General features: G+C 68.4%; 58 protein-coding genes, 1 tRNA gene and 1 pseudogene (1 of these 60 only partly in view). 46 read left to right on the top strand and 14 right to left on the bottom strand.

Translation table 11 applies throughout. The features are described 5' to 3' along the window. From rpsI to O1R50_RS18140, 6 genes are all read left to right on the top strand, one after another. A protein-coding gene (rpsI, locus tag O1R50_RS18165; RefSeq protein ID WP_408612740.1) for a 30S ribosomal protein S9 crosses the window boundary here: on the top strand, positions 1-240 show its 3' end. Its footprint begins 330 nt before the window's first position; 240 of the gene's 570 nt are visible here — the last part of the coding sequence; its start codon lies off the left edge, out of view; it ends in the stop codon at positions 238-240. A gap of 147 nt (positions 241-387) precedes the next feature. Beyond that, complete coding sequence (gene glmM, locus O1R50_RS18160) at positions 388-1,716, top strand: phosphoglucosamine mutase (RefSeq protein ID WP_270111574.1); 1,329 nt, start codon at positions 388-390, stop codon at positions 1,714-1,716. 80 nt (positions 1,717-1,796) lie between these two features. Next, entirely contained in the window at positions 1,797-2,672 is an 876-nt protein-coding gene (locus tag O1R50_RS18155) for a LemA family protein (RefSeq protein WP_270111573.1), read from the top strand. 153 nt (positions 2,673-2,825) lie between these two features. Then, the gene (locus O1R50_RS18150) at positions 2,826-3,515 is read left to right on the top strand and encodes a hypothetical protein (protein ID WP_270111572.1); all 690 of its coding nucleotides are present in this window, start codon (positions 2,826-2,828) and stop codon (positions 3,513-3,515) included. 140 nt (positions 3,516-3,655) lie between these two features. Next, the gene (locus O1R50_RS18145; RefSeq protein WP_270111571.1) at positions 3,656-4,342 is read left to right on the top strand and encodes a hypothetical protein; all 687 of its coding nucleotides are present in this window, start codon (positions 3,656-3,658) and stop codon (positions 4,340-4,342) included. A 192-nt stretch (positions 4,343-4,534) separates the two neighbouring features. Next, a tRNA-Gln gene (locus O1R50_RS18140) sits at positions 4,535-4,609 on the top strand. 107 nt (positions 4,610-4,716) lie between these two features. Here O1R50_RS18140 and O1R50_RS18135 read toward each other — a convergent pair. Genes O1R50_RS18135 through O1R50_RS18120 form a run of 4 tightly spaced genes read right to left on the bottom strand, consistent with a single transcriptional unit; the run spans position 4,717 to position 8,942 of the window. Beyond that, complete coding sequence (locus O1R50_RS18135) at positions 4,717-5,805, bottom strand: ROK family protein (RefSeq protein ID WP_270111570.1); 1,089 nt, start codon at positions 5,803-5,805, stop codon at positions 4,717-4,719. A gap of 3 nt (positions 5,806-5,808) precedes the next feature. Then, entirely contained in the window at positions 5,809-7,071 is a 1,263-nt protein-coding gene (locus O1R50_RS18130; RefSeq protein ID WP_270111569.1) for a sugar ABC transporter permease, read from the bottom strand. Further along, on the bottom strand, positions 7,068-7,838 hold the full coding sequence (locus O1R50_RS18125) for an ATP-binding cassette domain-containing protein (RefSeq protein WP_270111568.1): 771 nt from the start codon (positions 7,836-7,838) through the stop codon (positions 7,068-7,070). The genes O1R50_RS18130 and O1R50_RS18125 overlap by 4 nt, the downstream gene beginning before the upstream one ends. 6 nt (positions 7,839-7,844) lie before the next feature. Further along, on the bottom strand, positions 7,845-8,942 hold the full coding sequence (locus O1R50_RS18120; protein ID WP_270111567.1) for a sugar ABC transporter substrate-binding protein: 1,098 nt from the start codon (positions 8,940-8,942) through the stop codon (positions 7,845-7,847). A gap of 167 nt (positions 8,943-9,109) precedes the next feature. Between O1R50_RS18120 and glmU the strand changes: the two genes are divergently transcribed. The 15 genes from glmU to O1R50_RS18045 all read left to right on the top strand — a co-directional run bounded on the left by glmU (position 9,110) and on the right by O1R50_RS18045 (position 24,139). Further along, entirely contained in the window at positions 9,110-10,549 is a 1,440-nt protein-coding gene (glmU, locus tag O1R50_RS18115; protein WP_270111566.1) for a bifunctional UDP-N-acetylglucosamine diphosphorylase/glucosamine-1-phosphate N-acetyltransferase GlmU, read from the top strand. 102 nt (positions 10,550-10,651) lie between these two features. Continuing rightward, positions 10,652-11,635, top strand: coding sequence for a ribose-phosphate diphosphokinase (locus O1R50_RS18110; RefSeq protein ID WP_270115694.1), 984 nt, complete (start codon positions 10,652-10,654; stop codon positions 11,633-11,635). Positions 11,636-11,837: 202 nt separating this feature from the next. After that, entirely contained in the window at positions 11,838-12,449 is a 612-nt protein-coding gene (locus tag O1R50_RS18105) for a 50S ribosomal protein L25/general stress protein Ctc (RefSeq protein ID WP_270111564.1), read from the top strand. Positions 12,450-12,462: 13 nt separating this feature from the next. Next, entirely contained in the window at positions 12,463-13,050 is a 588-nt protein-coding gene (pth, locus tag O1R50_RS18100) for an aminoacyl-tRNA hydrolase (protein ID WP_270111563.1), read from the top strand. Between the two features lie 130 nt (positions 13,051-13,180). Further along, positions 13,181-14,686 carry a sugar transferase gene (locus O1R50_RS18095; protein ID WP_270111562.1) on the top strand — a complete coding sequence of 502 codons (1,506 nt, stop codon included), beginning with the start codon at positions 13,181-13,183 and terminating at the stop codon, positions 14,684-14,686. Positions 14,687-14,992: 306 nt separating this feature from the next. Continuing rightward, positions 14,993-15,328, top strand: coding sequence for a hypothetical protein (locus O1R50_RS18090; protein WP_270111561.1), 336 nt, complete (start codon positions 14,993-14,995; stop codon positions 15,326-15,328). Beyond that, positions 15,325-16,029, top strand: coding sequence for a hypothetical protein (locus O1R50_RS18085; RefSeq protein WP_270111559.1), 705 nt, complete (start codon positions 15,325-15,327; stop codon positions 16,027-16,029). Before O1R50_RS18090 ends, O1R50_RS18085 begins: the two co-directional genes overlap by 4 nt. A gap of 2 nt (positions 16,030-16,031) precedes the next feature. Next, positions 16,032-17,774 (top strand): hypothetical protein, encoded by a 1,743-nt coding sequence (locus O1R50_RS18080; protein ID WP_270111558.1) that lies wholly within the window; start codon positions 16,032-16,034, stop codon positions 17,772-17,774. Positions 17,775-17,963: 189 nt separating this feature from the next. Further along, complete coding sequence (locus O1R50_RS18075; protein ID WP_270111557.1) at positions 17,964-18,677, top strand: hypothetical protein; 714 nt, start codon at positions 17,964-17,966, stop codon at positions 18,675-18,677. A 313-nt stretch (positions 18,678-18,990) separates the two neighbouring features. Continuing rightward, complete coding sequence (locus O1R50_RS18070) at positions 18,991-19,296, top strand: hypothetical protein (RefSeq protein ID WP_270111556.1); 306 nt, start codon at positions 18,991-18,993, stop codon at positions 19,294-19,296. A 56-nt stretch (positions 19,297-19,352) separates the two neighbouring features. After that, positions 19,353-19,901, top strand: coding sequence for a hypothetical protein (locus O1R50_RS18065; RefSeq protein WP_270111555.1), 549 nt, complete (start codon positions 19,353-19,355; stop codon positions 19,899-19,901). 684 nt (positions 19,902-20,585) lie between these two features. Next, positions 20,586-21,410 (top strand): 3'(2'),5'-bisphosphate nucleotidase CysQ, encoded by an 825-nt coding sequence (locus O1R50_RS18060; RefSeq protein WP_270111554.1) that lies wholly within the window; start codon positions 20,586-20,588, stop codon positions 21,408-21,410. 75 nt (positions 21,411-21,485) lie between these two features. Then, positions 21,486-22,388 carry a sulfate adenylyltransferase subunit CysD gene (gene cysD / locus O1R50_RS18055; protein WP_270111552.1) on the top strand — a complete coding sequence of 301 codons (903 nt, stop codon included), beginning with the start codon at positions 21,486-21,488 and terminating at the stop codon, positions 22,386-22,388. Further along, positions 22,388-23,665 (top strand): sulfate adenylyltransferase subunit 1, encoded by a 1,278-nt coding sequence (locus O1R50_RS18050; RefSeq protein ID WP_270111551.1) that lies wholly within the window; start codon positions 22,388-22,390, stop codon positions 23,663-23,665. The genes cysD and O1R50_RS18050 overlap by 1 nt, the downstream gene beginning before the upstream one ends. 234 nt (positions 23,666-23,899) lie before the next feature. Next, on the top strand, positions 23,900-24,139 hold the full coding sequence (locus O1R50_RS18045; RefSeq protein WP_270111550.1) for a hypothetical protein: 240 nt from the start codon (positions 23,900-23,902) through the stop codon (positions 24,137-24,139). 54 nt (positions 24,140-24,193) lie between these two features. Here O1R50_RS18045 and O1R50_RS18040 read toward each other — a convergent pair whose 3' ends face one another. The 5 genes from O1R50_RS18040 to O1R50_RS18020 all read right to left on the bottom strand — a co-directional run bounded on the left by O1R50_RS18040 (position 24,194) and on the right by O1R50_RS18020 (position 27,786). Continuing rightward, on the bottom strand, positions 24,194-24,538 hold the full coding sequence (locus tag O1R50_RS18040; protein WP_270111549.1) for an MmcQ/YjbR family DNA-binding protein: 345 nt from the start codon (positions 24,536-24,538) through the stop codon (positions 24,194-24,196). A gap of 56 nt (positions 24,539-24,594) precedes the next feature. After that, the gene (locus O1R50_RS18035) at positions 24,595-25,347 is read right to left on the bottom strand and encodes a hypothetical protein (protein WP_270111548.1); all 753 of its coding nucleotides are present in this window, start codon (positions 25,345-25,347) and stop codon (positions 24,595-24,597) included. A 10-nt stretch (positions 25,348-25,357) separates the two neighbouring features. After that, on the bottom strand, positions 25,358-25,978 hold the full coding sequence (locus O1R50_RS18030) for a DUF305 domain-containing protein (RefSeq protein ID WP_270111547.1): 621 nt from the start codon (positions 25,976-25,978) through the stop codon (positions 25,358-25,360). Positions 25,979-26,066: 88 nt separating this feature from the next. Further along, positions 26,067-26,912: a DUF3105 domain-containing protein gene (locus tag O1R50_RS18025; protein ID WP_270111546.1), complete on the bottom strand. Its 846-nt coding sequence runs from the start codon at positions 26,910-26,912 to the stop codon at positions 26,067-26,069. Between the two features lie 151 nt (positions 26,913-27,063). After that, a complete protein-coding gene (locus tag O1R50_RS18020) occupies positions 27,064-27,786 on the bottom strand; it encodes a DUF3105 domain-containing protein (RefSeq protein ID WP_270111545.1) in 723 nt (240 codons plus the stop codon). A gap of 110 nt (positions 27,787-27,896) precedes the next feature. Between O1R50_RS18020 and argS the strand changes: the two genes are divergently transcribed. The 22 genes and pseudogenes from argS (at position 27,897) to O1R50_RS17910 (ending at position 49,638) form a co-directional block, all read left to right on the top strand. Next, the gene (gene argS, locus O1R50_RS18015; RefSeq protein WP_270111544.1) at positions 27,897-29,546 is read left to right on the top strand and encodes an arginine--tRNA ligase; all 1,650 of its coding nucleotides are present in this window, start codon (positions 27,897-27,899) and stop codon (positions 29,544-29,546) included. After that, on the top strand, positions 29,546-30,949 hold the full coding sequence (lysA, locus tag O1R50_RS18010) for a diaminopimelate decarboxylase (protein ID WP_270111543.1): 1,404 nt from the start codon (positions 29,546-29,548) through the stop codon (positions 30,947-30,949). The genes argS and lysA overlap by 1 nt, the downstream gene beginning before the upstream one ends. Before the next feature lie 37 nt (positions 30,950-30,986). Further along, positions 30,987-32,264, top strand: a complete 1,278-nt coding sequence (locus tag O1R50_RS18005) for a homoserine dehydrogenase (RefSeq protein WP_270111542.1) — start codon at positions 30,987-30,989, stop codon at positions 32,262-32,264. Between the two features lie 21 nt (positions 32,265-32,285). After that, entirely contained in the window at positions 32,286-33,341 is a 1,056-nt protein-coding gene (gene thrC, locus O1R50_RS18000) for a threonine synthase (RefSeq protein ID WP_408612744.1), read from the top strand. After that, positions 33,342-34,244, top strand: coding sequence for a homoserine kinase (thrB, locus tag O1R50_RS17995; protein ID WP_270111539.1), 903 nt, complete (start codon positions 33,342-33,344; stop codon positions 34,242-34,244). A gap of 572 nt (positions 34,245-34,816) precedes the next feature. Further along, positions 34,817-36,787: a transcription termination factor Rho gene (gene rho / locus O1R50_RS17990; protein ID WP_270111538.1), complete on the top strand. Its 1,971-nt coding sequence runs from the start codon at positions 34,817-34,819 to the stop codon at positions 36,785-36,787. 166 nt (positions 36,788-36,953) lie between these two features. Continuing rightward, positions 36,954-37,187, top strand: a complete 234-nt coding sequence (rpmE, locus tag O1R50_RS17985) for a 50S ribosomal protein L31 (RefSeq protein ID WP_270111536.1) — start codon at positions 36,954-36,956, stop codon at positions 37,185-37,187. A gap of 125 nt (positions 37,188-37,312) precedes the next feature. Next, a complete protein-coding gene (gene prfA / locus O1R50_RS17980) occupies positions 37,313-38,398 on the top strand; it encodes a peptide chain release factor 1 (RefSeq protein WP_270111535.1) in 1,086 nt (361 codons plus the stop codon). Then, positions 38,395-39,219 (top strand): peptide chain release factor N(5)-glutamine methyltransferase, encoded by an 825-nt coding sequence (gene prmC / locus O1R50_RS17975; protein WP_270111533.1) that lies wholly within the window; start codon positions 38,395-38,397, stop codon positions 39,217-39,219. The genes prfA and prmC overlap by 4 nt, the downstream gene beginning before the upstream one ends. A gap of 5 nt (positions 39,220-39,224) precedes the next feature. Next, a complete protein-coding gene (locus O1R50_RS17970; RefSeq protein WP_270111532.1) occupies positions 39,225-39,989 on the top strand; it encodes an L-threonylcarbamoyladenylate synthase in 765 nt (254 codons plus the stop codon). After that, the gene (locus O1R50_RS17965) at positions 39,986-40,537 is read left to right on the top strand and encodes an arsenate reductase/protein-tyrosine-phosphatase family protein (RefSeq protein ID WP_270111530.1); all 552 of its coding nucleotides are present in this window, start codon (positions 39,986-39,988) and stop codon (positions 40,535-40,537) included. The genes O1R50_RS17970 and O1R50_RS17965 overlap by 4 nt, the downstream gene beginning before the upstream one ends. Further along, positions 40,534-40,935, top strand: a complete 402-nt coding sequence (locus tag O1R50_RS17960) for a hypothetical protein (protein WP_270111529.1) — start codon at positions 40,534-40,536, stop codon at positions 40,933-40,935. The genes O1R50_RS17965 and O1R50_RS17960 overlap by 4 nt, the downstream gene beginning before the upstream one ends. 126 nt (positions 40,936-41,061) lie before the next feature. Further along, positions 41,062-41,280, top strand: a complete 219-nt coding sequence (locus tag O1R50_RS17955; protein ID WP_270111528.1) for an AtpZ/AtpI family protein — start codon at positions 41,062-41,064, stop codon at positions 41,278-41,280. A 33-nt stretch (positions 41,281-41,313) separates the two neighbouring features. Further along, positions 41,314-42,126 (top strand): F0F1 ATP synthase subunit A, encoded by an 813-nt coding sequence (gene atpB / locus O1R50_RS17950; RefSeq protein ID WP_270111526.1) that lies wholly within the window; start codon positions 41,314-41,316, stop codon positions 42,124-42,126. 89 nt (positions 42,127-42,215) lie between these two features. Further along, positions 42,216-42,419, top strand: a complete 204-nt coding sequence (locus O1R50_RS17945; protein WP_125246947.1) for an ATP synthase subunit c family protein — start codon at positions 42,216-42,218, stop codon at positions 42,417-42,419. 18 nt (positions 42,420-42,437) lie between these two features. Next, positions 42,438-42,983: a F0F1 ATP synthase subunit B gene (locus tag O1R50_RS17940; RefSeq protein ID WP_270111525.1), complete on the top strand. Its 546-nt coding sequence runs from the start codon at positions 42,438-42,440 to the stop codon at positions 42,981-42,983. Beyond that, complete coding sequence (locus tag O1R50_RS17935) at positions 42,983-43,804, top strand: F0F1 ATP synthase subunit delta (RefSeq protein WP_270111524.1); 822 nt, start codon at positions 42,983-42,985, stop codon at positions 43,802-43,804. The genes O1R50_RS17940 and O1R50_RS17935 overlap by 1 nt, the downstream gene beginning before the upstream one ends. A 34-nt stretch (positions 43,805-43,838) precedes the next feature. Beyond that, entirely contained in the window at positions 43,839-45,473 is a 1,635-nt protein-coding gene (gene atpA, locus O1R50_RS17930) for a F0F1 ATP synthase subunit alpha (RefSeq protein WP_270111523.1), read from the top strand. Between the two features lie 2 nt (positions 45,474-45,475). Then, on the top strand, positions 45,476-46,414 hold the full coding sequence (locus tag O1R50_RS17925) for a F0F1 ATP synthase subunit gamma (protein WP_270111522.1): 939 nt from the start codon (positions 45,476-45,478) through the stop codon (positions 46,412-46,414). 2 nt (positions 46,415-46,416) lie between these two features. Next, positions 46,417-47,829: pseudogene (gene atpD, locus O1R50_RS17920) on the top strand (F0F1 ATP synthase subunit beta); the annotation flags it as partial. Between the two features lie 154 nt (positions 47,830-47,983). Beyond that, positions 47,984-49,075: a helix-turn-helix domain-containing protein gene (locus tag O1R50_RS17915; protein ID WP_270111520.1), complete on the top strand. Its 1,092-nt coding sequence runs from the start codon at positions 47,984-47,986 to the stop codon at positions 49,073-49,075. Next, entirely contained in the window at positions 49,069-49,638 is a 570-nt protein-coding gene (locus tag O1R50_RS17910; protein WP_270111519.1) for a hypothetical protein, read from the top strand. Before O1R50_RS17915 ends, O1R50_RS17910 begins: the two co-directional genes overlap by 7 nt. 63 nt (positions 49,639-49,701) lie before the next feature. On the opposite strand, the gene O1R50_RS17905 is transcribed toward O1R50_RS17910, so the two are convergent. After that, positions 49,702-50,184, bottom strand: a complete 483-nt coding sequence (locus O1R50_RS17905) for a hypothetical protein (RefSeq protein WP_270111518.1) — start codon at positions 50,182-50,184, stop codon at positions 49,702-49,704. Positions 50,185-50,296: 112 nt separating this feature from the next. Between O1R50_RS17905 and O1R50_RS17900 the strand changes: the two genes are divergently transcribed. Together O1R50_RS17900 and O1R50_RS17895 are read left to right on the top strand one after the other, a co-directional pair. Beyond that, a complete protein-coding gene (locus O1R50_RS17900; protein ID WP_270111517.1) occupies positions 50,297-50,989 on the top strand; it encodes a response regulator transcription factor in 693 nt (230 codons plus the stop codon). Further along, positions 50,986-52,254, top strand: coding sequence for a HAMP domain-containing sensor histidine kinase (locus O1R50_RS17895; protein WP_270111516.1), 1,269 nt, complete (start codon positions 50,986-50,988; stop codon positions 52,252-52,254). Before O1R50_RS17900 ends, O1R50_RS17895 begins: the two co-directional genes overlap by 4 nt. Positions 52,255-52,401: 147 nt before the next feature. Here the strand turns inward: O1R50_RS17895 and O1R50_RS17890 are convergent, their stop codons facing one another. From O1R50_RS17890 to O1R50_RS17875, 4 genes are all read right to left on the bottom strand, one after another. Continuing rightward, complete coding sequence (locus tag O1R50_RS17890; RefSeq protein WP_270111515.1) at positions 52,402-53,226, bottom strand: polyphosphate polymerase domain-containing protein; 825 nt, start codon at positions 53,224-53,226, stop codon at positions 52,402-52,404. Next, positions 53,226-53,822: a DUF4956 domain-containing protein gene (locus O1R50_RS17885; protein ID WP_270111514.1), complete on the bottom strand. Its 597-nt coding sequence runs from the start codon at positions 53,820-53,822 to the stop codon at positions 53,226-53,228. The genes O1R50_RS17890 and O1R50_RS17885 overlap by 1 nt, the downstream gene beginning before the upstream one ends. Before the next feature lie 133 nt (positions 53,823-53,955). Then, positions 53,956-54,861, bottom strand: coding sequence for a glycosyltransferase family 2 protein (locus tag O1R50_RS17880; RefSeq protein WP_270111513.1), 906 nt, complete (start codon positions 54,859-54,861; stop codon positions 53,956-53,958). After that, positions 54,854-55,888 carry a sulfotransferase gene (locus O1R50_RS17875; protein ID WP_270111511.1) on the bottom strand — a complete coding sequence of 345 codons (1,035 nt, stop codon included), beginning with the start codon at positions 55,886-55,888 and terminating at the stop codon, positions 54,854-54,856. The genes O1R50_RS17880 and O1R50_RS17875 overlap by 8 nt, the downstream gene beginning before the upstream one ends. A gap of 159 nt (positions 55,889-56,047) precedes the next feature. Here O1R50_RS17875 and O1R50_RS17870 point away from each other — a divergent pair, with 159 nt between their 5' ends. Continuing rightward, positions 56,048-56,899 carry a WecB/TagA/CpsF family glycosyltransferase gene (locus O1R50_RS17870; RefSeq protein WP_270111510.1) on the top strand — a complete coding sequence of 284 codons (852 nt, stop codon included), beginning with the start codon at positions 56,048-56,050 and terminating at the stop codon, positions 56,897-56,899. Positions 56,900-57,027 lie beyond the last annotated feature (128 nt).

Here is a 57,027-nt window from a genome sequence, read left to right as displayed (position 1 = left end):
TTCGTGACCGTCGAGGCCGGCGACAACTTCGACGTCCTGGTGAACATCCACGGCGGCGGCGCCACCGGCCAGGCCGGCGCGCTCCGCCTCGGCATCGCCCGGGCTCTGGTCGAGATCGACCCGAACACCCGCCCGGCCCTCAAGGCCGCCGGCTTCCTGACCCGCGACGCCCGCGAGAAGGAATCGAAGAAGTACGGCCTCAAGAAGGCCCGCAAGGCACCGCAGTACTCGAAGCGCTAGCACGCCTTCCCCGCCCACGGCGAAGCTTGCGAGCCGTCAGTTTCGTGGAGCGGGGAACGCGCTAGTCTGCACAAGCGACGGGGCTGCCGAGGAGGACATCCTCGGCGGCCCCCGTTTTTTATGCCGAAAACGATGGGAAGCCACACCGTGTCACGACTGTTCGGGACCGACGGCGTACGAGGGCGGGCGAACGCCGACCTCACGCCCGACCTGGCACTCCGCCTCAACATCGCCGCCGCGCGCGTACTCGGAGCGTCTGACCGCCGCGCCGTCGCCGTCATCGGCCGCGATCCCCGCGCCTCTGGTGAGATGCTCGCCGCCGCCAGCGCCGCAGGCCTCGCCGCGGCCGGCGTGAAGGTCATCGACCTGGGAATCCTTCCCACGCCCGCGGTCGCCCACCTCACGGCCCTGACGGGCGCCGACTTCGGCGTCATGGTCTCGGCCTCGCACAATCCCATGCCGGACAACGGCATCAAGTTCTTCGCGGCCGGCGGCCGCAAGCTCCCTGACGAGGTCGAGGACGCCATCGAGGCGGCCATGAGCGACGACACGCCGCTGCCGCAGGGCGACGGGGTGGGGCGCATCGCCCGCTCGGTCGACCCGGTCGAGGCGTACATCGAGCACCTGGTCGCGGCCTGCCCGCACCCGCTCGAAGGCATCAAGGTCGTGCTCGACCCCGCGAACGGCGCGGCCACCGGCGCGGCCCCCGAGGCCCTGCGCCGCGCGGGCGCCGAGGTCATCACCATCAACGCGGACCCCGACGGGCTGAACATCAACGAGAACTGCGGGTCCACCCACATGGGCGGCCTGCGCGCGGCCGTGATCGAGCACGGCGCGCACGCCGGGATCGCGCTCGACGGCGACGCGGACCGCTGCCTCGCGGTGGACGCGAACGGCGGGGACGTGGACGGCGACGCGATCATGGCGATCCTGGCGCTCGCGATGCGCGAGGCCGGGCAGCTGCGCGGCGACACGCTCGTCACGACCGTGATGAGCAATCTCGGTCTGCACCAGGCGATGGGCGCGGCCGGGATCAAGCTCGAGGTCACCGGGGTCGGCGACCGCTATGTGCTCGAGCGGATCGGCGAGGGCGGCTATTCGCTCGGCGGCGAGCAGTCGGGGCACATCATCATCTCCGATCACGCGACCACGGGCGACGGGACGCTCACGGCGATCATGCTCCTCGCGCGCATGGCCGCCACCGGAAAATCCCTGGCGGAGCTCGCCTCGGTCTTCACGCCCGCGCCGCAGGTGCTGGTGAACGTTCGGGTCGCGGACAAGTCCGTGATCGACCATGCGGACGTGCGCAGCGCGGTGGCGCTGTGGCAGGCGAAGCTCGGCTCTGACGGCCGGGTCCTGTTGCGACCCTCCGGCACCGAACCGCTCGTGCGGGTCATGGTGGAGGCTTCCGAGGAGCCGGTGGCGCAGACGGTGGCGGCCGAGCTCGTGGCGGTCGTCGAGCACGCCATGGGCTGATTTCGACCATATTCTTGCGCGACGGGAGGGCTCCTGAGCGGTGCCCTCCCGTTGGCATAGATGCACTAAGCTCACGCTCTATGGACAACCCAATCGTCTGGATCCTGATCCTCCTGTTGTTGATCGGCCTGATCCTGGTGTTCGCCGCCCTCGGCGGCCGCAACAAACTGGTGCGAATGCGCAACATCACCCAGGAGTCTTGGGCGCAGATCGATGTCGAGCTCCAGCGCCGGTACGACCTGCTGGACAACCTCATGTACGTGGTGCAGCAGGCCGCGGGCTCCGAGAACGCCACGCTGCGGCAGGTCGCCGAGGCGCGCGCGATGGCGATGCAGACCCGGCAGGACCCGAACGCGGGCCACGCCCAGCAGGGCGCGGCCGAAGGCCAGCTCGGAAACGCCATCCGCGGCGTGATCCACATGCAGGAGTCGTACCCGGCCCTGCAGACCAACCAGAACTTCCTCCAGCTCCAGCAGGAGATCACCGAGACCGAGAACCGCATCGCGGCCCCGCGCCGGTTCTACAACGCGAACGTGCGCGAGTACAACACCGCGTTGCAGGTCTTCCCCGGGTCCATCTCGGCGAAGATGGGCGGCTTCAAGCCCGAGGAGTACTTCGAGCTGGACAACCCGGCGGCCCGCACGGCCCCGAAGATGCGCGACATGGGCCAGCCCGCCTACATGCAGCAGCCCCCGGCTCAGCAGCAACAGCAGATGCCGCCGCAGCCCGCGCCCGGCCAGATGCCTTACGGCCAGCCGCAGCAGGTCGGCTACCAGCAGCAGCCTCCGCAGCAGCCCGGCTACGGCCAGCCCGCCCCGCAGCCCGGCTACGGGCAGCAGCCCCAGCCCGGTTACGGCGCCCCGCAGCCCGGCTACGGCCAGCCCCAGCCGGGCTACCCGCAGCAGCCCCAGCAGCCGCAGCAGCCCGGATACGGCCAGCAGCCCTACGGCCGGTAGTACGCCGCCCCCGACTCGATTCCCGTTCGCCGACGCACGTGAGGCGTGCATCAGCGCGCTTCGCGGAAGCTTGGGAGCCGCAAATCATCACCCTCGGCGACGCTTGCGAGCCGTGAAACAGCCCTGAAAAGCCCGTAAGAAGGAACCACCCCAGTGAACGAGACACTGCTCGCCTCGAGCAGCAGCAGCGGCGACATGCCTTGGTGGGCTTACGTTCTGTGCCTGCTCGTGGTCGGCGCCGGCGCGTACTTCGCCTGGCGCGCCAGGCAGAAGAAGATCGCGATGTACCGGGCCTGGGCGGCCCAGTACGGCTTCCACTACGAGCCCAGCGACAACTCGGTGACCGGGCTGTCCACTGAAGACCCCTTCAACGAGGGCCACTCGCGCAAGGGCATCGACGTCTTCCGCGGCATGTACAAGAACGTGCACATCGTGTTCTTCCAGTACCAGTACTCGACCGGCAGCGGCAAGGAGAGGAAGACGTTCAACCACCAGGTGGTGGCGATCGGTCTGCCGACCGCGCGGCCGCTGCTGGACATCGGCCAGGAGAACTTCCTGACCAAGCGGTTCGCGAAGGACATCGACTTCGAGAACCAGGCGTTCAACGACTTCTTCCGGATCAAGTCGCCGAACCGCCGGTTCGCGTACGACATCATCCACGCCCGCACCATGGAGTGGATGCTGCAGGACCAGCGCGCCCGCTCCTACCCGTGGCGTTTCGAAGGGCCTTGGCTCATGACCTTCCGGTCGGGAGCGCTCAAGCTCGAAGAGGTCTTCTTCTACGCGGACTTCCTGATCGACATCCTCGCTCAGGTGCCCAAACACGTTTGGGCCAACCACTGACGACCCGCCGGGGGGGGGGGGAACACGAGGGCCCCGGGGGGTGAGCCCCCCCGGGGGGCCCCCCCCCCCCCCGCCCCGGGGGCCCGCCCCCCCCCCCGCCCCCCGGCGGCGTTCCGCCCAGCGGGGGCGAAGGAGGGGCTGTGACCGAGGCCGTCACCGGCGCGATGATCGCTTCCGTCCTGCTGTCGCTGTGCGTCGGCATACCCGGCCTGGCCGTCGGGTTCGCGATCGTCCACACGAGGCGGGCGCGGCAGCGGCACATCGCCCGGCTCACGGCCTGGGCCGCCCTGCACGGCTTCCAGTACTGGCCGAAGGACCAGTCCGCGCTGGGGCTCTCGCGGCAGGCGCCGTTCACGACCGGCAGCGGCCACGAAGCGCTCGACGTCCTGCGCGGCACGTTCCGGGACGTGCACCTGCACTGCTTCCAGCTCAGGTACCGCGTCAGCAGCGGCGACTCGCAGAGCACCCACGACTACCAGGTGGTCGCGATCAGCCTGCCCGCGATGCGGCCGCTGCTCGACATAGCGCATGAGAACGCGCTGACGCGGCGGTTCGACAAGGACCTCGAATTCGAGCACCAGGCTTTCAACGACAAGTTCAAGATCGTTTCGCCGAGCCCGCGGTTCGCCCACGACGTGATCCACCCGCGCACGATGGAGTGGATGCTCGCGGATCCTCGAGCGCACACGATCCGCTGGCGTTTCGAGGGCGCGTGGCTGATGACCTTCCGGCCGGGTCGGCTCGACCCGCAGGAGGTCTTCTACTACGCGGAGTTCCTGCACCAGGTGCTCGCCCAGGTGCCGAAGCACGTGTGGTCGGGTCCGTAGCCGAGTCGCCCGGATTGCACCGCACGGGAAAACGCTAGGGCTGCCCCGCCCACCTGTGAATCGCCCGCCCCTGACCCGAGTTCCGGTTCGCCTACCGCCCTGGCAGGGCGGGCGGCCTCGGAGGGCGGGGGAGGTGCGCGTCCCGACTGCTAGAATGGCTGCGCGCGGGCCGCCGACAGGTGTCGCCCGCGATGGCCCGTGGTGTAATTGGCAACACTACTGATTTTGGTTCAGTCATTTCAGGTTCGAGTCCTGGCGGGCCAGCCAACCCACCCCCAACATGAATCCGGTCAAATCGGACCATCGGGGGACCCCCGAAAATCAATCCTCCCGCGCGGGTATGACACTGCGCGTTTCGAACAAGACGCGAGCGCTCAGCGCATCCGGTCGAAGACCGCCGCGAAGCCCGTCTCGGCAGCGCCCATGAGCGCGCCCTCGTCGCCCAGCACCGGCGTGCGCAGTCGCAGTTTGGAACGCAGATGCGGCAGCGTCGTCTCCGCCAGCGCCGAACGCACCGGCGCGGCCGTCGACAGGTACAGCTCCCGCAGCCAGCCGCCGAACAGGATCTCATCAGGTCCCGTCGCCGTCACGACCGCGCCCAGCGCCCGGCCCAGGTCCTCGCCCGAGCGACGCAGCCGGTCGCGGGCCGCCGCGTCGCCCATGCCCGCGGCGAGCGTGGCGTTCTCGATGTCCTCCGCGAATACGAAGGCCTCCATCTCCGCCTCCAGACACCCGCGCAACCCGCAGGCGCATTCGCGCCCGCCCGGCTCGACCACGATGTGCCCCAACTGGATCGACCCGCCGCGCTGCGAGCGGCCCTCGATCACGAGCCCGGCCGTCAGGCCTCGCCCGCCGTGCAGGTAGAGCAGTTTCCGGGCCTCGTGCGCGTCCCCGCGCGACCATTCGCCGACCGCCGCGGCGGTCGCCGTGTCGACGACCTGCCACTCCCGGCCGGTCGCCGCCTCCAGATCCGCGGCCACATCCCGGTCGACCCAGCCCAGCTCCGTCGAATGCGCGACCGTGCCCTCGTCGACCAGGCCGGGCATCGCCGCGACCGCGTCGACCGCGTCCCCGGCCTTGCCGCCGGTGATCACCGCGACGGCCGACACCGGGTCGTCGCCGTCCTCGAGCGCCGTCTCCGACCGCTCCAGCACCTCGCCGCCGAGCCCGACCAGCGCGAACCGCAGCCGGTCGGCGCGGATCTCGACCGCCGCCACCGTGATCGACTGCGGCACGCACGCGACGAGCGTCGAGGGCCGACCGGCCGAGCCGGTCGACTGCCCCGTCGTCTCCTGCAAGTGCCCCGATTCGGCGAGGTCGGTCGCCAGCGCGCCGATCGTGGACCGGTTGAGCTCCAACGCCTCCGTGAGCGCGGCGCGGGTCTGGGGGCCGTGCCGGTGGAGCTGCTCGAGCAGTGCCGCGCGGTTGCGCCGCCGCAGCTCCACGGCCGGAGGCAGGGCCACCGGTCAGTGCCTGCCGAAGAGCTTGCCCCGGCCCCGGGACATGGCGTCGACGCCCGCCGCGAGCAGCAGCACCGCGCCGGTCACGCCGAACCGCACCCCGGCGCTCAACCCCATCAGGCCCATGCCGTTGTTGATGATCGCCACGACCGCTCCTCCCAGCAGGGCCGCCCGCACCGTGCCCTTGCCACCGAAGAGGCTAGCACCGCCGATGACCGCCGCCCCCACAGAAAGCAGGAGCACATTGGACCCGCCCGTGTTGGGGTCCACCGAGGCCGCGCGCGAAGCCGCGACGATCCCGCCGATCGCGGCCATCCCCGAGCAGATCACGAACGCCGCGATGCGCACCCGGTCGACGTTCACGCCCGCGCGCACCGCCGCCTCCCGGTTCCCGCCCACCGCATAGAGATGCCGCCCGAACCTGGTGCGGTGCAGCACGAACGTCCACACCGCGAACAGCGCCCCGAGGATCACGACCACCACCGGCACGCCGGTGAGGGAGATGATCTGCGGATTGGCCGAGCGCTCCAGGTTGAGCAGGAACACCGTCGCCGTCAGCAGCGCCCCGAGCGACGCGATCCGCGCCGCCACGACCGCGAGCGGCTCGTGCACGAGCGATCGCGCCACCCGCCGCCGCCACCGGTTCATCTGCAGCGCACCGTAGGCGGCGATCGTGAGCACCAGCAGCGTCCAGCCCTGCCAGCGCTCCAGGTTCCCGCCCGCGACGGCCTTCACCGTCTCGTTGTGGATGGTGATGTTGCTGCCCTCTTCGAGGATCATGAGCACGATGCCCTGGAACGCCAGGAACGCCGCGAGCGTCACCACGAACGACGGGATGCCGAGCTTCACCACCAGCGTCCCCAGCAGCAGCCCGATCACCACGCCCGTGGCGATGGCCGCGCCGATCGCGAGCGGCCACGGCATCCCCCAGTTCGTGAGGATCACCGCCATGATCGCCGCGCACACGCCCGAGGCGAACCCCGCTGAAAGGTCGATCTCGCCGATGACCAGCACGAACACGAGCCCCATGGCGATGCATGCGACGGCCGCGCCCTGCCCGAAGAGGTTCGCGAGGTTCCCCACCGAGAGGAACACCGGCTGCGAGATCCCGAAGAACACGCACAGCGCGATGATCCCGGCGACGGCCGGCAGCGCCCCCACCTCGCCGGATCGGACCTCCGCCCAGTAGCCCTTGACGTGGTCGGCGACGGCGCGCACCGCGCCCGGCTCGGTCCCGGCCTCGGGCCGGGATTCGACTTGAGTGCTCACGGCCGGGCTCCATTCGTGTCGGCGGCGCCGAGTCCGAGCGATCCGGACCGGCCGCTGGTGATGAGTTCGACCACCTGCGACTGGGTGGCGTCGGCGGCGTCGAGCACCGCCGCCATCCGGCCCAGGTACAGGGCGGCGATCCGGTCGGCCACGGCGAAGACGTCGTTGAGGTTATGGGAGATGTAGAGGACGGCCAGGCCCTGGTCGGCGAGGCGCCGGATGAGTTCGAGCACCTGCCGGGTCTGGGCCACGCCGAGCGCGGCGGTCGGCTCGTCGAGGATGACCAGCCGCGAGTTCCACAGCACCGCTTTGGCGATGGCCACGGTCTGGCGCTGGCCTCCCGAGAGGCTCGCCACGGGCTGTCGCAGGTTCCGGATGGTGCGCACCGCGAGCGACGACAGCGTCTCCGCCGCCAGGTGCTCCATGGCGTCGTCGTCGAGGACCATGCCGCGGACCTTTTCCCTGCCGAGGAACAGGTTCTCGACGACGTCGAGGTTGTCGCAGAGGGCGAGGTCCTGGTAGACGACCTCGATGCCGAGGGCCGCGGCGTCGCGCGGCCCGGAGATGGTGCGGGTCTCGCCGTCGACGGTGATGGCGCCGCCGTCGATGGCGTGGATCCCGGCCACGCATTTGACCAGTGTGGACTTTCCGGCGCCGTTGTCGCCGACGAGGGCGCAGACCTCTCCGGCGTCGATCGCGAGATCGACGTCGGAGAGGACCTCGACCGGTCCGAAGCGCTTCGAGAGTCCGGTGAGCTCTAGGAACACGGTGCTCTATCCGATCCCGTGCTCGGTGCAGAGCGCCGCGTACTCGCCGGCGCACAGCTCCGCCGGGTCGGCGAAGCCGTCGTCGACGACCGTCTGGATGTTCTCGATGGTGATGGCGACGGGTTCGAGCAGCACGGAGGGCACCTCGGCCCCGCTCACGGGGTCGGTGACGCTGGCGTCCGTCTCGGGCTTCTCGCCGTTCGCAAGGGCCACGGCGAGTTCGGCGGCGGCGTTCGCCTCCTCCTCGATCGCCTTGTAGACGGTCATGCACTGGTCGCCGGTGAGGATGTTCTGCAGGCCCTGGATGGTGGCGTCCTGCCCGGTCACCGGGACGGTCCCGTTGAGGTTGTTGCGCTCGAGCACCGTGATGACCGCGTGCGCCAGGCCGTCGTTCGCGGCGAGCACGCCGTCGACCTCGGTGCCGGTGTCGGTGAGCATCTGCTCGAAGAGCGTGCCGCCCTGGGCGTTGTCCCAGTCGGGCACCCATTCGTCGGGGCCCTTGGTGAAGGTGCCGGCGTCGTAGAGCGGCTGGAGCACGGAGTCGTACCCGGCCTTGAACAGGGTCGCGTTGTTGTCGGTGGGGGACCCGTTGAGTTCGGCCACAAGCGGATTGGCGACGCCTTCGAGGCAGGAGACGAGGCCCTCGCCCTGGAGCACGCCGACCTGCTCGTTGTCGAAGCTCACGTAGTAGTCGGCGCCGCCGTCCTCGGTGAGCCGGTCGTAGTCGATGGTGGCCACACCCTGGGATTTGGCCTTCTCGATGACGGTCTTGCCGGTACCCGAGTCGAGGTTCACAGTCACCAGCACGTCGGCGCCCTTGGTGAGCATCTGGTCGGCGATGGTCTGGAAGTCCTCGCGGCTGCCTTGGGCGTTCTGGATGTCGTATTCGACGCCGGCCGCTTCGAATGCGGCTTCGAGGTATTTGCGGTCGGCGGTCTCCCACCGGTCCGAGGAGGCCGAGTCGGGGAGGATGACGCCGATGAGGGGGGCGTCGTCCCCGCCTCCGCCGCCGTCTTGCCCGCAGGCGGTGAGGGTCAGGGCGAGGACCGCGCCGGTGGCGGCGGCCAATGCGATTCGAGGGCGGGAGCTGCTGAGAAGGTGCATGAGAGGTACCTCCGAGGTTTGTTGTTGTCTGCAACATATGATGAGTGACGCAGCTCGCACAAGTGTCAGGGCGATGGAGAACGTCTTCCATTCGTAACGATTCGGTGACGGCGCGGGTCCCCGGGTCGGGCCGTTCACCGCTCGGCCACCGACTACCATGGCCCATCATGAGCAGTGAGCGTTCGGCGATCATCCTGGCCGCTGGCCTGGGCACCCGCATGAAGTCGGCGAAACCCAAGGTCCTTCATGAACTCCTGGGCCGGACCCTGCTGGGGCACGTCCTCCGCAGCACCAAGTCCTTCCAGCCCGACCACCGCATCGTGGTCGTCGGCGCCGCGGCCGACCAGGTCACCGCGTTCCTCGACAAGGCCGCCCCCGACGCCGAGACCGTGCTCCAGACCGAGCAGCTCGGCACCGGCCACGCCGTGCGCACCGCGCTGGAGGCCTACCCCGACCTCGAGGGCACCGTCGTCGTCCTCTGCGGCGACGCCCCCCTCATGCGCCGCAGCACCCTGACCGAACTGGTCGAGGTCCACGAGAAGGCCCGCCACGCCGTCACCGTCCTCACCGCCGAAGTCGACGACCCCACCGGGTTCGGACGCATCGTGCGCGACGGCGAGGGCAACGTCCTCCGCAACGTCGAGCACCGCGACGCCGAACTCGACGAACTCGCCATCCGCGAGATCAACTCCGGCACCTACGCCTTCGACGTGCAGGTCCTGCGCGAGCAGCTGTCCAAGCTCACCTCTGCCAACGACCAAGGCGAGCTCTACCTCACCGACGTGCTCGAACTCGCCCGCGAAGCCGGGCACCCCATCGGCGCCGTCGTCGTCGACGACCCCACCGAGGTCCTGGCCTGCAACGACCGGGCACAGCTCGCCGGGCTGCGCCGCATCATGCAGCAGCGCATCAACACCGAGCTGATGAAGTCGGGCGTCACCCTCGAGGACCCCGAGACCACCTGGATCGACGCCACCGCCAAGGTCGCCCCCGACGTGCTCATCCGCCCCGGCGTGCAGCTCAAGGGCGCCACGGCCGTCGACTCCGGCGCCGAGATCGGCCCGGACACGACGCTCACCGACACGATCGTCGGCGCGGGCGCCGTCGTCGTCCGCAGCCACGCCGACCAGTCCCACATCGGTGAGGGCGCCCACGTCGGCCCGTTCGCGCACCTGCGCCCCGCTTCGAAGCTCGCCGAGCAGTCCCAGATCGGCGCGTTCGTCGAGACCAAGAATGCCGAGATCGGCCCCGGCGCGAAGGCCAACCACCTCGCCTACCTCGGCGACGCCACCGTCGGCGCCAAGGCCAACATCGGCTGCGGCGTCATCACCGCCAACTACGACGGCGTCCACAAGCACCGCACCGAGATCGGCGAGGCCGCGTTCATCGGCTGCGACACCGTGCTGGTCGCCCCCGTCAGCGTCGGCGACGGCGCCTACGTCGCCGCCGGGTCCACCATCGTCAAGGACGTCGAACCCGGCGACCTCGGCGTCGCCCGCGCCCGCCAGGCCGTGCTCACCGGCTGGGTCGCCAAGAAGCGCCCGGGCACCGTCTCGGATAAAGCAGCGAGGCGTGCGAAGGGTGAGGCGGGAGTGTCCGAAGCGTGACGGGACACTAAACCCCCCGGTCCCCTCGCGCTTCGGCGCAGGGCAGGGGACACTGGAACCGTCGAGGTTCAGGTGAGACGACCTACTGGGGGAGCCCACGTCATGGCGAGCATGTCCGCTGTCAACTCCAAGATGCTCATGCTGTTCTCCGGGCGTGCCTACCCGGAGCTGGCCGAGGAGATCGGCAAGCACCTCGGGGTCGCGCCGACCCCGATGAGCGCCTACTCCTTCGCCAACGGCGAGCTCTTCGTGCGCTACCAGGAGTCCGTCCGCGGCTGCGACGCCTTCGTCGTGCAGTCCATGCCCGCGCCGATCAACGAGTGGGTCATGGAGACCCTCATCATGATCGACGCGCTCAAGCGCGGCTCGGCCAAGCGGATCACCGTCGTGCTCCCGTTCTACCCGTACGCGCGCCAGGACAAGAAGCACCGCGGCCGCGAGCCCATCTCCGCACGCCTCATGGCCGACCTCCTCAAGACCGCCGGCGCCGACCGCATCCTCACCGTGGACCTCCACACCGCCCAGATCCAGGGCTTCTTCGACGGCCCCGTCGACCACCTCTTCGCCATGGGCACGCTCGCCCGCTACGTCGAGGAGAAGTACGCCGACCGCCAGATGGCCGTCGTCTCGCCCGACACCGGCCGCGTCCGCCTCGCCGAGCGCTGGTCCGACCGGCTAGGCGGCTGCCCCATCGCGTTCGTGCACAAGACCCGCGACCCCCTCAAGCCCAACCAGGTCGTCGCGCACAAGGTCGTCGGCGACGTCGAAGGCCGCACCTGCCTCCTCATCGACGACATGATCGACACCGCCGGCACCATCTGCTCGGCCGCCGAGATGCTCAAGGAGTCCGGCGTCGAGGACATCGTCATCGCCTCCACCCACGCGATCATGTCCGGCCCCGCCGTCGAGCGCCTCGCGAAGGCGCCCGTCAGCGAAGTGATCGTCACCAATACGCTCCCCCTCCCCAAGGAAGCCCAGGACCTCGAGAAGATCACCACCCTGTCCATCGCGCCGCTCGTCGCGAAGGCCATCTGGGAGGTCTTCAACGACGGCTCCGTCACCACGCTCTTCGGCGGTCTCTCGTAAGTCACATATCGACGCCCGTGTCAAGCCTGATCTGATGCGCGTAGTACTCTGGTGGGGTTGCCGACGGCGAGGGTGTCCTCCAGAGGGCGCCGTAATCGACGCAAAGGCGTAGGTCTTTTTCAGGGCTCGTGTGCCCTTCTGAATGCCGACGTGAGCGTCGAGCGCCGCATGAAATGTTGCTAAAAAACAGGGGAGTATTTCCGTGTCCGAAGTTCGTATCAGCGCCGAGCCTCGCACTGACTTCGGGAAGGGCGGTGCCCGCCGTACGCGCCGGGCTGGAAAGGTTCCCGCGGTGGTCTACGGCCACGGCGAGAAGCCGCTCCACATTTCCCTTCCCTCGCTTGAGCTCGCCGCCGCCATCCGCAAGGGCGGCGCCAACCAGCTCATCGCCATCGAGGTCACTGACGGTACCCGCGAGCTGGTGATCCCCAAGGACATCCAGCGCGACCCGCTGCGTGACGAGATCGTCCACGCCGACCTGCTGATCGTCCGCCGCGGCGAGACCATCACGACCGACATCCCGGTCAACTTCGTCGGCGAGGCGGAGAAGGGCGGCCTGGTCGTGCACGACCTCAACACCCTGACCGTTGAGGCCGAGGCGACCCACATTCCCGAGTCCATCGAGGTCAGCATCGAGGGCCTGGCCATCGGCTCGCAGCGCTACGTGCGCGACGTCGAGGTCCCCGAGGGCATCGTCATCCTCTCGGACGGCGACCTGGTGCTCGCCTCCGTTTCCGAGCCGCGCGGCGAGGCCCCGGCCGAGGAAGAGGCCGCCGAGGGTGAAGAAGCCCCGGCCGCCGCTGCTGCCGAGTAACACCGAGAACCACATGACCGACGCCCCGACGCTCGTGGTCGGCCTGGGCAACCCTGGGCCGAAATACGCCGCGAACCGCCACAATGTCGGTTTCATGGTCGTCGACGCGCTCGCCCGACGCGTCGGCGGTCGTTTCGCCGTGGCCCGCAAGGCCCGCGCCGAAGTCTGCGAGGCCCGCTTGGGGGTAGGCGGGCCTCGCGTCATACTCGTCAAACCCTTGACGTTCATGAACCTCTCCGGCGAGGCCGTCGGCCCGCTCGCCCAGTACTTCGGGGTCGCACCCGAATCGGTGATCGCGGTTCACGACGAACTCGACGTCCCGTTCGGCGAACTGCGCCTCAAACGCGGCGGCGGCGAGGGCGGCCACAACGGCCTCCGCTCGCTCACGAAGGTGCTGGGCACCAAGGACTACGCCCGGGTGCGCTTCGGCGTCGGCCGGCCGCCCGGCCGCCAGGACGCGGCCGACTTCGTCCTCAAGGACTTCGCCAAGGCCGAACGCCCCGAAGCGGACCTGAACATCGAACTCGCCGCCGACGCGGTCGAGGCGATCATCGAAAAGGGCTTCGTGATGGCGCAGAACCAGTTCAACGCACCGAAGTGAAGTCGAAACCGACGCTCGGCAACGCGCCTGCCGCATAGGGTGTCCTTCGGCGCCCATAGTGGACTAAATCTCATCTACTCCATAGTGTGACAACCCCGTCACTCCATGTCGAGTCGTTCGTTATCCGATCATGACAGTGGTTGCGGACTCGACGGCTTTTGAAGGCCTGCATGACAGCCCCGCTAGAGGGCGCGTCTATTCCATAGGACCTCAAGCGACCCGACCGTACGGCGGCCCGCCTGCCTGGCAGCGCAAGTACTTCGCGGGCATCATCGGCTCCGACATCGCCGCCGGGATCATCGGCGCGGCGCTGGCCTTCTTCGCCCGCTTCGGCCAGGTCAACGACGGCACCCGCGTCTACGTTCTCGCCCTGATCGCCCTGCCCGCAGTGTGGCTCGCGGTGCTGGGCCTCTCCCGCGCCTTCGAGAAGCGGTACCTCTTCGTCGGCACCGAGGAGTACCAGCGGATCGTGCACGCCGCCGTGGCCCTCACCGCCGCCGTCGCCATGGTCTCCTATGGACTCGAACTGCCGACCTCCCGAGTCTTCGTCCTGATAGCGATCCCCACCGCCGCAACCTGTTCCATCGTCGCCCGCTTCGGCTGGCGCAAATGGCTGCACCACATGCGCCGCGACGGACGCTGCATGAAGCGCGTCGTCCTGGTCGGCCACGAGTCCTCCGTCGCGGCGCTTATCGTCCAGCTCCGCCGCGAGCACTACCACGGCCTCAACGTCGTAGCGGCCTGTCTGCCCACCGAAAAACCCCAAGGTGCGCTACTGGACTTCGACACCCGCGTCCGCGGCAGCTTCGACCGCATAGCCGAAGCCGTCGCCGCCGAACGCGCCGACACCGTGATCGTCCTCGGCTGCCCCGAAATCGACGGCCAGGCCCTGCGTCGGCTCGCCTGGAAGCTCGAACGCAGTGAAGTCGACCTCATCGTCGCCTCCGCCCTCGTCGACGTCGCCGGTGACCGCACCACCGTCCGCCCCGTCGACGGCCTCCCCATGCTCCACCTCGACCACGCCCGCCTCACCGGCGTCCGCCGCCTCGCCAAGGAAGCCGTCGACCGCGTCGGCGCGGCCCTCCTGCTGCTCGCGCTCGCGCCGCTCCTCCTCAGCGCCGCCTTCCTCATCCGCTGCACCTCGCCCGGTCCGGCCTTGTTCAAACAGGAGCGCATCGGCAAGGACGGCCAGCCGTTCACGATCTGGAAGTTCCGCACCATGCACACGGACGCCGAACGGCGCCTCGCGGAGATCGTGCACCTCAACGAAGGCGACGGCGTCCTCTTCAAGATGAAGGACGACCCGCGCATCACTACCGTCGGCAAGTACCTGCGCCGCTTCTCCATCGACGAGTTCCCCCAGCTCGTCAACGTCCTCCGCGGCGACATGAGCCTCGTCGGGCCCCGCCCGCCACTCGCCATCGAAGTCGCCGCCTACGAATCCGACATGCGCCGCCGCCTCGCCGTCAAGCCCGGCATGACCGGCCTCTGGCAGGTCTCCGGCCGCTCCGACCTGCCTTGGGAAGAGGCCGTCCGCCTCGACCTCCGGTACGTCGAGCACTGGAACCTCTCACTGGACTTCGTCATCCTCCTGCGCACGGTGACCGCGATCCTGCGCCCGCAAGGCGCATACTGAAACGGGGCTAGTCAGCGCCTCGCCCGGTCAACGACCAGGTGAGGCGCTCCTCCACCAGCCCTTCGGCAACGGGCCGGACTGCCGTCCAGCCGGTGTGGCTGAGTCAGTTGTGCGCGTAGAACACTCGTTGCGCGACGTTTGCCGATGACACGCTATGTCCCTCCCCGGCAACGCGACACGCCGAGAGGTCTACATCCGCTCGGGCGATTGCGCGACAACGCCGCGGTCACACGGTGTGGCAGCGGACCGTTAAAATCAAGATGGTTTTGCAGTCGTTTCACCCAATAACCCCCGGAGGTCCCCGCCGTGGCTCAACGTGTGCTCGATCCTGAATACCTCGAAGCGTTTCGAGATGAGTTGGTCGCTCGTCTCAACTTCGTCACCGAGCTGACTCAGAAGATGGTGCCCGGCAATGAGTTGGGATACGAGCCCGGTTTCGGCCTGCTCGACTCTTCGGCGGATGCCCGCACGCAGTACGCGGGCGCACACGAGGAGACCTGGAACAACCTGCAGAAGCTTCGTGCCGATCTGTACGGCGCGATTGTGACGATCAACGAATCCCTCGGTCTGCACACCGACGCCGAGGAACTCAACATCGTCGAGATGAACCTCGCCGGCTCCGACACCGAGGGCACCGCATGAAATTCGCCGCCGCCAAGACCGCCACCGCTGCTGCTGCGCTCCTCCTCGCCCTTGCTGCTTGCTCCGAAGACGCAGGTAGCAACGGCGGCAACGGAGACGGCGGTGAAGATCCGGTCTTCGCCGCAATGAAGACCTGGGACGCCTGCGAGGTCCTGGACAACCTCCAGCCCATCACCGATTTCATGGGTATCGAAGGATGGGGTTCCAGCACCGCTGCAGGCGGGGAGCCCCAGACTCGCGAATACGACTCCACCTGGTATCCCGATTCCATCGGGTGCGGGAATCTGATCTATCTGGGCGAGAACGACTGGACTGGTGCTGGCGGTGAGCTTGGAGTCGCCATCGCACCTGCCGAAAGCGAAGACGCCGCCTCCACCCTCTTCGAGGAACGAACTGCGAACGCCAACGCCGCCGGTTCAGGCGGCACGGACTTCCAAGAAACCTCGATCAGCGGCCCGTGGGATGAGGGCTTCCTCTACACATGGAGCGGTGGCGGAGAGTCGCCGAATACTCAGATAGTCGCACGAGACGGCCAATGGGTCTTCACGTTCGATCTCGACCACACTCTTGACTACGGACTTGAGAACCGTGGAGAGCCTGCGTTGGCGTTCACGGAAGACGAGCTGCATCAGTGGCTCATCGACACATACTTGCCAGAGGTTAACCAGATCGTTAACGACAAGATCGCGGAGGTCCAGTAGTCATGGGCGATGACATCCAGTTCGGGACTGAGTCCTACCAGTCCATGGACAGCTGGTCGGCGGGATCGGAGTCCCAGACGACCGCCAACACCTCATTCCTCAACGGTGCGGCTTGCTCGAACGGCGACTGCGAAAACAGAGAGAACCCTGCGGAAGAGGCCTGGGTGAAACTGGTCTCTGCGATCCCAATCGCAGACCAGGTCCAGAACCTCAAGTGCGTCGCCCAGGGCACCGCTGCGCCGTCTCCCGATGAGGTTCAGTCGCTGGTCTCTCAGATCCGACCTGAAGATCCCAACAACTATGCGCTGCGCGAGATCTCATACAAATGGCTGAAGTTCAACAACGACTTCGCCCAAAACCCCGAGACTGCCGTCGCGCCCGTCCTGCGGTCGAAGCTGACCGAGATGTCCAACGGGTGGCAGGGCGACGATTTCGACGCCTTCGCTGAGCAGATGGAGGTGGTTTTCGCTAACTGCGAGCAGATCGCCGCTGACATCGGGACCGACACCACCGGCATGGCGGGCCTCTTGGAGCAAAAGGCTTCCGAGATCTTCAGCCTCCAGGGCGCCGCCTCCGGTGAGTTGCCCTACCCCGCCCCGCAGTACTGGGTGGAGGACAAGGGCGGGCTTTTCTCGAACCCGAAGGTGCACGTGCGTGCCCCGTTCAAACCCGGAGACTGCGAGGTCGCCGAAGGATGCATGTTCGGCGACGGCGACGCCGAGCAGGCCATGGAACTGGGCGGGTTCGACAGCGAGTACACCGGCGAGCTGAACCAGTACATGACCGACCAGACCGAGTACCACTACACGCGCTTGAAGGCCGAGCAGCTGCAGGCGTCCGAGGCCGCCAAGCCCGCCGACTCCACCGAGGACGTGCAGCTGACGCCTGAGCAGGAGTCTTCGATCAGGGCCGAGGCCGAACGTCTGGCCACTGAAGACGCCAATAACCGTGCAGCCCAGGATTACGAAGCGGCCGACCAGGACTACCAGGCCCGCGCCACCGAGCAGAATGAGACCGTCGTCGCTCGCTGGACCGACGCCGAAACCTCCGCCTCCAGCTTCAGCCCGACCGTCGAGACCTCCAGGGACACCACGTTCCGCGACTCCGCTGGCGACCTTGATAGCGCCGCCTACTCCCCTCCCGGCGGTGGGAACTTCAACACCGACCTCTCCAGCTCCGGCACCAGCGGCCTGAACTCCCCGAGCAACACCAGCACGTTCGGCTCAGGCGGCAACCTCACGGGAGGCTCGAACACTGGAACAGACACCAGTCTGAACCCGTGGGAGTCCTCCGGCAACGACGATGATGAGACCTCCGGTGGTCTCGCCTCAGGTGGCGGCCTTGGGTCCGGCGCCGGCACGCTGACCGGCCCGAGCCTCGGCACCTCCGGTGGCGGCATGGGCGCGGGCGGCGGTGGCCTCGGCCCGGGTTCGGGTCTGTTCGGTCCTGCCGCTGGCGGTTCGGGAAGCATGACCGGCATGGCGGGTGGAAGCGGCGCTGGCCGCGGTGCCGGTGCGGGTGGCATGGGCAAGGGTCAGGGCCTCTTCGGCAAGACCGCCGGAGCCGGCGGTAAGGGCGGCATGGGCGCAGGCGGCAAGGCTGGCGCCGGAGGCATGATGGGCGGCGGCCGCGGCGCCGGCGGCCTCGGTGAAGACGAGGACGCCAACACCGGCACCTGGCTCACCGAAGACGAAGACGTCTGGGGCCTCGCCCGCTTCAACGACGAAAACGACCCGCTCGCCTAACCCCAAGGCCCGCAAGGTCACACAACCCGGCCGCCGGGGAGACATTCTCCCCGGCGGCCTGAACTTTCCACGCCCTCAATCAGACTCGCGCACGCCGAGCTCCACCCCAAACCCGCTCCATACGGATATAGCTATCAGTGCGTTCGAAACTCGATCTCGACCCCGCGTGACCGAATCTCAGGAGGACGAATGACCTACGACCCGCGACTCGCCCCCAGCTCGCCAGCGCCGCCCGATCGGAAACCGGCTGCGGTCGGAGTTATCCAGGTAGCGGTCTTCCTAATCGCAATCGCCACACCAGCGCTCTATTTCATGCTCATGCAACGGCTGGTAGGGCTGATGGCAGATCGCGAGATGTGGGATTTGAACGAGCCTGGGGATACGCCGGAGAGTCTTGCCACCGGTGAGTTCCTGTACGCGCTCGTGACCGTGATCGGCCTCCCGATCCTGCTGGCGGTCCTGGCGATCCTCTCAGCGATCGGGCTTCACAAACGGCGCCGCTGGGCTCGAGTGCTCACCGCGGTCTGGGTCGGCATCATGCTGCTCCCCTTGGCCGCCTGGGGGACCGGCGCAGTAATCCTGTGGAAGACCGTCCCTACTCCCACCGGAACCAAGCAATACTTCCTCGGCCCGATAGACCCGATCATGCTTAACGCAATCGCCGGTCCAATCGCCTTCCTCGCCGCCCTGATCGTCTTCATCCTGATCTTCACCCGCCGCGTCCGCCAGTGGGCACCAAAGCAAACCGCCGTTCCGGGACCGCCGCAACCCCCGACCTTCAACAGTCCGCAGGGATTTGCCCCACAGCCGGGATACGCACCGCAAGCGGGCTACGGCCCGCCGCAACCTCAGCCGAACCAGCAAACGTCTTGGCCCAGCGGACCGACCGGCCCACGGTCGTAACGGGCGGATCGCGACGGGTGCACATCGTCGCCTCGCGAGGCTGACAATGATTCCTGTTGCACCCCAAACCCTTTCGATTCCCGTGATGCAAGACATGTACCCACAAACCGGAAGCGCTCCGATACCGTTCTCGTGAACACCTGATCACCGACTCCCTGAATGGAGCCAGTCCCCGTGTCGGACAACGACTTCCTCGGCCTCGCCGACAAGTCCGCCCGCCTCCAGCAGGCCATCACTGAAATCGAAGCCGAAGTCGTCGCAGAAGACGGAGCAGTCCGAGTCATCGCCGGGCCTGGCGGCCAAATTCACAAGATTGACCTGGGACTCCAGGTATTCGAACTTTCCGCTGCTGAGCCGGGCGAAGCTCGACGGCGATGGTCATGTCGAGGAGACGGCCTCTGAAGCCGGCGCTGCTGAGATGACTTGGGGCATGACGGGCTTCTTCTTCGAGCAGCCCTACGCGGAGGGGTGCACGACGTTGGTCGAGCAAATCGACAGTCTTGCCGAGGCGATCCGTGGAGGAGCTTCGAAACTCCGCGACTCCGCGGACTCCTATGAGCTTGCCGATGCGGACTCTCAGAGCGATCTCGATGGTGCCGCGGCAGAAATCGGTGGTTGATGGTGGCCGCAGGGGAGTACGGACCCTTCTATTCAAGCGCCTACGGAGTCGACTTGGTGAAGGAGCAGTACCTGGAGCCGGGAGAGGTTATCAGATGGTCGGCTCCTCAGGCTGCGGAGTCGTACTTCGTGGCGGGATTGCGGGAGAACGGGAAGCCTGCTCGTCCTTGGCCGGTTTGGCTGCGTGTCCTGGGATTTCCGTTCAAAATGGTCTGGATTGCATTCATCCGTATTGTGGATTTCTTCGCGTGCCTCTCCGATTTCGATTTCTCGGACTTCCCGCGGAAGAAGAGCCAGCCTGCGGTTCTCGTCTTCGGTGAGAGCCCCAAGTGCATGGCGGTCTTTCGTTCAAGGCCCTCGTTCGACGCCGGGATCCACGGAGTTTGGATGCTGACCAATCATCGGATCGTGGCCGCGACCTTCGAGTCGGGGCGGTTCCGTGTCGACTTCGAGATTCTCGCTGAACAGATTCGCTTCCAACCCAACATTGAGCGTCGATTCTCCAGGAAGTTCAGGCCTCGGGTGGGTACCTACCACCGGATTCTTCTCCCAGACGGCTCGGGCTTCGAGATCGCCCCAGGTGCCATGTCCATAGCGCAGAGCTGAGGCGTTGGCGGGGGTCATGAGACAGAGATATCGGGAGTTCCATGCGGAGACCGATGCCCTGGGCGTGTTGTCCGCAGGTTGGCTCAGGCCGGGTGAGCGGCTCGTGTTGATGGCCCTTGGGGGCGTCGATTATTACCAGGTCAGAGGGCTTTGTCGGCTGGAGATGCTCAGACTCCGTGGACGGTTGTCGGCACCTTCTTGCTCAACCTGCTGATGCTGCCGCTCATGTTGGTTCGATGAATCTCGAGGTTGAGTCAGGCGCTTGGATCCTCACCGATCAGCGATTTGCGAGAGTCAGGTTCAGTTCGCGGCTTGTGGAGACCGAGAGAGCGAGTGCAGTCGAGTTGCACCACGGCATTGAGTTGAGCCTGGAACGGTGCAAGCAGCTACCTCCGGAGCCGGTGGTCTGCCGAACCGAACTTGAACTGGCACCGGGCCAGTTCCGTTTCGAGCCGGGAGTCCTCCGGCAGCTCTCTCTGAGGTTCAAGGGGCCCCGCTCGTGGGCCTATGACCGGATCACCTTCAGCGATGGCTCGGGGTTTGACATCCGATCCGATCCATATGCGGATTTCAATCAGAGGTGACCGTTCCGCAGCGGTTGGGGAAATGCGAGGGGGTTCCGGATAGCGGGATTGGGTGGCCCAATATTTGGGCGGGGTTGGGGTGCAGCGTAGACTGGCGCGCATGCATGACGCCCCTGACTCCGCTTGGGTGACCGGAGTTCCCACCGCCACGCCCGAGGCCGCTTCGGCGGCTGATGTCGCGTTCGCGGCTGAACTGGCCAGTGGCGCGGGGGAGCTGCTCCTGAAGCTCAGGGCCGAGTTGGGGTTCGCCGACCCCAAAGCGCTCAAGGCCGCCGGGGACAAAGAAGCGAATGACTACCTGCTCGGGCGTCTCGCTGCCGAACGTTCCGGCGACGCCGTGCTTTCCGAGGAAGGCAAGGGCGAGACCGGTCGTGTCGGTACCGAGCGGCTCGGGGCGGACCGAGTGTGGATCATCGATCCACTCGATGGGACTCGTGAGTACTCCGAGGCCGGGCGTGACGACTGGGCCGTGCACGTCGCTCTCTGGGAGCGAGGCCTCGGGCTTACCGCTTCCGCAGTCGCGCTCCCTGCGCAGGCTGTGACGTTGCGCACCGATGAGACCTACGCGGTCCCGGCGCTTCGCGAGGGCAAGCCCCTGATCGCGGTGTCCCGCACCAGACCACCGGCCGAAGCCGAAGCGGTCGCCGCCGCGCTCGGCGCGGAACTCGTGCCGATGGGCTCCGCCGGTGCCAAGGTCATGGCCGTGGTCGCCGGTACAGTTGACGCTTATGTGCACGCCGGCGGGCAGTTCGAATGGGACTCCGCCGCCCCCGTAGCGGTGGCCCTCGCCTCCGGCTGGCACGCGACGCGGATCGATGGCGCCCCGCTGCAGTACAACAACGCCGACCCGTACCTGCCGGATCTGCTGGTCTGCCGCCCCGACCTGGCCGGGCCCGCGCTCGAGGCCATCAAAGGGACGAACTGACCACCCGGTCCCCGACCGGACCCGACGACAACCGAACACCCCCGAACGGGGTCTGCCGAGAGGAGCATTGCGCCGGTGAGCGACTACCGCATCAGCCACATCGCCGCGCTGGAGGCCGAGGCGATCTTCATCTTCCGTGAGGTCGCGGCCACCTGTCAGCGACCCGTGCTGCTCTTCTCCGGCGGCAAGGACTCCATCGTCATGCTGCACCTGGCGCAGAAGGCCTTCGCGCCCGCGCCGATCCCGTTCCCGGTCATGCACGTCGACACCGGCCAGAACTTCGCCGAGGTCATCGACTACCGCGACCGCCGCGTGGCCGAGGCCGGCGTCCAGCTCATCGTCGCCTCCGTCCAGGACGCGATCGACCGCGGCATGGTCGTCGAACCGCCGGACGGCACCCGCAACCGCATCCAGACCCCCGTGCTCCTGGAAGCCGCCGAGAAGTACCAGTTCGACGCCCTCTTCGGCGGCGCCCGCCGCGACGAGGAGAAGGCCCGCGCCAAGGAGCGCGTGTTCTCCTTCCGCGACGACTTCGGCCAGTGGGACCCCAAGAACCAGCGCCCCGAGCTGTGGAACCTGTACAACGGCCGGGTCCACCCGGGCGAGCAGATCCGCGTGTTCCCGCTGTCGAACTGGACCGAGCTCGACGTCTGGCGCTACATCGGCTCCGAGGACATCCCGCTTCCCGAGGTGTACTTCTCCGCCGAGCGCCAGGTCGTGGACCGCGGCGGCATGCTCTACGCCGTCAACGAGTTCATCAAGCCGCGCGAGGGCGAGGAGGTCTTCTACGAGAAGATCCGCTACCGCACCGTCGGCGACGCGAACCTGACCGCCGGCGTGCGCTCGGAGGCGACCACGATCGACGAGATCATCGCCGAAGTCGAGGTCACCCGCATCACCGAGCGCGGCGCGACCCGCGGCGACGACAAGACCTCCGAGGCCGCGATGGAAGACCGGAAACGGGAAGGCTACTTCTAATGACGGACACCTTGACCTCCCGCGAGGACACGCACGAGCTGCTGCGCTTCGCCACGGCCGGTTCGGTGGACGACGGCAAGTCGACCCTCATCGGCCGCCTTCTGTTCGACTCGAAGGCGCTCTTCGACGATCAGTGGGACGCCGTCGAGGCCGTCAGCGCCGGTCGCGGTGACGAGTACACCGACCTCGCGCTGCTCACCGACGGGCTCCGCTCGGAACGCGAGCAGGGCATCACCATCGACGTCGCGTACCGCTACTTCTCCACGCCCGAGCGCAAGTTCATCATCGCGGACACGCCCGGCCACATCCAGTACACCCGCAACATGGTCACCGGCGCCTCGACCGCCGACCTCGCGCTGATCCTGGTCGACGCCCGCAAGGGCCTCGTGGAGCAGTCCCGCCGCCACGCGTTCCTGTGCTCGCTGCTGCGCGTGCCGCACATCGTCCTGTGCGTCAACAAGATGGACCTGGTCGACTACGACGAGGCCGTCTTCAAGAAGATCGAGAACGAGTTCGCGGCCTTCGCCACCAAGCTCGAGGTGCCGGACCTGACGGTGATCCCGGTGTCCGCCCTCAAGGGCGACAACGTGGTCAACCGCTCCGAGAACATGCCCTGGTTCCAGGGCCCGAGCCTGCTCCACCACCTGGAGAAGGTCCACATCGCCTCGGACCGCAACCTCGTGGACGTGCGCTTCCCGGTCCAGCACGTGATCCGGCCGCACTCCAACGACAACCACGACTTCCGCGGTTATGCGGGCCAGATCGCCTCCGGCGTCATGAAGCCCGGCGACGAGGTCATGGTGCTGCCCAGCGGCTTCACGTCCCGCATCGCCTCGATCGAGACCGCCGACGGGCCGCTGGACGAGGCCTTCCCGCCCTTGAGCGTCACCGTTCGTCTTGAGGACGAGCTCGACGTCTCCCGCGGCGACATGCTGTGCCGCCCGGGCAACCAGGCCCGGGTCTCGCAGGACATCGAGGCGATGGTCTGCTGGATGGACGAGGCCCGCCCGCTCAAACTGCGCGGCAAGTACGCAGTCAAGCACACCACTTCTGACGTGCGCGCCATCGTCAAGGACGTGCAGTACCAGCTGGACATCAACACGCTCCACCGCGACGAGTCCGCCACCGAGTTGAAGCTCAACGAGATCGGCCGCGTCACGCTCCGCACGACCAAGCCGCTCCTGTGCGACGACTACCGCCGCAACCGCGCCACCGGCGGCTTCATCATCATCGACGAAGCCGACAACCGGACTGTTGGCGCCGGCATCATCGTCTAAGCGACACAACGAATCCGGGCCTGGCCGTTCGCGGCCAGGCCCGGATTCGTTGTGTCGCTAGGTGTCAGCGGTCACATCGATGCGGATTCATCTTGGAGTGTCGAAACACGAATCGCGTGGTGAGCTCCAATACCGTTTCATGTCATGGTCACCCATTCGCATGAGATCCCTATCCGGCCGTTTCAGGGTCGGCCGCCCCGAGCAATACCCGCCTGCGAGATTCTGGAGGACCACATGAGCATGACGTATCAGGAGTACCGCGAGAGCTATGCCGGTCAGCTTGAGCTCAAGGGCGAGGCACGCGGCGAGGCACGCGGCCGGGCCAAGTCGGTGCTCGAGCTGCTTGAAATGAGGGGCCTCGAGGTGCGGGATGCGGAACGCGAGCGGATACTGGCCTGCACCGATCCGGAAGAGGCGGACCGCTGGTTCACCAGCGCTTTCAGCGCTTCCCGGGTTGAGGAGATCTTCGACTGAGCGTGCGCCGTTGACGTTGACTGGCCCGAGCCGCTTTGCGGCTCGGGCCTTTTCTCATTGCTGCTGTTCGTAGGCTTTGCGGACTCTGACCGGGGCTTTGAGGTGCCAGGCGTCCTCGATCATCTCAGTGAGGCGCTGCTCGTCGATGCGCTCGAGGTCGACGAGGATCATGGCGTAGCCATCGTAGTGCGGCGTGGTGTAGAAGGCCGGGTCCGCTGAGGCGAGGAGGGCGGCCTTCTCGCCGGGTTCGCAGACGATCGCGAGGCCGCCTTCGGCCTCGGTGCGGAGGCGGGCGAAGAACTTGCCCTTGACCTTGAGGGAGGGGGTCTGCCAGCTGGTCGTTACTTCGACTTCGGGCAGGCGGGTCGCGATGGCCACTACGTCGTCCCAGGTCGGCATTTCGGCCCCTTTCGTCGTCACGATTGTCCCGCACGGGTGCGACATCGGGGGAAATCTCAGGGGTTGATCCAGTTGCCGATCATGATGAGGCTGGCGGCGGAGGCGCCGAGGACGGCGGTGGCGACGACGGCCGCGGCGAGGAGGCGCAGCGGGGTCTGGGTCCAGTCGGGGCCGATCTGGTGGCGCATGGCGGGCATGGAGCCGGTGCCCGGTTCCGGTTGCGGCGCTTGCTCGGCGGGCGGAATGTCGGCCGGCTGCGGGCGCCTGAAGTTGGCGATGTCGAGGAGCTGCGTGTCGCCGTTGACGCCGTTGTCGATGCGGACGTGATCGACCTGCACGGAGACCGGGCCGACAGAGCCGCGCACGCCGTCGCCGACGCGGGCGAACTGGGCGGTGTCGCCGGGGCGGTAGCCGCTGAGGCTGGGGCGGGAGTGCTCACCGGTGAGGCCGGAGGCCGAGCTTTCGCGGCCGACGCGGGGCACCGACCAGTTGATGAAGCCTGACTCGGGGGCCGAGCCTTCGCCGCGCGGCTGCGATTGGCCCTGCGGTTCCGAAGCGTCGTAACGGGGTTCGGAGAATCCTTGGCGCGGCTGCGAGAAGCCGCCGGACGTCTCCGACTCACGCGGCGCGGAGGTCTCCCAGCTGTAGCGGTATCGCGAGCGCGACTCGCTGCGGGGCGGCGCATCGGCGACGGTGTCGACCTGGATGGTGCGCTGCTCGTCCGTGCGGCCATCGCCGACCCGGGGGAGTTCCCCCGTGGTCGGGTGCGCCGGGTCGCCGTATCGAGGTCCCCACTGGTCCTGGCTCACAGCGGTATCCCTACTCTTCGACGGCGTTCAGGATGTTGTCGCGGTGGTTCTCGAGGTTCTCGATCTCGGCCTGCTGGTTGCTGATGGTGCGCCGGGCGGCGGTGGCCACGAGTTCGTTGTCGGTGCGCTCAAGCGCGGCCTTGGCCATGTCGACGCCGCCGATGTGGTGGGCGATCATCAGGTCGGCGAACATGACGTCCGCTTCGGCGCCCGTGAGGGTCTTGAACTCGGCCATCTGCTCGTCAGTGGCCATGCCCGGCATGAGCCCGCCGGTGTCCTCGCTGTCGTGCGCGTGCTCGTCGCCCGCCCACGCCATCGGCTCGCCCGAGGAGAGCTGGACGCCCCAGTCGCGCAGCCACGTGCGGTACATGCCGATCTCGGTGCTCTGCGTCGTGGCGATGTCGTAGGCGACCGTGGTCATCGCCGGGTCGGAGCCGTTCTGCCACTCGTACATGGCCATCTCGACGGCCTGCTGGTGGTGCGTCTGCATGTCGCGTGCGAACCCGGCCTCGACCGAGTCGTTGCCGGGGGCGGAGGTGCCCGCCACCCAGCCGACCGCGAGGCCCGCGGCGAGCATGAGCACCGCGGTGATCGCGATCAGCACTGCGGGCCTGCGCCACAAGCGGCTCATTCGTCGTCCTCTCTTGACGGGCGCTCCCGATCGGGAGCGCCCGTGTCTCACTTGCCTAACGAGCGTCGGCTCGAAAAGTTCGCGTGCGTCAGCCGGTGGGCATCTGCTGGTCGGCGGTGGTCGTGGTCAGACCGTTGGCGCACTGGGCTCCCGGTTCGGCCGCGTTGTCGCCGTTCTGGATGTAGAAGTCCATGAACTCGTCGATCTTCGGGTCGTTGATGTCGTCGGTCTTGTACTGCACGCCCCAGGCCTGGACCGAGACCTCGATGCCCATCTCGGGGTACGGGCTCATGAACGAGAAGTCGCGGCCTTCGACCTTCGAGGCGAGCTGCGCGATGCCGTCGCCGTCGACGAGCGCCGGGTCGTAGGTCAGCCAGACCGCGCCGTGCTCGAGGGAGTGGACGGCGTTGCCGTCCATGATCTGCGCGTCGTAGACCGAGCCGGTGCAGGTCTGCCACTGCGAGAGGTGGTCGCCGCCGGCGGGCGGGGTGATCTCGTACTCGGGGACCGCGGCCGGGTCCTCGCCGTCGATGTGGGTCTGCTGGACGACCCAGGGGTTCTCGAGGTCGTCCTCCTTGATGTCACCGTCCTGGAGCGCCTCGGTGACCTCGGAGTAGTTCGAGTACTCGCCGTAGAAGTCGGTGACGCCCGACGGCGGCTGGCTCCGGTCCCAGACGACGAACACGGCGGCCCCGATCAGGCCGAGCGCGACGACGCCGACGCCCGTGAACGTCAGGATGAGGCCCCAAGGCTTCGGCTGCTTGACCTGGACGGCGCGGCCCTTCCGGGGGGCGGCGGGCGCCGAGGACTTGCTCAGGCCCTTGCTGTCGCCCGTGCCTGCGTCTTTCTTGCCGGCCGGGCCTTTTTCAACGACTGCGCCTTTGCCGGTGCTCTTGCCGGAGCCCTTGCTGGCGGTCTGCTTCTTCGATGCCATATCGCGGGGAGAGCCTTATTCGTCGAGGTCGGGATGAGCCGGAGCGGCACCGGGAGGGCCCGGCATGAAATCCACTCGCGTACGCCACCTTACCTGGTCGGTCCAGGACACTCCTTTAGAGCGCGCCCCGAAACCGGCAAAGGCGACCCGCCTAGGACGCGGTCGCCGTCACACCGCCCGCGCAGGTCGCGTTCGGCTCCGGGTTGAAGCGCTCGTTCAGGACGTACGTGTCCAGGTACTCGCCGATCTTCGGATCGGACGGGTCCTCGGTCTGGTACCGGTTCCCCCACGACTGCAGCGAGACCGCGACCCCCTGGCCCGGGTACGGGCTCATCAGGCTGTAGTCGCGGGCGCTGATCAGCAGCGCCAGCGCGTCGATGTCGGCCTGCTCGACCAGTTCCGGGTCGTACGTCAGCCACACCGCGCCGTGCTCCATCGAGTGGACCGCGTTGCCGTCCGCGATCGGCCCGTCGTACACCGAGCCGGTGCACATCTGCCACGCGGACAGGTGGTTCCCGCCCGCGGGCGGGCGCAGCTCGTACACGGGATTCTGGCCGTCCCAGGTGTTCAGCGTGTCCAGGTGCTCCTGCTGCGCCACGAACGGGTATTCGAGGTCCTCGGCCGTGGCCTCTCCGTTCTGGATCGCCGTCGTCACCGTGACGTAGTCGCCGTACTCGCCGTAGAAGCTCTCGACGCCTTCCATCTCGGCCTGCGCGACCGCGGTGGTCGGATCGGCCGCGGACGAGTCGTCCCCGGCGTTCCCTCCCTCCGCAGCGGTGCATCCGGCGAGCGCGCTGAGCGCGAGAGCGGCGGCGAGGGCGGTCCAGCGGTTGCGAAGCGGGCGCATGTTCGAGGCCTTCCGTCGTGGTTGCACAGAAGCAACCTACCGGGCAGCGCACATGTACGGCTTGCAAGCGACGCCGTGGGCGCCACAAGGGCGTTTATCACTCGCGGGCCGCGAAGCGCGGCGTCTACGATTACCGGGTGACTCCTGAGACGCTCGCAGAGAAAGTGCTGTCCGCTACGCGCACCGCGTTCGAGACCCTTGGCCTCGACGCTGCCGTACTGCCCACCCAGACGGCGGTAGAGCGACCCAGGGACCCCAAGCACGGCGACTACGCCTCCAACATCGCGCTGCAGACCGCCAAGAAGGCCGGCACGAACCCGCGCGCGCTCGCGGAGAAGATCGCCGAGAACCTCGCCGCCCACGCCGGTGTCGCCAAGGTCGACATCGCCGGGCCCGGCTTCCTCAACATCACCCTGGACGCGGCCGCCGCGGGGGAGATCGCCGGGAAGATCGTCGCCGCCGGATCCGCGTACGGCACCAACAACTCCATGGAAGGCGTGTTCGCCAACCTCGAGTTCGTGTCAGCGAACCCGACCGGTCCGATCCACGCGGGCGGCACCCGCTGGGCGGCCATGGGCGACTCGCTCGCGCGGGTCATGCGCGCCTCCGGCGCGAAGCTCACCGCCGAGTACTACGTCAACGACGCGGGCGCCCAGATCGAGCACTTCGCCGGTTCGCTGCTGGCCCGCGCCAAGGGCGAGCCGACTCCGGAGAACGGCTATGTCGGCGCCTACATCGACGACATCGCGGCGGATGTGCTCAAGCGCCGCCCCGACGCGCTCAGCGCCGAGAACCCGCTCGATGTGTTCCGTTCGGTCGGACTCGAGCTGATGCTCGAGGAGATCAAGGGAACCCTGGCCGATTTCGGCACGCACTTCGACGTGTTCTTCAGCGAGAAGGGCCTGCATGAGCGCGGCGAACTCGACAAGGCCGTCGATCGGCTGACCGAACTCGGTCACGTCTTCGAGGCCGATGGCGCGCTCTGGCTGCGCACCACCGAGTTCGGTGACGACAAGGACCGGGTCCTCAAGAACTCCAAGGGCGGCTGGACCTACTTCGCCTCCGACTGCGCCTACTACCTCGACAAGCGCGAACGCGGCTTCGAGAAGCTCGTGCTCATGCTCGGCGCCGACCACCACGGCTACGTCGGCCGTATGCAGGCGATCAGCCAGGCGTTCGGCGACGAGCCGGGGACCCTCGAGATCCTGATCGGCCAGTTCGTGAACCTGCTCAAGAACGGCGAGCCGATCCGGCTCTCGAAGCGGGCCGGGAACATGATCACCCTGAACGACGTGGTCGAGGCCGTCGGCGTCGACGCGGCCCGGTATGCGCTCACCCGGTACTCGGCCGACTCGACGATCGACCTCGACATCGATCTGTGGACCAAGCACGGCAACGAGAACCCGGTCTACTACGTGCAGTACGCGCACGCCCGGACCTCCGGCGTGCTGCGCAACGCCGTCGAGCGCGGCGTGGAGAAGGGCGAGTCCTACGACGCCGCCCTCCTCACCCACCCGCGCGAATCGGACCTGCTCAAGGCCCTCGCCGAGTTCCCGGCCGTGGTCGCCACCGCCGCCGAGCTGCGCGAGCCCCACCGGGTCGCCCGGTACGCCGAAGAGCTCGCCGCTGCCTACCACCGCTTCCAGCACGACTGCCGCGTCCTGCCCTTCCCCGACGAGGAGACCACCCCGGTCAACCAGGCCCGCCTCTGGGTCGTCGACGCCACCCGCGTCGTCCTCGCCAACGCGCTCGGCCTGCTCGGCGTCTCGGCCCCGGAGCGGATGTAATGCGGACCCACGAAGCCGGCGCACTGCACGGCGACTTCGACTACTCCGCGCTGCGCCCCGGCTGGCTCGGCGTGCCCAAGGACGTCAACACGCTCCTGCCGCAGCTGTGGGCCTCGAACGTGGAACGCGCCGACGACGGCGTCCTCCACATCGGCGGCCTCTCCGTCGAGCAGCTCGCCGCCGAGTTCGGCACGCCCGCGTACATCTTCGACGAGGACGACTTCCGGGCCCGCTGCCGCGCCTGGACCGAGGCCTTCGAAGGCGCCGACGTCTTCTACGCCTCCAAGGCCTTCTGCTCCAAGGCCGTGCTCCGCGCCGCCTCCGAAGAAGGCCTCTTCGTCGACGTCTGCACCGCCGGCGAACTCGCCATCGCGCTCGCCGCCGGGCTCGACCCCGCCCGGCTCGGCCTCCACGGCAACAACAAGTCGCTCGCCGAACTGCGCCAGGCCGTCGAGATCGGCGTCGGCCGCATCGTCGCCGACTCCTTCACCGAGATCGAACGCATCGAAGCCATCGCCGCCGAACTCGGCAGGCGCCCCAACGTGATGATCCGCGTCAACGTCGGCGTCGAAGCCCACACGCACGAGTTCATCGCGACCGCCCACGAGGACCAGAAGTTCGGCTTCTCCCTCGCCGGAGGCGCCGCCTACGAGGCAGCCCGCCGCGTCATCGCCGCCGAGCACCTCGAACTCCTCGGCCTGCACTCGCACATCGGCTCCCAGATCTTCGACACCGCCGCGTTCGAGATCTCCGCCGCCCGCGTCGCCCGCCTCCACGCGAAGCTCCAGACCGACTTCGGCGTCCAGATCCCGGAGATGGACCTCGGCGGCGGCTTCGGCATGGCCTACACCAGCCAGGACGACCCGCAGCCGCCCGCGGACATCGCCGCGTCCCTGCGCAAGATCGTCGACGAGGAATGCACCGCCGCGGGCATCGACGTCCCGCGCCTCTCCATCGAACCCGGGCGCAGCCTCATCGGCCCCACCATGTTCACCCTCTACGAGGTCGGCACCGTCAAGCCCGTCACCCTCGCCGGGGACGCCGCGCGCCTCTACGTCTCGGTCGACGGCGGCATCAGCGACAACATCCGCACCGCGCTCTACGACGCCACCTACTCGGCGACGCTCGCCTCGCGCTCGTCCAGCGCCACGCCCGCGCTGGCCCGAGTAGTGGGAAAGCATTGCGAAGCGGGCGACATTGTTGTTAAAGATGAGTTCCTCCCGGCCGACGTCGTGCCGGGCGACCTGATCGCGGTCCCGGGAACCGGCGCCTACTGCCGCTCCATGGGCTCGAACTACAACCACGTGCCCCGCCCTCCGGTCGTAGCCGTCCGGAACGGCGAGGCCCGTGTGATCCTGGCGCGTGAGACCGTCGACGACCTGCTCCGGCTCGACGTCGGCTAGACACGGCTCCAAACCACAAGGAAGAGGAACACCAGCGATGAAACTCGCGCTACTCGGATGCGGCAACGTCGGCAGTGAAGTCGTGCGCCTCATGCGAACGCGCGGGGAGGAGCTGGCGTCCCGGGTGGGCGAGCCGGTCGAAATCGTCGGGATCGCGGTGCGCCGCCTCGACCGCGACCGCTCGCACCTGCCCGTCCCGAAGGAACTCTTCACCACCGACGCGCTCGGCCTCGTCAAGCGCCCTGACGTGGACATCGTGGTCGAGGTCGCCGGAGGCATCGAGCCCGCCCGCACCTGGATCACCACCGCGCTGGCCGAGGGCAAGTCGGTCGTGACCGCGAACAAGGCACTGCTCGCCGAGGACGGCCCGGCCCTGTCGGCCGCCGCGAAGGCGGGCGGCGCGGACCTGTACTACGAGGCCGCCGCCGCTGCCGCGATCCCGCTGATGCGCCCGCTGCGCGAGTCGCTGCACGGCGACACGATCAACCGCGTGCTCGGGATCGTCAACGGCACCACGAACTACATCCTCAGCCAGATGTCGCAGACCGGCGCCGCGTTCGAGGAGGCCCTGAGCGAGGCCACCGAGCTGGGGTACGCCGAGGCCGACCCGACCGCCGACGTCGACAACTACGACGCCGCCGCGAAGGCCGCGCTCATCGCCTCGCTCGCGTTCCACACCCACATCGACCTGGGCGAGGTCTACCGCGAGGGCATCCGGGACGTCTCCGCCGCGGACATCGCGTCGGCCGCCGCCCAGGGCCGCGTCGTGAAGCCCCTTTGCATCGCCACCCGGGAGGCCGACGGCGTGTCCGTGCGCGTCCACCCGGCGATGATCCCGGCGACCCATCCGCTCGCGAACGTCAACGGCGCGTACAACGCGGTGTTCGTCGAGGCCGAGTCCGCCGGCCGGCTCATGTTCTACGGAGCGGGAGCGGGCGGCACCGAGACCGCTTCGGCGGTGCTCGGCGATATCGTGGCCGTGGCGCGCAACAAGCGCGGCGGGATCACCGCCTTCCCGCCCGAGGCCGCCTACCAGGACCTCCCGGTGAAACCCATCGGCGAGGCCCGCACCAGGTACCACGTCAGCCTCGACGTGGTCGACGAGCCCGGCGTGCTCGCGCGCGTGGCGGCCACCTTCGCCCACCACGGCGTCAGCCTCGCCACCGTCCACCAATCCGGCCAGGGCGATGAGGCCCGGCTCGTGGTCGTGACCCACACGGCCGCCGACAAGCAGTTGTCGGACACCGTAGAGGAACTGTCGCAACTGACCTCGGTGCACCAAGTCGCCTCGGTCATGCGCGTCGAAGGAGAATAGGACAACATGTCCGCATCCGCCATGCGCCCGGGGTGGCGCGGCCTGATCGAAGAGTTCCGGGACCGGCTCCCGGTCTCCGACGCCACCCCCGTCGTCACTCTGCAGGAGGGCGGCACTCCCCTGCTGCCCGCCCCGGTCCTCTCCGCGAGGACCGGCTGCGACGTCTTCCTCAAGGTCGAAGGCCTCAACCCGACCGGCTCCTTCAAGGACCGCGGCATGACGCTCGCGGTCTCGAAGGCCGTGGAGGAGGGCTCCAAGGCCGTCATCTGCGCCTCCACCGGCAACACCTCCGCTTCGGCCGCCGCGTACGCCGCGCGCGCCGGGATCACCTGCGCCGTGCTCGTCCCGGCCGGGAAGATCGCCCTCGGCAAGCTCGCGCAGGCCCTCGTCCACGGCGCGAAGCTGATCCAGCTCGAAGGCAACTTCGACGACTGCCTCATGGTCGCCGACAAGCTCTCCCAGGACTACCCGGTCGCGCTCGTCAACTCGATCAACCCGGTGCGCCTCCAGGGCCAGAAGACCGCCGCGTTCGAGATCGTCCAGGTCCTCGGTGACGCCCCCGACCTGCATGTGCTGCCCGTGGGCAACGCCGGGAACATCTCCGCCTACTGGATGGGCTACTCCGAGGACGCCGAGGAGGGCAACGCCACCAAGCGCCCCCGGATGCTCGGCGTCCAGGCCGCGGGGGCCGCCCCGATCGTCAACGGCCACGTCGTGGAGCACCCGCAGACCATCGCCACGGCGATCCGCATCGGCAACCCCGCGTCCTGGGCCAAGGCGCTGGACGCCGAGAAGGAGTCCGGCGGGAAGATCATCGCCGTCACCGACCGCGAGATCCACGCCGCCTACATGCTGCTCGCCCGCTCCGAGGGCGTCTTCGTCGAGCTCGGCTCCGCCGCCTCGGTCGCGGGGCTCCTCAAGCAGGCCGAAGCCGGATGGGTCGATAAAGGACAGACGATCGTCTGCACCGTCACCGGCAACGGCCTCAAGGACCCCGACTGGGCCGTCTCCACCGCGCCGCAGCCGCAGACCGTCCCGGTCGACGTCCTCATGACCGCCAAAGCCCTGGGGCTTTAGTTGGAGGCCTTCCGGACCGGGCCGCGCGCCACCGTGCGGGTCCCGGCCACCTCAGCCAACCTCGGCCCCGGCTTCGACTCCCTGGGCCTCGCCCTCGACCTCTGCGACGAGGTCACCGCGGAGGCCACGAGCGGCACCGCCGTGACCGTCGAAGTCCAGGGCGAAGGCGAGGGCACCGTGCCCCTCGACGAGCGCCACCTCGTGGCCGCCACGATGCTTCGCACCTTCAAGCACCTCGGTCTCTCGGCCCCGGGCCTGAAGGTCCAGTGCCGCAACCGGATCCCGCACGCGCGCGGACTCGGCTCCTCCTCCGCGGCCATCGTCTCGGGCATCATGCTCGCCGACGCGCTCGCCGGAGCCGGCATGACCCGCTCGCAGAAACTGGCCCTGGCCAGTGAGATCGAGGGCCACCCGGACAACGTGGCCCCGTGCCTCCTCGGCGGCTTCACCATCGCCTACACCACTGAGGACGGTGCGAAGGCCATCAGCCTCGACCCGTCGCCGCGCGTCCACCCGTGGGTGTTCGTGCCGCAGTCGAAGGGCCTGACCTCGGTCGCCCGCGCGGCCCTTCCCGAGAAGGTCCCGCACACCGACGCGGTGTTCAACCTCTCCCGGTCGGCGCTGCTCGCCGCCGCGATCACGCATCATCCCTCGCGCCTCTTCGAGGCCACCGACGATCGGCTCCACCAGTCGTACCGGGCGAAGGGAATGCCGGAGAGCACCCATTTGCTGAGGGCATTGCGCTCCGCCGGAATCGCAGCCGCGATCTCCGGTGCGGGTCCGACCGTGCTCGCCCTGACGGTGGACGACGCTCGCGTCCCCGAAGCCCCCGCGGGCTTCGAGGCGTTGCGCTTGGATGTCGCCGACGGTGCCGTCCAGGTCGCGACCTCCCCGAACGAGTGATCCTCGGGTCCGTTGTTGCGAATGGCGAGAGTGCGCTACCATTCCAGTTAGACGACCACCCGGTGTCGTGACTGCTCGAAGCCTTGCTTATGCTTGTGGTCACAACAGCTGCGGCGCATCCAGCGCACGCCTGATCTCTTGTTTGGGTCATCACCCTCAACCATGGATTTGTGACTTTGCATAGCTCTAGCGTGGCATGGCACGGTTTCGACCAAGGAACAGTCGCTGTCCGCTTGTGGCGCCGGGCCTCCGCCCGGATCGGATCGCAAAGGCGAGGATCGCAATCAGCGGAGATCGGAATCACGTGTCTCAACGTGCACGATCATTCATCGCAAGCTGTCCAGTCGCAGGCCCAGAGGCTGCTCACCACGATCAGGACCGTCTGCTCAGCGGACAGCCCAGGGGTGTTGCACCCAGTGTCAACCGTCGTCTTCCAACCGCCTAGGTCACAGCTTGACCGAAAGCGGCCGAAGCGATGGCGGGACGCAGACCAGAACATCGGCATTGCGGCTATTTGAAAGACGCGGAAACTCCTCGAATCCACTTCGAAGTTCCGCCAGGGAAGGAATCCATTGAGCGACACCACCGGCACGACGTCGGACCGGATGATCGATGAGGCGTCGGATTCGGAAGAGATTCCGGAAGCCAAGAAGCGCCGTCGGGCAGGAACCGGTCTGGCCTCTATGCTGATGCCCGAGCTCCAGCAGATGGCGCAATCGCTCGGCATCACCGGCGTTGGCCGGATGCGCAAGAGCGAGCTGATCGCCGCCATCCAGGAACGGCAGGATGCGGGCTCGCAGCCCGGCGGTGCCAGCGCGGAAAAGGAGGCCCCGCCAGTGCCTGACTCTGACCAAACGCCCATCGCCGAAGCCCCGTCGACCACAGTCGACGCCGCTCCCGCCGAGAACGGCTCCGAGAGTGCAGAGGCCAAGGGCGGCACCGCCGCCCGCCGGGCGACCCGCCCGGCCGGTCCTCCGCAGCCGCGCCGCCGTGAAGAGCGTCAGACCGAAGCCGTTGAGCCCGAAGGCCAATCGAGTGTCGCCGTGATCGAGTCCGATGAGGACCGACCGCAGCGCCGCCGCCGCTCCCGTGAGAGCGGGCGCGAGAGCCGCGAAGGCGGCCGCGAGAACGGCCGCCGCGACGAGCGCCCGGAGCGTGTCGAGCGCAGCGAGCGTTCCGAGCGCGCCGAGCAGTCCGAGGCCCGCACCGAGACCCGCGAGCGCCGGAACGAGGACGACGGCTACGACGACCGCGGCCCGCGCGACGGCGAGGGCGACAACCGCCGCCGCAAGCGCCGTGACCGCTCCGACCGCCGCCAGCGCGGCGGCCGCGACGAGGCCCCCGAGCGCGGCACCGCGGGCGGCAGCGTCCAGAACGACGAGCAGCTCGTGCCCGTCGCGGGGATCCTCGACATCCTCGACAACTACGCGTTCATCCGCACCACCGGCTACCTCGCCGGCCCTGACGACGTCTATGTCTCGATGTCGCAGGTCCGCAAGTACCGGCTGCGCCGCGGCGACGCCATCACCGGCGCCGTGAAGCCCAGCCGCGGTGGCGGCGAGGAGCCGAACGGCCAGGGCGGCAAGCAGCAGCAGCGCCGCGAGAAGTACAACCCGCTGGTGCGCCTCGACACCGTCAACGGGATGAGCCCCGACGACGCGAAGAAGCGCGACGAGTTCTACAAGCTCACGCCGCTGTACCCGCAGGAGCGCCTGCGCCTGGAGACCGAGCCGAACGCGATCACGACGAGGGTGATAGACCTCGTTGCCCCGATCGGCAAGGGCCAGCGCGCCCTCATCGTCTCCCCGCCGAAGGCCGGTAAGACGATGGTGCTGCAGGCGATCGCCAACGCGATCACCACGAACAACCCCGAGTGCCACCTCATGGTGGTCCTCGCGGACGAGCGGCCCGAAGAGGTCACCGACATGCAGCGCTCGGTCAAGGGCGAGGTCATCGCCTCGACCTTCGACCGCCCGCCGTCGGACCACACCACCGTCGCCGAGCTCGCGATCGAGCGCGCCAAGCGCCTGGTCGAACTCGGCCACGACGTGGTCGTGCTGCTCGACTCGATCACCCGACTGGGCCGCGCGTACAACAACTCGTCGCCGGCCTCCGGGCGCATCCTGTCCGGTGGTATCGACTCGACGGCGCTGTACCCGCCGAAGCGCTTCCTCGGCGCTGCGCGGAACATCGAGCACGGCGGGTCGCTGACCATCATCGGCACGGCGCTGGTCGAGACCGGCTCCATGGGCGACACGGTGATCTTCGAAGAGTTCAAGGGCACGGGTAACGCCGAGCTCAAGCTCGACCGCAAGATCGCCGAGAAGCGCACGTGGCCCGCGATCGACGTCCACCAGTCGAGCACCCGCAAGGACGAGCTCATGATGAGCCCCGAGGAGCAGGCAGTGATGCTGAAGCTCCGCCGGGTCCTGTCCTCGCTGGACCCGCAGCAGGCGATCGACCTGCTGATCGACCGGTTGAAGAAGACGCAGACGAACGCCGAGTTCCTGATGCAGATCGTCAAGAACACGCCCGGCGAGTAAGTCCTTGAGACGTGAGGCCGCCCTGGTTGAGAGCGGCCTCACGCCTTACCATTGAGAGCTGGTGCGCAGGTCGCGCACCCTGACCACTGAGCCCTTCGGGGCCCTAACCGGTTCCGGTTCACGGCCGCTTCGGCGGCCGACCCGGCGGCCGCATGAAAGGGAAGTCATGAAAGACGGGATCCACCCTCAGTACGTCGTCACCGAGGTGACCTGTTCCTGCGGGAACGCCTTCACCACCCGGTCGACGGTGGCCAGTGGCAAGATCCAGGCTGCGACCTGCAACAAGTGCCACCCGTTCTACACCGGTAAGCAGCGCATCCTCGACACCGGCGGTCGCGTGGCCAAGTTCAAGGCCCGCTACGCCAAGACCCAGGAGAAGGCTGCCCAGGCCGGTAAGTAGCTTTGCAGGCTCGGCGAGCTTGCGAGCTGTAAATGTGCCCTGCAGCGCTCGTGTCGTATGACGCGGGCGCTGCGTTTTTTTCGTACCGAAACTCTTCTAGGCACTGCTCTCTTTAAGGAACCGCAATGACGACCGCTGCCGACAACCGCCTGGAATCCCTCCTCGCCGAGTTCCGCGACCTGGAAGTCCAGATGGGCGACCCCGCGCTGCACGCCGACCAGGCCCAGGCCCGGAGGGTCGGCCGCCGCTACGCCGAGCTGTCGCCGATCGCGAAGACCGCCGAGGACATCGCGGCCGCGAAGGACGACCTCGCGACCGCCGAGGAGCTCGCCAAGGAGGACTCGGATTTCGCCACCGAGGCCGAGCAGATCAAGAAGCGCATCCCCGAACTCGAGTCGAAGCTCGCCGAGCTGCTCGTCCCGCGCGACCCCGACGACGCGAAGGACGTGATCATCGAGATCAAGGCCGGCGCGGGCGGCGAGGAGTCGGGCCTGTTCGCCGGGGACCTCATGCGCATGTACCTGCGCTACTTCGAGCGCATGGGCTATGCCGTCGAGACCCTGGAGATGGTGCCGACCGACCTCGGCGGCATCAAGGACTCCTCGATCGCCGTGCGGACCAAGGGCACGCCCGAGGGCGGCAACGGCGTCTGGTCGCGGCTGAAGTTCGAGGGCGGCGTGCACCGCGTGCAGCGCGTGCCCGTGACCGAGTCGCAGGGCCGGGTGCACACCTCCGCCGCGGCGGTCGTGGTGATGCCCGAGGCCGAAGAGGTCGACTTCGAGCTGAACATGAACGACGTGCGGGTCGACGTCTACCGCTCCTCCGGTCCCGGCGGCCAGTCGGTCAACACCACCGACTCCGCCGTGCGCCTCACGCACGTGCCCACGGGCGTGGTCGTGACCAGCCAGAACGAGAAGAGCCAGCTGCAGAACAAGGAAGCGGCGATCAAGGTCCTCCGCGCCCGCCTGCTCGCCAAGCAGCAGGAGGAGGCCGCGGCCGCGGCCGGTGCCGCCCGCCTCTCGCAGGTGCGCACCGCCGACCGCTCCGAGCGCATCCGCACGTACAACTTCCCGCAGAACCGGCTGACCGACCACCGGATCGGCTTCACCGCCTACAACCTCGACCAGGTCATGGACGGCGCGCTCGACGAGGTCCTCGACGCCCTCGCGGCAGCCGACCGGGCCGAGCGCATGGCAAGAGGGACCGAGTGATCTGGCCCCAGGCCATCGCCTTGGCGGCGAAGCGGCTCGAATCCGCCGGCGTCCATTCCCCGCGGAACGACGCCGAGCTGCTGGCCGCTCACGTCTCGGGGCTTAAGCGGGCGCAGCTGCTCATCGCGGACGCGCCCACCGCCGCGCAGCTCGCGGTGTTCGATGCGCTCATCGCGCGCCGCGCCACCCGTGAACCGCTGCAGCACCTGACCGGTTCGGCCGCGTTCCGCTACGGCGAGCTCGCGGTCGGCCCCGGGGTGTTCGTGCCCCGGCCCGAGACCGAGCTGCTCGTCGATTGGGCGCTCGCGCATCTTCCCAAGGGCGGCATCGTGATCGACGCATGCTCCGGTTCCGGCGCGGTCGCGCACGCCATCGCGACCGAGCGGCCCGACGCGACCGTGTGGGCCGTGGAGATCGACCCTGACGCCTTCGAATGGCTCGAATCGAACCTCGACGGCACCGGGGCGACCCCGGTCCTGGCCGACGCGACCGCGGCCTCGACGCTGAACGAACTCGACGGGACCGTGGACCTCGTCACCGCGAATCCGCCGTACGTGCCCTTCGCGATCGAGGTCGCGCCCGAGGTCGATTTCGACCCGTCGGGCGCGGTCTACGCCGCCGAAGCGGGCCTCGCCGTGATCCAGCCGCTGGCCGTGCGCGCCGCGTCCTGGCTCAAGCCGGGAGGCTGGTTCGGCTTCGAGCACGACGACACGCACGGGAAGGCCGCGCCGGAGATCCTGGGCGTCAGCGGTTTCACCGCGACCGAGGACCACGACGACCTGGCGGGCCGCCCGAGGTTCGCGACGGGAAGGCTAGGCTAGTCGCCGTGAGGCTGTTCAATTGCAGGAAGATCAAGGACCGAGCGACCGGGCTGAAGTCGGCCACCAGGGCCGTGACCGGCGGTCGTCTCGTCGTCATCCCCACCGACACCGTCTACGGCATCGGCTGCGACGCGTTCAATCCCACGGCTGTCAGGGCCCTGCTCGCCGCGAAGGGCCGCGGGCGCGATATGGCGCCGCCGGTCCTCATCGGCTCGAAGCGGGCGCTCGACGGCATCGCCTCTGACATCCCCGACTCCGCCAAGGAGCTCATCGAGGCGTTCTGGCCCGGGCCGCTCACCATCGTGGTGCCCTACACCCCGTCCCTGACCTGGGACCTCGGTGACACCGACGGCACGGTCGCGGTGCGCATGCCCCTGCACCCGCTCGCGCTGGAACTGCTCAAGGAGACCGGTCCGATGGCCGTCTCCTCGGCCAACAAGACCGGGCAGCCCCCGGCCGAGACCGCCGGCGATGCCAAGGCCCAGCTCGGCTCCGACGTCTCCGTGTACCTCGAGGCCGGGCCCAGTGAGGACAACCTGCCGTCGACGATCATCGACTGCGTGGCGCACCCGCCGCAGATCCTCCGCGAAGGCGCTCTGAGCCTGGAGCAGATCCGCAAGATCGTGCCCGAGACCCTCGACCGCGACGGCTACGGCCCCGGCCAAGGACCCGAGGACGACGAGCCGGAAGCGGACGAGGCCGAAGCCGCGGAAGCGGAAGCGGAAGCCGACGAGACCGCCGAACCGAAGGCCGACGAGGCCTCAGCGTGACCTCGCCGTTCTCCGTGCTGCACGTGTGCACCGGCAACATCTGCCGGTCGCCCATGTCCGAGCGCATCCTCGCCGGGCTCACCGGCGAGGACGTGTTCAACCACGGCGCGGGCATCTCGGCCTTCCACGAGGGCGAGAACATGCAGCACCCCGCGATGGACGAGCTCGAATCGCGCGGCTACGACTACGACGGCCACCGGGCGCGGCACCTCCTGCGCGAGCACGTGGAGGCCTCGGACCTCATCCTCGTGGCCACGATCGGGCACCTGGAGTACATCGCCGAGCGCTTTCCCGAGGCCTTCGGGCGCACCTTCCTCGTCCGCTCGTTCGGGCCCATGGCCGCCGACCTCGCCGACTCGCTGCCCGACGGCGACACCGCCGTGCGCGGCAAGGCCCTCGTCGACGCCGCCTCCGCGCGGCGCGGCGACTACGACGAGCTCGACCTCGCCGACCCGTGGGGGATGAGCCAGGCCGTCTACGCGCAGATCGCCGACCAGCTCGAAGCGGCGCTGAAGCCCGTCGCGGCCGCGTTGGAGCCGCGCTCATGACCAAGATCAAGGGCTTCCTCAAGCCGTGCCTCCTCGCCTCGGCGATCGCGGCCGTCATCGCCGCCCTCGTCGGCGGCATCACAGCCGGCGGGACCGCCGCGTGGGCCGCCCCTGCGGGAGTAGCCTTGGCGGCCTTGGGATTCGCGGGTTCTGCGGCGGCGGTCGCACTGGCCGAAACCTTTGACCTGCGTCTCACTCTGCCTATGGCGTTGATCACGTATTCGATCAAACTCGCGCTCGTCCTGACGGTCCTCTCGATCGTCAAGGCGGCCGTGCCCGACGCGCTGCTGCCCTTCGCCTACGGCGTGGTCGGCGGAGCCGTCGCCTGGCTCGCGACCCAGGTCGCCTGGGTGTACAAGGCGAAAATCCCATACGTCGAGTTCGATCAGCGTTCTTGACGAAATCTTGACGCCCGCCGCGACACACGGTGTTTCTTGGAGGTTGACAACCTCGCACGGATGGCACTCATCTCAGCGAACCCGCTGGGCAGTTCCTGTGTAGTAGCTGTTAGAGTTCAGCTCGACATGGCCGACATGGAACCCCCCGATCGCAAGCCCCAGCCGGACGGTTCGGACATGGGCTGGCGCGCGCTGGGATATCTGCTGTCTGGGATCATCTTCTGGGGTGGTCTCGGATATCTGGTCGACCTTTGGCTCGAACTGCCCAAAGTCGGGCTCCTGGTAGGGATGCTTGTCGGTGCTACAGCAGGGATCTACCTGCTGATCAAGCAGATGTCGCCGTAACTTGACCGACACTGACTGAGAGGCGTGACTCGCGTGACCGACTCAGCCATCGTGCTGGCCGAAGGGGAATCCCACTTCCCGCCCGGCATTCACAGCTTTGATTTCCGGGACTGGTTCACCGGGCTCAGCGACACGGCTCTTGCCCACATGTTCACCACCATCACCTTCGCGGTGTGGGCCTCTGTCGCGATTCTCATCGTGTTCTTCCTGTGGGCGTACCGCAAGCCCCAGATCGTTCCCACCAAGAAGCAGTGGATCGCCGAATCCGCCTATGGCTTCATTCGCAACACCGTCGCCATCGACCAGATGGGCAAGAAGGAAGGCGTGAAATTCGCGCCCTACCTCGCGACGCTGTTCCTTTTCATCTTGATCATGAACTTCTGGGCCATCGTGCCCGGCGTTCAGGTCTCCCCGATGTCCCACATCGCATTCCCGGCCGTCCTAGGTGTCCTCTCCTGGATCATCTACAACGTCGTCGGCATCAAGAAGCACGGCTTCATCGGCTACCTGAAGCTGACCTGCGTCCCGCCGGGCGCCCCGTGGTTCATCTACCCGCTGCTGATCCCGATCGAGTTCCTGCAGAACCTCATCCTGCGGCCGGTCACCTTGGCGCTGCGACTCTTCGCCAACATGTTCGCCGGCCACCTCATCCTGCTGGTGTTCATCCTCGGCGGATTCGAGATGCTCAACTCGGGCAACATCTTCATCCAGGGTCTGTCGGTCTTCTCCTTCGCCATGGGCATCGCCATGACGCTGTTCGAGCTGATCGTCATCCTGCTGCAGGCCTACGTGTTCACTCTGCTCACGGGCATGTACATCCAGGGGTCCCTCGCGGACGAGCACTAAGCCCCGCTCTCGCCCCTCATCCAAGTTTCGCAATTGAAGAACATCGTGGCGTGACGGACACGCCACGCTGACACCTAGGAGAAAACGCCATGGAAGGCTCCGTCAGCGTCATTGGTTACGGCCTCGCCGCAATCGGCCCCGGTATCGGTGTCGCCCTGATCTTCGCCGCGTGGATCACCGCCACCGCGCGCCAGCCCGAGTCGGCCGGCATCACCCGCCCGATGCTGTTCATGGGCTTCGCCCTTGTCGAGGTGCTGGCCCTGTTCGGCCTGGTCCTCGCCTTCATCAACTAGCCACCTCACGGAGCGAACATGATTCTCGCCGCCGAAGAAGGAGGCGCGCAGATTCTCTTCCCGATTTGGCAAGAGATTCTCGTCGGCGCCATCGCCTTCGGTCTGCTCTGCTTCGTGCTCATGAAGTTCGTCTTCCCCATGATGGAGAAGACCTTCGAGGCACGAGTGGACGCGATCGAAGGCGGCATCGAGCGGGCTGAGCGGGCTCAAGAAGAGGCCAATCAGACGCTCGAGGAATACCGCCGCAAGCTCGCCGCTGCGCAGGAAGAGGCCGCCGCGATTCGCGACGAGGCTCGTGCCGACGCCGTGGCGGCCAAGGAGGAGATCCTCGTCTCCGCCCGCGAAGAGGCCAACCGCGTCATCGCGGCCGGTCACGCGCAGATCGAGGCCTCTCGCCAGCAGCTCGTTCGCGAGCTGCGCAGCGAGGTCGGCAACCTGGCCGTTGACCTGGCCGGGAAGATCATCGGCCAGCGCCTCGCCGGCGACGCCGACACGGCGGCGACTGTGGACCAGTTCCTCAGCCAGATCGCCGACGACACGGCCGAGACGAGCGGAGCGCGCTGATGTCGACGACTGGACGCGAAAGCATCGAGGCCGGCCGGGCCGTGCTGGAGGCAGCCGCCTCCAGCGCGTCGGCCGAGCAGCTCACCGAGTGCGGCGATCAGCTGCTGGGAGTGACGCGCTTCCTCGTCGACCAGCCTCGGCTGCGTCGCGCCCTGTCCGACCCCGCCCGTGAGGCGGACGACCGGGAGGGCCTGATCCGCGGGCTCGTCGCGGGCCAAGTGGGCGAGACCGCCGCAGCCGTGGTGGCCTCGCTCGTGCGCGGCCGCTGGGGCAGCCCGTCCGAACTGGTCGGCGGCACTGAGCAGCTCGCCGTCAAGGCGCTGCTGCTCGCCGCGGCCAAGGACGGCAGCCTGGCGAACGTCGAGGACGAGCTGTTCCGTTTCGGACAGCTTGTCGACGGCGACGCCGAGCTGGCCTCGGTCCTGGGCGCTTCGGGCACCGACCCGAAGGGCCGGGCCGAGCTCGTCGAGCGCCTGCTCGAGGGCAAGGCCGAGCCGGTGACGGTGAAGCTGGCGTCCGCCGCGTGCTTCGGCATCGGCGGCCGCAGCTTCCACGCCTCGTTGGCCTACCTCGTCGAGGCCGCCGCCGCGGCCCACGACGAGACCGTGGCCTACGTGACCGTGGCTCGCCCGCTCGACGAGGCCGGAGAGCGTCAGCTCGCGGCCAAGCTCACCCTGGTCTACGGGCGCCCGGTGGCGCTCAAGGTCACGGTCGACCCCGCGATCGTCGGGGGCATCCGAGTGCAAGTCGGCTCGGAGCTGTGGGACGGTACCGTCTCGCGCCGCCTCGACGAAGCCCGCCAAGCCTTGGCCGGACGCTGATCCAGCCGGTATCAACAGAAAGGGAAACGTTCAGATGGCTGAATTGACCATCTCCTCAGACGAGATTCGTAGTGCGCTCGACGCCTACGTCTCGTCCTACCGGCCGGAGATCACCCGCGAAGAGGTCGGTGTCGTCACCTCCGCCGGCGACGGCATCGCCGTCGTCGAGGGCCTGCCCTCCGTCATGGCCAACGAGCTCCTGGAGTTCGAAGGCGGCGTGATGGGCCTGGCCCTGAACCTCGACGTCCGCGAGATCGGCGCCGTCCTCCTGGGCGACCCGACCAAGGTCGGCGAGGGCCAGACCGTCAAGCGCACCGGCAAGGTCCTCTCCGTGCCGGTCGGTGACAAGTTCCTGGGCCGCGTCGTCGACGCCCTGGGCAACCCCATCGACGACCTGGGCGAGATCGAGGCCGAGGGCGAGCGCGAGCTCGAGGCCCAGGCCCCGAACGTCATCAACCGCCAGTCGGTGTTCGAGCCGGTCGAGACCGGTATCAAGGCCATCGACTCGATGACCCCCATCGGCCGCGGCCAGCGCCAGCTGATCATCGGCGACCGCAAGACCGGCAAGACGCAGGTCGCGATCGACACGATCATCAACCAGCGCGCCAACTGGGAGTCCGGCGACCCGAACAAGCAGCTGCGCTGCATCTACGTCGCGGTCGGCCAGAAGGGCTCCACCGTCGCCGGCATCAAGGGCATGCTCGAGGCGCACGGCGCGATGGAGTACACCACCATCGTCGCGGCGAACGCCGACGAGCCCGCGGGCCTGAAGTACCTGGCGCCCTACACCGGTTCGGCCATCGGCCAGCACTGGATGTACGGCGGCAAGCACGTCCTCATCGTCTTCGACGACCTGTCGAAGCAGGCCGAGGCCTACCGCACGGTGTCGCTGCTGCTGCGTCGTCCCCCGGGCCGCGAGGCCTTCCCCGGTGACGTCTTCTACCTGCACTCCCGTCTGCTGGAGCGCTGCGCGAAGCTCTCGGACGAGCTGGGCGGCGGTTCGCTGACCGGTCTGCCGATCATCGAGACCAAGGCCGGCGACATCTCGCAGTTCATCCCGACCAACGTCATCTCCATCACCGACGGCCAGGTCTTCCTCGAAGAGGGCCTGTTCAACTCGGGTGTGCGTCCGGCGATCAACGTCGGTACGTCCGTCTCCCGTGTCGGTGGCGCCGCGCAGACCAAGGGCATGCGCTCGGTCGCCGGTTCGCTTCGTCTGGACCTGGCCCAGTACCGCGACCTGGAGGCCTTCGCGGCCTTCGCGTCCGACCTGGACGCCGCGTCGAAGGCGCAGCTGGAGCGCGGTCTCCGCATGGTCGAGCTGCTCAAGCAGGGTGTGGCCGCGCCGCTCCCGATGGGCGAGGAGACCATCTCGATCTGGGCCGGCGTCTCGGGTTCGCTCGACGACATCCCGGTCGGCGAGGTCCGCCGCTTCGAGGAAGAGTTCCTCACCTACATGCGCGCCAACCACAAGGACGTCGTCGCCCAGCTGAACGCGGGCAAGGACAAGGTGGCCGGCGACATCGAGGACACCCTCAAGCGCGCCATCGCCAAGTTCAAGCAGATGTTCAAGGCCAACGCCGACGACCTGCACGTGACCGACGCCGCCGAGGACGCCCTTGAGGGCGACGTCGACGTCGAGACCGTCAAGCGCGTCAAGAAGGGTTAGCCATGTCAGCGCAGCTTCGTACTTTGCGCAAGCGGCTGAAGTCGACCCAGTCCATCCGGAAGATCACCAAGGCGCAGGAGCTGGTCGCCACCAGCCGCATCGCCAAGGCGCAGGAACGGGTCGCGGCTTCGCTGCCGTACGCCCGCGCCATGACCTCGGTGATGACCTCGCTCGCGAGCAACGCGTCGGTCAACCACCCGCTGCTCCAGCCGCGGGCCCAGGTCCGCCGGGCCGGGGTGCTCGTGGTCACTGCCGACAAGGGGATGTGCGGCGGCTACAACGCCAACGTCATCCGCACCGCCGAGCAGCTGGTCTCGCGCCTCTCGGAAGAGGGCAAGGTCCCGGTCCTGTACGTCGCCGGCCGCAGGGGCGTCGACTACTACCAGTTCCGCGGTCGCCAGATCGAGCGGTCCTGGACCGGGTTCTCGCAGAAGCCGGCCGTCGCCGACGCGCAGGAGATCACGCGGACGCTGCTTTCGGCGTTCATGTCCGGTGCGGACGACGAGGGTGACGACGCGGGAGCGGACGGTATCCTCGGAGTGGACGAACTGCATATCGTCCACACCAAGTTCGTCTCGCTGCTGACGCAGACCCCTGAGCCGCGGCAATTGGCCCCTCTCGAAGTCGAGGAGGTGGAGGAGAGCGAGCTCGAAGAGCACGTGCTCCTCCCGGACTACGAGTTCGAGCCGAACCCGGAGGCGCTGCTCGACGCGCTGCTGCCGAAGTACTTGACGACTCGGATCTACGCGGCGTTGATCGACGCCGCGGCGAGCGAGTCGGCGGCGAGGCGTCGGGCCATGAAGGCGGCCACGGACAATGCCGATGAATTGATCAAGACCCTGCGGCGGAGCGCGAACGCGGCGCGGCAGGCGGCGATCACGCAGGAGATCAGCGAAATTGTGGGTGGGGCCAGTGCCCTTTCCGCCGCAGGAAGAGAGTAACGATGACCGACACTAATGGAGTGGGACGCGTCGTACGGGTCATCGGGCCGGTCGTCGACGTGGAGTTCCCGCGCAACGCCATCCCGGCGATCTTCAACGCGCTTCACGTTGACGTCGCCTACGGGGAGCACAACAAGACGCTGACCCTGGAAGTGGCCCAGCACCTGGGCGACAACCAGATCCGCGGCATCTGCATGGCCCCGACCGACGGCATGGTCCGCGGCACCGAGGTCCGCGACACCGGTGCGCAGATCAAGGTCCCGGTCGGCGACGGCATCAAGGGCAAGGTCTTCAACGTCCTCGGTGACTGCCTCAACCTCGAAGAGGGCGAGGAGCTCCAGGCCGACGACTACTGGGAGATCCACCGCCACGCCCCGGCGTTCGCTCAGCTGGAGCCGAAGACCGAGATGCTGGAGACCGGCATCAAGGCCATCGACCTGCTCGCCCCGTACGTCAAGGGCGGCAAGATCGGCCTGTTCGGCGGCGCCGGCGTGGGCAAGACGGTGCTCATCCAGGAGATGATCATCCGCGTCGCCCAGAACTTCGGCGGCTCTTCGGTGTTCGCCGGTGTCGGCGAGCGCACCCGTGAGGGCAACGACCTCATCGCCGAAATGGCCGAGGCCGGCGTTCTGGAGAAGACCTCCCTGGTCTACGGCCAGATGGACGAGCCGCCGGGCGTGCGTCTTCGCGTCGCCCTGTCGGCCCTGACGATGGCCGAGTACTTCCGCGACGTCAAGAACCAGGAGGTGCTGCTCTTCATCGACAACATCTTCCGGTTCACGCAGGCCGGTTCGGAGACCTCCGCGCTGCTGGGCCGCATGCCCTCGGCCGTGGGTTACCAGCCGACCCTGGCGGACGAGATGGGTGAGCTCCAGGAGCGCATCACCTCGCTGCGCGGCAAGGCCATCACCTCGATGCAGGCCGTGTACGTCCCCGCGGACGACTACACCGACCCGGCGCCGTTCACCGCGTTCACCCACTTGGACGCGACGACGAACCTCGAGCGGAAGATCTCCGACAAGGGCATCTACCCGGCGATCGACCCGCTCGCCTCGAACTCCCGCATTCTGGAGCCCGAGGTCGTCGGTGCCGAGCACTACGCGGTCGCCTCGACGGTGAAGCAGATCCTGCAGAAGTACAACGAGCTGCAGGACATCATCGCCATCCTCGGCATGGACGAGCTTTCCGAAGAGGACAAGCTCGTCGTGGGCCGGGCGCGCCGCATCGAGCGCTTCCTGTCGCAGAACACGTTCGCGGCGAAGCAGTTCACCGGGGTCGAGGGCTCGTTCGTCCCCGTCAAGGAGACCGTCGAGGCCTTCAAGAAGATCGCCGAGGGTGAGTACGACCACTTCCCCGAGCAGGCGTTCTTCATGTGCGGTGGCCTCGAGGACCTGCACAAGAACGAAGAGGAGCTCCGCAAGACGCGCTCCCCCCCCGTGCCGCGCTGGAGTGCACGCGCCCCCGCACCCGAGAGGTTCCGGGGCCGCTTTCACTCATTCGGGTAAATATTGCGCATCGGTCGGCGCGTGTCCGTCGCGGAAGTCGCACCGATTGTGCGATTATCGCAACATGGAACTCGAAGAAGGCTGGGCCGCGATCGGCGAGCGTGTGCGCCGAGCGCGCGCCGCCATGCGGTTCTCCCAAGAGGACCTCGGTCGGGAAGTCGGACTCGACCGCACCATGATCGCCAAGATCGAGGCCGGCACGCGCCGTATCGACGGCATGGAACTGGCACGGCTGAGCGGTGCGCTCGGGATGCCGATGCGCCAGTTCCTCTACGACCCGCCCGAGGTGATCTCGCGGCGCAGCGGCATCGTGGCGGAGGAGACCACCGTCGGAGAATCGGCGGCGTTCCGCCTGGACGTGGCGCTGGTGGCCTGGCTCAACGATATGCAGCAGCTCTGCGAGATCGGCGTGTTCGAGCCCAAGCCGGTCCTCCTGTACCCCAGCGCCCGAACCTCTTCCGACGATGTGCGCGACGCGGCCCGCTGGCTGCGCCGCCAGCTCGGGCTCGGCCATGAGCCGCTCGGCAGCCTCATGCAGATCGGCGAGCAGGCGGGCGTGCTGTTCACGGTCGTCGAGTTGGAGGACGGCGGCGAAGGCGCCAGCATCCACGAGGGCGACCTGGCAGTGTCGGTGATCAACCTGTCCGCGCCGGTAGTACGGCGCCGGTCCACTGCGGCCCACGAGCTGGGGCACATGGTGCTCGGCGATGAATACGTCAGCGACATGGACATCCACGCCTCGAAAGCGGAACGGGAGGCGGCGATCGACGCCTTCGCGGCCGAGCTGCTCCTGCCTGAGGACGCGGTGGCCGCGCGGGGCCCGCACCTCGAACGCGGCGATTTGGTCAAGCTCTCCGCCGAATACCAGGTCTCATGGTCGCTGGCGCTCCGGCAGGCTGAGCGCACGGGCCTGATCGACGCGAAGCAGTCGCGTCGCTGGGGGGCGTCCACGCCCACGAAAGCCGAGCTTCGCGACGCGATCGGCTGGCTGTTGCAGCAGGACCTGGAGAAGGTCAGGGTCCCGCCGAGCGTCGCCCACGCCATCATGCGCGCCTACCGCGAGGGCTGGATAGCCAAACCCCGTGCGGCCGAGCTGATGCGGGGGCACGTCGACGAATCCGAGCTGCCGGATTTCGAAAGCGACCAAGGGTGGTAGCCGCCGGAGGCGGCGGAGCGCAGCGGCTGGTGTTCGACACGACCTGTTTGAGCCACTTCGCCAAAGCCGACCGGCTCGATGTGCTCAGCGACCTGATGCTGGGCCGTACCTGCTTCACCACGAGCGTCGTGATGGACGAGATCCGCCGCGGCGTCGGCACCCACCCCGAACTGGAGCAGATCCTCACACTCGCCTGGATGCAAGTGGTGGAGGTCGGCGAAACGGAGGCCAGACTGCTGGCGTTCGTTGAATGGTCCGAGCGCGTGCGAGCGGGCGACCGCAACCTCGGCGAGGCCAGCGTCCTCGCTGTCGCCCACGAATTCGACGCCACCGCGGTGATCGACGATCGCGCCGCGGTCCACGGCGCGAGCCGCTACCCGGTCGTGGTCCACGGGACCTTGTGGCTGCTCGCGGAGATCTGGCGGGAAGGAAAGCTGACCGAGGCGGGCGCCAGCGCGATCGTCGACCTCCTGCACCGGTCGGGAATGCGGCTGCCCTGCGACGGAAGGCTGTTCCCCGCCTTCGCCAGGCTGCACGGCCTTGGCCCGCACCGAAGTCGATGACCAGCTCGCTCGAACGTCGCGGCCCCGGGACCGGGAGGTGCCGGGCCGCTCGCTTTGCCGCGATCAGTCGTCGGCGTCGTCGTCGGTGTTCTGGAGCGCCGCCGCGGGCACGCCGTCGGCGCAGGTGACCTTGTAGTGCAGGCCGTCGTCATCGTCATCGTCGTCGGTGAAGCCGAACGCGGCGGTCGCGGCGGGCCCGGCGTCGACGCCCACGGTGCGCCAGCCCTGGGCGGGGGAGACCGAGACGAGCTCGACTTCCGTGCCGTTGCACCGGGCGATGACGGTGCCGCCGTCGGTCGCGATGATCTCCTCGCCCGCGGTCGTCTGCTCGCTCGAGGGCGAGGACTCGTCGTCGGTCGCCGTCGGTGATTCGCTCGGGGTCGCGGTGCCGATACTGTCGAGCTGCGCCTGCACACTGTCCTCGGACATCGGCTCGGTCGGGGGCGCGAGGGTCCCGCCTTGGGCCAGCGCCACCGCGCCGATACCCGCGCCGACGGCGACCACCGCGGCCGCCACCCAGCCGCTGACTACCAGGTTCCTTCTCATGCTCGCCAGTTTGCCGACTGGAACGTTAAGGCCGCGATAAGGCCGGTCTAAGCCTTCACGGCGGCTCGTACGTGACTTGTCCCCGTGTTGCTGTCCCGCATAGAGTGCCCGCATGGCCCAGCTGCTCCTGATCGAGGACGACGAACGCGTCCGCACCGCGCTCCTGCGGTCCCTCAGAGACCTCGGACACCAGGTCGCCCCGGCCCCCGACGCGATGAGGGGGTTGCGCGCGGCGGTCGACCACCGTCCCGACCTGGTCGTGCTCGACCTCGGGCTGCCCGACCTCGACGGCGGCGAGATGCTGCGGATGCTCCGCGGCGTCTCCGACGTGCCGGTGATCGTGGCGACCGCCCGCGACGACGAGAACGAGATCGTCCGCATCCTCGGCGCGGGCGCCGACGACTACGTGGTCAAGCCGTTCACCGCGAAGCAGCTCGACGCCCGCATCCAAGCGGTGCTGCGCCGCACCGGTGCCGGAGCGCCCGTTGACGAGACGGTGGTCGTGGGTCCGCTGCGCATCGACCCGAAGGGCCGCACCGCCGCCCTCGAAGGCAGGGCTTTGGAGTTGAGCCCCAAGGAGTTCGACCTGCTGCACTTCCTGGCCGCGCGTGCCGGGGCGGTCGTCCCCAAGCGCCAGTTGCTCACCGAAGTGTGGGACCTGCCCTTCGGCGGCGCCGACAAGACCGTCGACGTGCATCTCGCGTGGCTGCGCCGCAAGCTCGGCGAGACTGCGCAGGCGCCGCGGTTCCTGCACACCGTTCGCGGGGTGGGCGTCAAGCTCGTCGACCCGCTGGAGGGCGAATGAGGGCCCGACTGACGATCCTGGTGGCCGGGATCGCGACCCTGACGCTGCTGGCGTTCTCGATCCCGCTGGCGCTCATGCTTCGCAACGCCGCCGCCGAGCGCGCGGTCTCGCTCGCGCAGCAGGAGGCGAACCTGGTGACCGCGATCGTGCCCACCTCCGACAAGGCCCAGCTGGAGAGCTCGGTCGCGCACATGAACACCGGCTTCCAGTTCCCGGTGACGGTGTTCTGGCCCGACGGCACCGTGTTCGGCGCGGAGGCGCCCCGGTCGTCCGCGGTGGAACTCGCCGCCGTCCAGGGCCGGTCCCTCACCGCGGCGACCGAAGGCGGGCGGGAGATCCTCAACAGCATCCGCATTCCCGACGGCGGCTACGCCGTTGTGAGGGCCTATGTGGATGATGAGGCGCTGACGGCCGGAGTCGGCCGGTCATGGCTCCTGCTCGGCGCGATCGCCCTGGTGCTCCTGGGGGTCGGCCTGCTCCTGGCCTCACGCCTGGCCAAGGTGCTGCTGGTGCCGCTCGCCGACCTCGCCGAGGTCTCGAACCGCCTCGCCGATGGCGACCTCGAAGCGAGGGCGGGCGCCGCGGGACCCGCGGAGATCGAACGGGTCGGCATCGCCCTCAACGCCCTCGCCGACCGCATCCGCGATCTCCTCGAGGCCGAACGCGAACGCGTCGCCGACCTCTCGCACCGCCTCCGCACCCCGCTCACCGTCCTGCGCCTCGAAGCCGAGGCGATCACGGACCCGACCGAACGAGCCACCGTAGACGAAGCGGTGAGCGAGGTCGAGCGGGCCGTGAACGCCGCGATCCGCGACGCTCGCAAGCCCGGTCGCGGGGCGTCCGAGTGCGACGCGGTCGCCGTCGTGGCCGAGCGCTTTGCGTTCTGGTCGGCGCTGGCCGAGGACACCGACCGCGCATGCAGCGTCTCGCTGGCTCCGGGACCGCTGCCGGTGAAGGTGTCGGCCGAGGACCTCGCGGCGGCGATGGATTCGTTGCTGGCGAACGTCTTCGCACACACCCCGGACGGGACCGCGTTCGAGGTCCGCCTCTGGGCCACGTCCGACGGCGGCGCGATCATCGACATCGCCGACGAGGGACCGGGCCTGCCGGACGCAGCCGTGTTCGAACGGGGCCGTTCCGGCGGCGGCTCGACCGGACTGGGCCTGGACATCGCACGACGCGCCGCCGCGGCCTCGGGCGGCCAGCTCGTGTTCGGCGCCGGCCACGGCGGCAAGGGCGCGCTCATCAGACTCGAACTGGGCTGAAGACGGAGCGGCCATCGCAGCGACGGCCGCTCAAGCCGCGGCCCTCGGACACTGGATCTCGCGAGGGCCGAGAATCGGGTTGCCATGCCGCGGAAGGCTTCGGATCATGCGACGATCCGTCGCCGCCTGCGACGCGCCGCGAATCCGCTACGAGTCGACTGCGAGTGCTGAGTGCCGCGTCCGCTCCGTACGGCACCGTTCAAGACCCGACCCGGATCCGAAGCACGTCTTGTACGCACGCGCCCAAGGGTTCGCGCCGAGCCACGGGTAGAGCGCGGCGGCGGCGAGGCAGTACTTGCTGACCGACACCGGCCGCGCCCCTGAACGCCACAGCATCCGGTCGACGGGCCCGCCCGCCTGCGCCGACTTGACCTCGACCAGGCACAGCGGCCGGGCCGCCGCCGAACCCGTTGAACCGCTGAAGCGAAGCTCCTCGTCGCAGGTGATCCGAACGGCCGCTTCCAGGTCCACGAGCGTGTGGCGGCGGTAGTCGGTGCGCACCCGCGGGGCCATTCCCAGCGGCACCGCCATGCCGTAGGCGCGATGCAGCGTGTCGGCGAGGAAGTCGGCGGCGTCCGGCGCGAGCCGCCCGGCGTCGGCGGCGCGGTAGTCCATGCGCTCCTTCACCGTGTCCGCCCGAGCGCCTTTGAGTTTGACCTCGAACGCGCAGGCTCCGGAGTCGACGTAGGTGCGTGAGCGCACCTTGAACCGGAACCGGCGCCCCTGGCGGTGCTGCCGGTAGGTGAGCAGCTCCGGCGTGTCGAAGTAGATCGACTCGTACGCGAACCGGCGGCGGCCCTCGATCTCCAGGCACCGCCAGTCGCCGACCCGGGCGAGCCGGTCGCGGAAGCGGCCGTATGCCTCCGGCGTGAGCAGGTATTTGGAGTCGACGCGGGTCTGCAGGTTCGCGGCGTCCACCACCGCGGCGAGGTCGATGGGCGCGAACAGGTCCAGCCCGTCTCGGGTGATCATCAGACCCTCGCGATCGGGTAGGTGCGGTCAGGGTTCGCGGGGGTCTCGGCCGAAGGCCGGAACCGCACGTCCACGGTCATCGTCTCGCGCACGTAGTCGGTGTCGATCACCTCGAACTTGCGCACCGTCCCGCCAAGGCGCCGTTCGAGGTCCGCCTGCAGCGCGGTCTCGTCGCGGTGCACGGTGTCGAGCACGATCAGGCGGTGCCGCGACCGGTTCGCGAGCCTCGGATGGTCGGCGATGTACATGGTGAGCACCAGCAGCACGCTGAGGCCGATCATCACCGCCGGGCGCGACGCCCCGATCCCGTTGATGAGGCCCAGGGCGAGTGCCGTGAAGTAGTAGCCGACGTCCCGCTGCGAGATCTGGTCGGAGCGCAGCCGCAAGATCGAGAGGACCCCGAAGAGCCCGAACGCCAGGCCGAGGCTCACCTGCTGCGAGAGCATGAGCGCCGAGACGGCGAAGACCCCCACGTTCAGCGCCACGTAGGCGAGCGCCAGGTCGGTGCGGTGGTGGCGCCGGTAGTAGATCGCGCACGCGAGCACGGTGATGGCGAACAGGTTGACGGGCAGTGCCAGGGCGAGTGCGAGACCCACGGTGTTCCTCCTCGGTGACGTCGCCGGAGCGGTGTTCGCTCAGTCGGTCTGGGAGAAGGTACGGCGGCGGGCGTTAAGGCACCGCTAAGAAGTGAATAAAGGGCGTCCAACTCCTGAACGCCCCGTTGCCGACTCAGATGCCGCGGCCGCGCCGGTGCAGTGCGGCCATCACCGCCGGGACGCCGACGATGCCCGCCGCCGCGGCGGCGGCGACCGCCGCCCGCGGCTCGCCCGGGTTCGCCTTCGTCGCCCTGACCGCCCAGCGCAGGGCCTCCTTGCGGTCGCCCGTGGCGGCGTGCCAGCAGGCGATCTGGCCGTAGACGCGCGCGGCGCCCTCGGGGCTGCCGTGGATCTCCGGGTGCCGGTCGAGGATCCAGCGCAGCGAGGAGATCTTGGTGTCCCAACGGGTCTCGAAGTGCGAACCGGCCCAGTTGACGAGCGCGTACGGCACGTCCACGTGAGCGATCGGACGCCGCCTGGAGGCGCGCAGCAGCATGTCCCAGTCCTCGTTCTGGCTCCCGGGCGCGTCCTCCGCGACGAGGCCGAGCCCGCCGAGCAGTGCCGAGCGGCGGAACAGGAACGTCGAGGAGTGCAGCATCATCATGCGCGACCTGAGCAGGTCCACATGCCGCACCATGGTCTTCTGCGCCAGGCGCGGGTTCCGGCGGCCCCGGTAGTCGACCTCGATCGCGGTGGTGCACAGCTCGGCCTCGGTGCCGAGCGCGGCGACCTGCGTCGCGAGCTTCCCGGGCAGCCATTCGTCGTCGTCGTCGAGGAACGCCACGAGATCGGTGCGAAGTGCGGTGATCCCGGTGTTCCGGGCCCCCGCGAGACCGGGCGTGCGGTCGTTCTTGACCACCCGCACGGGCCGCCCGCCGTCCGCCGCGAGCGCTTCGTCCACTTTGGCGCGGTCGAAGACCACGACCACTTCGAGTTCACCGGGGTAGAACTGGGTCAGCACCGAGCGCAGTGCGGCGCGCACCTGCTGGGGGCGGTTGTGCGTGGGGATCACGACGCCCACCGAAGGCCAGTCAGTCACGGGCGGTCACCTCTTCCAGAACGGGTTCGTCCACAGGGGCCTCCTCGTCGTCGAGGTAGCCGTAGCGGCCCAGGAGGGGCCGGGTCAGGGTGGAGACCATCCGCCGGGTGCCGTCGGGCAGGTCCGCGGTCCAGGCCTCGTCGGGATAGATCGGGATGCGCCCCACGGTGAACCGCATCGGGTTGCCGGCCGCCGAGTGGCTCGGGCCCAGGTCGGCCCAGCCGTCCCCGATGAAGTTGTAGTCCGACTCCGCCAGGTCCAGCCCGCAGAACCGGCCGAGCGAGGCGATCACCTTCCGGGGGCGCTGGATGACGCGCTCGTACCGGACCCGCCGCACCGGCACGCCGCGCCGCGCGAGGAGGCTGAACGCGGCGTTCTGCGCGTTCCACAGCATCGCGGCCTTGGCGGGGGAGTAGCGGGTCATCTGGTCGCCCGTGGGGGACTCGGGGCGGGCCACCTTCTTCGTCCACGAGTAGGCGACGCCCCTCGAGTCGCGCACGACGTGCAGCACCCGCAGGTCGATCTTCGGCGACCAGCGCAGGCAGTACGCGAGCGAGGCGTGCTTGGAGGAGTCGACCACGACCCGCGCCCGCGTGTCCTTGGCGGCGGCGGTGTAGATCTTCTCGAAGTACTCGGCGTACTCGGTGACGAGCTGGTGCTGCGCGGGCGCGAGCCGCTTCGACGCGAGCGCCGGGATGTGCCGGGTTCGGTCCACAGTGGCCTTCAGGGCGTTGAGCCGCTCGATGTCCACCTGGTCCCAGGAGCCGAAGGCGCGCCGGCCGATCCGCTGCCAGAACTCGCAGTGCGAGAACGTGGCTCCGCACGCGCACATCTCGTTGCCGACCAGGTCCCGTTCCCACAGGTGGGTGATCTCGCCGAGCGGGACCACTCCGGGCAGCTGTCCGAGCAGGCGTTCGAGGAGCGTCGTGCCGCTGCGTCCGAGTCCTCCGATGAAGACCACCTTGACGCGGTGCTCGGACTGCTCGGCCGTGTCGGCGATCTTCACGCTCACTGGTCCCTCGCTCACCTGGTACTCCACTGCTTTCGGGGCCGGCGATCCGAGCTTGGCTCGGAAACCTGCAGATGCCCCTTGATGATTCGTATAACGACTCGGGGTGGGGTTGGGGACACGCCCTGTGGCCAAAATTCCGGGAAAATCGCACGCGGACCTCTAACGTCTGATCGCATGGAGCGTTTGGGCCCTTCGCGCGCGGACCGCGGCAGCGGCGCGTCTTCCCCTCGGCCGCAGTCGCGCCCCGCGAAGCGGGTGTCCTTGGGCGGCATCGCGATCGACCCGGTCACCGAAGCCGAGGCGGTGGCGCGCGTGATCGACGCCATCGAGGCGGGGCGCGGCGGCCAGATCGTCACGCCGAACGTCGACATCGTCGCCGCCGCGCGCAGGAGCCGCGAGCTGCGGGCGATCATCGCCGCCTCCGACCTCGTGGTCGCCGACGGCGCGCCCCTCGTCTGGGCATCCAAAGTAGCCGGAACGCCGCTGCCCGCCCGCGTCGCGGGCTCGGACCTCGTCTGGTCCCTCTCGGAGGCCGCCGCGACCCGCGGCCTCCGCATCGCCCTCCTGGGCGGCACCCCGGACGGCGCCGCGCGCCCCACCGAACGCGCCGCCGACCTCCTCGAAGCCCGCTACCCGGGCCTCAAGGTGGTCGGGGCCTGGTGCCCGCCCATGGGCTTCGACCGGGACGACTCGCAGTGGCGCGCCCTCGTCGAACGCGTCGAGGCCGCCGCCCCCGACCTCGTCTACGTCGGCCTCGGCTTCCCCAAACAGGAGCACGTGACGGTGCGCCTCCGCGCCGTCGCCCCCGACGCCTGGTTCCTCGGCTGCGGCGCGAGCATCGACTTCATCGCCGGGTACCGCCGCCGCGCCCCCAAATGGATGCAGCGCACCGGCACCGAATGGCTCTTCCGGATGCTCTCCGAACCCCGCCGCCTCGCCCGCCGATACCTCAAGGACGACGTTCCCGAAGCGGTACGCCTCCTCGCGGAGGCCTATCGGGAACGTCGTCGAGCGTCGAAGCGCTAGCTGTTCTGTCTCGGGAGGTTGTGAACACCTCACGAGCTGAGTCGGGCTGAGACGAGGAGAGGACCTTCTGGTTCGGTGTGAATCGCTACAAGACACGCCAAGCCAGAAAGGCCCTCGATGAGCCACTC

Source organism: Glycomyces luteolus (assembly GCF_027622875.1).
Taxonomy (GTDB): Bacteria; Actinomycetota; Actinomycetes; order Mycobacteriales; family Micromonosporaceae; genus Glycomyces; species Glycomyces luteolus.
This window is presented reverse-complemented; position numbering and strand designations above follow the sequence as displayed.

Bases quoted from the DNA above. Each gene is read 5' to 3' on its own strand.
- O1R50_RS18155 (WP_270111573.1), top strand. From the start codon at position 1,797: ATGGACAACCCAATCGTCTGGATCCTGATCCTCCTGTTGTTGATCGGC.
- O1R50_RS18120 (WP_270111567.1), bottom strand. From the start codon at position 8,942: ATGCACCTTCTCAGCAGCTCCCGCCCTCGAATCGCATTGGCCGCCGCC.
- glmU (WP_270111566.1), top strand. From the start codon at position 9,110: ATGAGCAGTGAGCGTTCGGCGATCATCCTGGCCGCTGGCCTGGGCACC.
- O1R50_RS18110 (WP_270115694.1), top strand. From the start codon at position 10,652: ATGGCGAGCATGTCCGCTGTCAACTCCAAGATGCTCATGCTGTTCTCC.
- pth (WP_270111563.1), top strand. From the start codon at position 12,463: ATGACCGACGCCCCGACGCTCGTGGTCGGCCTGGGCAACCCTGGGCCG.
- O1R50_RS18095 (WP_270111562.1), top strand. From the start codon at position 13,181: ATGACAGTGGTTGCGGACTCGACGGCTTTTGAAGGCCTGCATGACAGC.
- O1R50_RS18085 (WP_270111559.1), top strand. From the start codon at position 15,325: ATGAAATTCGCCGCCGCCAAGACCGCCACCGCTGCTGCTGCGCTCCTC.
- O1R50_RS18080 (WP_270111558.1), top strand. From the start codon at position 16,032: ATGGGCGATGACATCCAGTTCGGGACTGAGTCCTACCAGTCCATGGAC.
- O1R50_RS18075 (WP_270111557.1), top strand. From the start codon at position 17,964: ATGACCTACGACCCGCGACTCGCCCCCAGCTCGCCAGCGCCGCCCGAT.
- O1R50_RS18060 (WP_270111554.1), top strand. From the start codon at position 20,586: ATGCATGACGCCCCTGACTCCGCTTGGGTGACCGGAGTTCCCACCGCC.
- O1R50_RS18050 (WP_270111551.1), top strand. From the start codon at position 22,388: ATGACGGACACCTTGACCTCCCGCGAGGACACGCACGAGCTGCTGCGC.
- O1R50_RS18045 (WP_270111550.1), top strand. From the start codon at position 23,900: ATGAGCATGACGTATCAGGAGTACCGCGAGAGCTATGCCGGTCAGCTT.
- O1R50_RS18040 (WP_270111549.1), bottom strand. From the start codon at position 24,538: ATGCCGACCTGGGACGACGTAGTGGCCATCGCGACCCGCCTGCCCGAA.
- O1R50_RS18030 (WP_270111547.1), bottom strand. From the start codon at position 25,978: ATGAGCCGCTTGTGGCGCAGGCCCGCAGTGCTGATCGCGATCACCGCG.
- O1R50_RS18025 (WP_270111546.1), bottom strand. From the start codon at position 26,912: ATGGCATCGAAGAAGCAGACCGCCAGCAAGGGCTCCGGCAAGAGCACC.
- lysA (WP_270111543.1), top strand. From the start codon at position 29,546: ATGCGGACCCACGAAGCCGGCGCACTGCACGGCGACTTCGACTACTCC.
- O1R50_RS18005 (WP_270111542.1), top strand. From the start codon at position 30,987: ATGAAACTCGCGCTACTCGGATGCGGCAACGTCGGCAGTGAAGTCGTG.
- thrC (WP_408612744.1), top strand. From the start codon at position 32,286: ATGCGCCCGGGGTGGCGCGGCCTGATCGAAGAGTTCCGGGACCGGCTC.
- rpmE (WP_270111536.1), top strand. From the start codon at position 36,954: ATGAAAGACGGGATCCACCCTCAGTACGTCGTCACCGAGGTGACCTGT.
- prfA (WP_270111535.1), top strand. From the start codon at position 37,313: ATGACGACCGCTGCCGACAACCGCCTGGAATCCCTCCTCGCCGAGTTC.
- O1R50_RS17960 (WP_270111529.1), top strand. From the start codon at position 40,534: ATGACCAAGATCAAGGGCTTCCTCAAGCCGTGCCTCCTCGCCTCGGCG.
- O1R50_RS17955 (WP_270111528.1), top strand. From the start codon at position 41,062: ATGGCCGACATGGAACCCCCCGATCGCAAGCCCCAGCCGGACGGTTCG.
- O1R50_RS17945 (WP_125246947.1), top strand. From the start codon at position 42,216: ATGGAAGGCTCCGTCAGCGTCATTGGTTACGGCCTCGCCGCAATCGGC.
- O1R50_RS17940 (WP_270111525.1), top strand. From the start codon at position 42,438: ATGATTCTCGCCGCCGAAGAAGGAGGCGCGCAGATTCTCTTCCCGATT.
- O1R50_RS17935 (WP_270111524.1), top strand. From the start codon at position 42,983: ATGTCGACGACTGGACGCGAAAGCATCGAGGCCGGCCGGGCCGTGCTG.
- atpA (WP_270111523.1), top strand. From the start codon at position 43,839: ATGGCTGAATTGACCATCTCCTCAGACGAGATTCGTAGTGCGCTCGAC.
- O1R50_RS17925 (WP_270111522.1), top strand. From the start codon at position 45,476: ATGTCAGCGCAGCTTCGTACTTTGCGCAAGCGGCTGAAGTCGACCCAG.
- O1R50_RS17915 (WP_270111520.1), top strand. From the start codon at position 47,984: ATGGAACTCGAAGAAGGCTGGGCCGCGATCGGCGAGCGTGTGCGCCGA.
- O1R50_RS17905 (WP_270111518.1), bottom strand. From the start codon at position 50,184: ATGAGAAGGAACCTGGTAGTCAGCGGCTGGGTGGCGGCCGCGGTGGTC.
- O1R50_RS17900 (WP_270111517.1), top strand. From the start codon at position 50,297: ATGGCCCAGCTGCTCCTGATCGAGGACGACGAACGCGTCCGCACCGCG.
- O1R50_RS17895 (WP_270111516.1), top strand. From the start codon at position 50,986: ATGAGGGCCCGACTGACGATCCTGGTGGCCGGGATCGCGACCCTGACG.
- O1R50_RS17890 (WP_270111515.1), bottom strand. From the start codon at position 53,226: ATGATCACCCGAGACGGGCTGGACCTGTTCGCGCCCATCGACCTCGCC.
- O1R50_RS17870 (WP_270111510.1), top strand. From the start codon at position 56,048: ATGGAGCGTTTGGGCCCTTCGCGCGCGGACCGCGGCAGCGGCGCGTCT.